A 54,099-nucleotide genomic window follows, 5' to 3' on the forward strand; every position below is an offset into this window, starting at 1 on the left:
CGGGCCCCTCGGGCTCGCCGTCGCGTGGGCGGGCCGACGTGCTCCCGACCGGGCGCAACCTCGCGACCCTCGACCCGCGGGCCATCCCGAGCCGCGCCGCCGCGCTCCTCGGCGAGAAGGCGGCCGCCGCCGTGGTGACCCGCTACCTCCAGGACGAGGGCGCCTATCCGGCCCGGATCGTCATGGATCTCTGGGCCTCGCCGACCCTGCGCACCGGCGGCGAGGACGTGGCCCACGCCCTCGCCCTGATGGGCGTGCGGCCGGTCTGGGACCATGCCAGCACCCGCGTCACCGGCTTCGAGATCCTGCCCCTCGCCATGCTGGACCGGCCGCGGATCGACGTCACCGTCCGCGTCTCCGGCGCGTTCCGCGACACCTTCCCCGACACGCTGGCGCTGCTCGACCGCGCCGCCCGCGCCGTGGCGGACCGGGACGAGACCGACGACGAGAATCCCCTCGCGGCGGCGCGCCGGCGGGGCGACGCGTCGGTGCGCGTCTACGGGGCCGCGCCCGGCCGCTACGGCGCCGGCACCGCCGCCACGGCCCTCGACGGCGCCTGGGACGGCCGCGCCGACCTCGGCCGCGCCTACCTGGCCGCGAGCGGCCACGCCTACGGCGACCGCGACGGGCCCGACGCCGATTTCGCCGCCCGCGTCGCGGCGGCCGACGCCTATCTCCACGCCTTCGACGTGGCCGAGCGCGACCTGTTCGACGGCGACGCCGCCGTCGACGCGATGGGCGGTTTCGCGGCGGCCGCCGCCCTGGAGGGGGCGAGCCCCGCCCTCTACAGCCTCGACGTGTCGGTCCCGGAACGGCCGAAGGCGCGGACGGCCCGCGAGGACGCGGCCCGCCTGATCCGCGGGCGCCTCGCCGATCCCCGCTGGATCGCGGCCCAGCTGCGCCACGGTTACCGGGGGGCGCAGGAACTCGCCCAGGGGCTCGACGCGGTCTTCGTCCTGGCCGCCGCGAGCGACGCGGTGACGGATGCAGGCTTCGAGGCGCTCTACGCGGCCTGGATCGCCGACGCCGAGGTGTTCGAGCGCCTGCGCGCCGCCAACCCTGCCGCGGCCCGCGCGATCCTGGAGCGGTTCGACGAGGCCCGGGACCGCGGCCTCTGGCACAGCCGACGCAACGCCCTCCCGGCCGACGCCCTGATGCGCGAGGCCGCCGAGTGAGCACCACCCCGCATCGGCGCGTCCTGTCCGAAGCGCCTGCCCGCCGGGGCTGGTGCCCCGGTCTGACGCGTCCCATGCCGACGGGTGACGGCCTGCTCGCGCGCGTCCACCCGCCGCTCGGGATCCTGACCCTCGATCAGGCCCGCGCCGTGGCGAAGGGCGCGCGGCTCTTCGGGAACGGGCACCTAGATCTGACCGCACGGGCGAATCTCCAGATTCGCGGCGTCTCCGAGGCGACGCGCGCGCCGCTGGCCACCTGGCTCGCGGCCCGGGGCCTCGGCGACGTGCGCGCCGACGGCGGCCCCCAGCGCCTGACGCTCACGAGCCCCCTGGCCGGCCACGACCCGGACGAGACGATCGACGTGCCGGCCCTCGCCCGGGCGATCGAGACCGCGGGGCTCGCGATCCCGGGGTTGCCGGCCAAGACCCTGGTCGCCGTCGAGGGCCGCCCCGGCCGGGCGCTGCCGGAGGCGGATCTCTGCGTCGCCGCCGAGGAGCCGGGCCGCGTCGCGATCACGATCGCGCACGGTGAGACCCAGCGGACGCTCCTGACCTGCGCGGAGGACGCGGCGCCGGGCCACGTGGCGGCCCTGCTCGGCGCCTTCGCGCGGACCGGCCGGCGCCGGATGCGCGACCTGTCGGACGACGAACTGGCGGCACTGGCCGTGGCGCTTCCGTCAGGAGATACCCGCGCCGGACCGGCGCAGGCGTACCAGGGCTTCGCTCCGGAACAGGAGCCGGCGCGTCCGGCGGGCGGACACGACCTTCGGAGCGTCGCCGTCGACGCGCCCTTCGGTCGCTGCACTGCCGACGCCCTCGACCGGATCGCGGCAACGGCAGCGGCGATCGGCTCCGACGAGATCCGCCTCTCCCCCACGCGCGGCTTCGTGATGCTGGCGCCGGCCGCTGCCGAAGCGGCGGCTGCGACGGCGGCGCTCACGGCGGAGTTCATCGTCGTGCCCGACGATCCGCGGCGCGCGATCGCGGCCTGCACGGGGGCGCCGGGCTGCGCCTCCGGATCGACTCCCACGCTCGCGGACGCGGCCCGCCTCGCGGGGGCGTTCGGCCCCCTGGCGGCCACGGGCCGCGCCGCGCACGTCTCGGGCTGCGCCAAGGGCTGCGCACGGCCGGGCCCGGCCGACCTGACCCTCGTCGGCCGGGACGGGCTCTACGGCGTGGTGATCGGGGGTGCGCCCGGCGATGAGCCGGCGATGGATCTCCCTATCGAGGCCGTGCTGGAGCGGCTAGGAAGGGCCGAGATCGACGGGCTCTCCGCCGCCTTCGCGCCGGAGACAGCCCCTTCAGAATGCGGGAGGACCAGGAGACCGGCATGAGCGCGAGCCAGAACGCCCTGCGCCAGACAGGATCGGAGCCGGCCGCGGCCCACGAGTCCCCGTCCCGCTACGACTACATCCGCGACGGCGGCGCTATCTACGCGCGCTCCTTCGCGATGATCCGCGCCGAGTCCGATCTCGGGCGCTGGTCGGGCGCCGCCGAGCGCGTCGTCGTCCGCATGATCCATGCCTGCGGCATGACCGACCTGCCGGCCGACGTGGAGATGGCGCCCGGTTTCGCCGAGGCCGGCGTCGCGGCCTTGAAGGCCGGCGCGCCGATCCTGTGCGACGTCCGCATGGTCGCCGACGGCGTCACCAGGGCCCGCCTGCCCGCCGACAACAGGGTGATCTGCACCCTGGGCGACCCGCGCGTGCCGGATCTCGCCCAGAGCCTCGGCACGACCCGGTCCGCGGCCGCCATGGAGCTGTGGCGGGAGCATCTCCCGGGCAGCGTCGTGGCGGTGGGCAACGCCCCGACCGCCTTGTTCCGCCTCCTGGAGCTGCTCGATGCCGGCGTGGCACCGCCCGCCGCGGTGGTCGGCATCCCGGTGGGCTTCGTCGGCGCGGCGGAGTCCAAGGAGGCCCTGGCGCGGGACGGCCGCGTGCCGTTCGTGGTCGTGCACGGGCGGCGCGGCGGCAGCGCCATGACGGCCGCGGCGGTCAACGCGCTCGCCAGCGAGGTCGAGTGATGGACGGTTTCGAGCGCCTCGACGGCCCGACCGAGGAGATCCCCGCGGCCGCGGTGACGGGCACGCTCTACGGCGTCGGGATGGGCCCGGGCGATCCGGAGCTGCTGACCGTGAAGGCGCAGCGCATCCTGATGCGCGCGCCCGTGCTGGTGCATTTCTGCAAGCGCGGCCGGCGGGGCAATGCCCGCACCATCGCGGACGCGATCCTGCGCGACCCGGCCCGCGAGATGGCCCTCGCCTATCCCTACACGACCGAGATCCACCCCGAGCACCCGGACTACGTGGCGGCGCTGGCCGGCTTCTACGACGACGCGGCCGGGCAGCTTGCCGATCACCTGGGCGCCGGGCGGGACGTCGCGATCCTGTCGGAGGGCGACCCGTTCTTCTACGGCTCGTTCATGCACCTGTGGCGGCGCCTGAAGGACCGCTTCCCCGTGGAGGTGGTTCCAGGCGTCACCGGCATGTCAGGCTGCTGGACCCGGGCCGGCACGCCGATCACCTGGGGCGACGACGTCCTCACCGTCCTGCCGGCGACCCTGTCGCTCGACGCGCTGACCGAGCGCCTGCGCGGCACCGACGCGGCCGTGGTGATGAAGCTCGGGCGCCACCTGCCGAAGGTGCGGGCCGCCCTGTCGGCCGCCGGGCTGCTGGCGCGCGCCGTCTACGTGGAGCGCGGCACGATGGCGGGCGAGCGGGTCGTGATGCTGGCCGACAAGGCCGACGACGACGCGCCCTACTTCTCGATGGTGCTCCTGCCCGGAGAGGGCCGCCGACCGTGAGCGGAAGCCTCACCGTCGTCGGCCTCGGGCCGGGCGACGCGGCCCTGCTGACCGAGTCGGCCCGCCGGGCGCTGGACGCGGCGGAGGACGTCGTCGGCTATTTCCCCTACGTGGCCCGCGTTCCCGAGCGGCCCGGCCTCGTCCGGCACGCCAGCGACAACCGGGTGGAGGTCGACCGGGCGCGCCACGCGCTGCAGCTCGCCGCCTCCGGGCGCAGGGTCGCGGTCGTCTCCGGCGGCGATCCCGGCGTCTTCGCCATGGCGGCGGCGGTGTTCGAGGCGGTCGAGTACGGCGAGCCCGGCTGGCGCGACCTCGCCATCACGGTGGAGCCGGGCATCACCGCGATGCTCGCCGCCGCGGCCCGGCTCGGGGCACCGCTCGGCGGCGACTTCTGCGCGCTCTCGCTCTCGGACAACCTGAAACCCTGGCCGGTCGTGACCGCGCGGCTGGAGGCGGTGCTGCGCGCGGATTTCGTGGTGGCGCTCTACAACCCGATCTCCACCGCCCGGCCCTGGCAGCTCGGGGCGGCGCTGGAGATCGCGGCCGGGATCCGCGCGCCCGAGACGCCGGTGATGTTCGCCCGCGCCGTCAGCCGGCCGGACGAGGCGATCCGCGTCGCGACCCTCGCCGAGGCGCCCGCGGTGCCGGCCGACATGGCCACGATGGTGATCCTGGGCGCCTCGACGACGCGGCTGATCCCGCGCGCGGGCCGGGCGCCCTTCGTCTACACCGCCCGCAAGGTCGAGGGATCGGCGTGATCGCCCGCGTCCAACCAGCGGCGCGCGCCCGCGGCGTCCGCGACGCTCGTCACGTCGGGCTTGCCCGGCCGCCGCACCATCACGACCGGGATGCCGAGGCCGCGCGCCGCCGCGATCTTGCCGTAGGTCGCCGCGCCGCCCGCGTTCTTGCTGACCACGATCTCGATCCGGCTGGCCCGCATCAGGGCCGTCTCGGACGCGGCGTCGAACGGTCCGCGCGCCTCCAGGGCGGTCAGATGCGGCACCGGAAGGATCCCGCCCAGCGGCTCGACCGTCCGCGCGAGATAGCTGTGCTGCGGCGCCGCCGCGAAGACCCCGGCCTCCTGCCGGCCGATCGTCAGGAACACGCGCCGGGGCTCAGGGCCGAGGGCGGCGACCGCCTCCTCCATCCGGTCGACCTCGACCCAGTCGTCGCCGGGCTCCCGGCTCCAGGCCGGCCTGCGGATCGCGAGGAGCGGCACGCCCGTCAGGGCCGCCGCGCGCGCGGCGTTGGCCGAGATCCGCGCGGCGAATGGGTGGGTCGCGTCGATCAGGCGGGTGATCGCCTCGGCCTCCAGGTAGTGGGCGAGGCCCTCCGCGCCGCCGAACCCGCCGATCCGGGTCGGGACCGGCTCGGGCTTCGGCGCCGCCGTCCGGCCCGCCAGCGAGAGGGTCACGGCGCGCTCCGCCTGCCCCGCGAGCGATCGCACCAGGGCGCTCGCCTCGCCGGTCCCGCCGAGGATCAGGATCCGCATCGTGCCGGTGATCGGGGGCGGCGTGTTCATGGGCGCCTTGTCCATGAGCGATGACTCGCTGTCGAGCGCCCCGTGGCTGTCGATCGTCGGGATCGGCGAGGACGGTCGGGCCGGGCTGACGCCGTCCGCCGCCGCCGCGCTCGACGCCGCTAAAGTGGTCTATGGCGGCCGGCGCCACCTCGCCCTCGCCGGGCCGCTCGACGCGGAGACGCGGCCCTGGCCGAGCCCGATCCACGAGGCCTATCCAGAGATCCTGGCGCGGCGCGGCCGGCCGACCTGCATCCTCGCCACGGGCGACCCGTTCCACTACGGCATCGGCGCCGAGATCGCCCGGCTGGTGCCGGCGGACGAGATCCGCGCCTTCCCGCAGCCCTCGGCCTTCAGCCTCGCCTGTGCCCGGCTCGGCTGGCCGCTCGCCGAGTGCGCACTGGTCACGCTCCACGGTCGCGCGCTGACCCGGATCGTCCCGCATCTCCAGCCGGGGGCGCGGCTGCTCGTCCTGTCGTGGGACGGAACGACGCCCGGCGCTCTCGCCGCCCTGCTGCGCGACCGGGGCTTCGGCGCGTCGACGCTGACGGTGCTGGAGGCGATGGGCGGGCCGCGCGAGCGCGTCCGCACGCTCCGCGCCGACGCGTCCGACGGCGCCGACTTCGATCCGCTGAACACGGTGGCGCTCGCGGTGGCGGGTGCCGGCCGCGCCCTGCCCCTCGCGCCAGGCCTCGACGACGACCTGTTCGAGAATGACGGGCAGCTGACCAAATCCGAGATCCGGGCCCTGACCCTGTCGGCGCTGCGCCCGCATCCGGGACAGCATCTCTGGGATGTCGGTGCGGGCGCCGGCTCGATCGCGATCGAGTGGATGCTGCGCCACGCGAGCCTGCGCGCCACCGCGATCGAGGGAAGGCCGGACCGCGTCGAGCGGATCCGCCGCAACGCCGTCGCGCTCGGCGCCCCGGACCTCGCCGTCGTCGCCGGCGCGGCACCGGGCGCGCTCGCCGGCCTGCCCGCGCCGGACGCGGTGTTCATCGGCGGCGGCGTCTCGGAGCCGGGGGTCCTCGCGACCGTGCTGGCGGCGCTGCGGGGCGGCGGTCGCTGCGTCGCCAACGCCGTGACCCTCGAGGGCGAGGCCGCGCTGCTCGCGGCCTTCGCGGCGCACGGCGGGAGCCTGCGCCGCTACGGCGTGGAGCGGGCGAGCCCGGTCGGGGGAATGCACGGCTGGCGCCCGGCCATGACGGTGATCCAGTGGGCCTGGACCAAGCCGTGACCGGAGCGCTGGTCGCCGGCATCGGGTTCCGCCGGGGCACCGAGGCCGAGGAGATCGCGGAGCTGATCGAGCGCGCCCTCGCCCTGGTCGGCGTCGCGCGGTCGAGCCTCGCGGCCGTGGCCACGGCGGACGACCGGGCGTCGGACCCGGCGATCCGCGCGGCGACGGCCCGGTTCGGCCTGGCACCGCATCCCATCGCCGCCGCCGCGCTGGAGGCGCGCGACGCCGAGATCGTCACCCGCTCGGCGCGGATCGAGCGCCTGCGCGGCGTCGGCTCGCTGGCCGAGGCGGCGGCCCTCGCCGGCGCCGGGCCCCGGAGCCGCCTCGCCCTGTCCCGGATCGCGAGCGACCGCGCCACTTGCGCCCTGGCCGTCCGATACGACACGACACAGGAACCATGACCGTCCATTTCATCGGCGCCGGCCCCGGCGCGGCCGACCTGATCACGGTGCGCGGGCGCGACCGCATCGCCGCCTGTCCCGTCTGCCTCTACGCCGGGTCGCTCGTCGCCCCCGAGATCCTGGGATGGTGCCCGCCCGGCGCGCGGATCGTCGACACCGCGCCCCTCGACCTCGACGCCATCCTGGCGGAGATCCGTTCGGCGCACGCGGCCGGCCAGGACGTGGCGCGCCTGCATTCCGGCGACCTGTCGATCTGGAGCGCCCTGGCCGAGCAGATGCGCCGGCTCGACGCGCTGGCCATTCCCTACACGGTGACGCCGGGTGTCCCCGCCTTCGCGGCCGCGGCCGCGCTGCTGCGTCGGGAGTTGACGGTCCCGGGCGTGGCCCAGACCGTGGTCCTGACCCGCACCTCCGGGCGGGCGAGCGCCATGCCCGAGCGGGAGACGCTGGCGGCCTACGCGGCCACCGGCGCGACCCTGGCGATTCACCTGTCGATCCACGTCGTCGAGGCCGTCGCCGCCGAGCTGATCCCCTTCTACGGCCCGTCCTGCCCGGCGGCGGCGGTGTTCCGAGCCTCCTGGCCGGACGAGCGGGCGCTCGTAGGCGATCTCGCCGCGCTGCCCGGGCTCGTCGCGGAGGCCGGTCTGGAGCGCACCGCCCTGATCCTGGTCGGACCGGCGCTGGGCGCCGCGGAGTTCCGCGAGAGCGCCCTCTACGCGCCCGACTACGACCGGCGCTACCGGCCCGGCGGCACGGTGGGGTCGCGGTCGTGAGCGCCCCCGGCCTCCTCGTCGCAGCGCCGCGCTCCAGCTCCGGCAAGACGACCGTCGCCCTCGCGCTCATGCGCGCCCTCACCCGGCGCGGCCTGCGGGTGCGCGGCGCGAAGTGCGGCCCGGACTACATCGATCCGGCCTTCCACCACGCCGCGACCGGCCATCCGAGCTTCAACCTCGACAGCTTCGCCATGGCGCCGCCGCTCCTCGACGCGCTGGCGGGCGCGACGGCGGCGGCGGCCGATCTGCTGATCGCCGAGGGGTCCATGGGCCTGTTCGACGGCGTCCGGGCGGCCGAGAACCGCACCGGGGCGAATGCCGACATCGCCGCGCGCTACGGCTGGCCGGTGGTGCTCGTGGTGGACGTGTCGGGCGCGGCGCAATCGGCGGCCGCCGTGGCGCTCGGCTGCAAGCTCTACGATCCCCGCATCCGGATCGCCGGCGTGATCCTCAACAAGGTGGCGAGCGCCCGTCACCGGCGCCTCGTCGAAGCCGGCATGGAGCGCGCGGGGCTGCCGGTGCTCGGCGCGCTGATGCGCGACGCGCAGCTCGTCCTGCCCGAGCGCCACCTGGGGCTCGTCCAGGCCGGCGAGACCGCGGATCTCGCAGCGCGCCTCGACAGGCTCGCCGACCTCGCGGAGGCGGGCATCGACCTCGACGCCGTGGCGACCTGCGCGAGCGGCACCGTACCGCCCTCCGGTGGCCGCCTGCCCCGGCCGCCCGGACAGCGCGTAGCGGTCGCCCGGGACGCGGCGTTCAGTTTCCTCTACCCGCATCTCGAGACCGGGTGGCGGATGGCCGGCGCCGAGCTCGTGCCATTCTCGCCCTTGGCCGACGAGGGACCGCCCGAGGATTGCGACGTCTGCTGGCTGCCGGGCGGCTATCCGGAACTGCACGCGGGCCCGATCGCCGGCGCGACCCGCTTCCTGGACAGGCTGCGCCGCTTCGCGCGGACCCGGCCGGTCCACGGGGAGTGCGGCGGCTACATGGTCCTGGGCGAGACGTTGCAGGATGCCGACGGAGCGACCCATGCCATGGCCGGACTGCTACCGGTCGCGACCTCGTATCACCGGCGCAAGCTGCATCTCGGCTATCGCGTCGCGCGGCTCTGCGAATCCGGCCTGCTCGGCGCCGCGGGCACGCGCCTCGTCGGCCACGAATTCCACTACGCCAGCGAGCTCTCGCCGATCGCGCCGGAGGAAACGGCGCTCGCCCGCGTGACGGATGCCGAAGGTGTCGATCTGGGACTGGCCGGCCACCGGGTCGGACCCGTCACCGGCAGCTTCTTCCACCTGATCGCGACCGATCCGCCGTGACGCCGGGCTCGGCGCAGCCGCTTCGAAGGTCCCCGAGGTGAAGCCTGTTTCGCGCGCCGGTCAGGCCGGATCCGTCGTCGGCGCGGTTGCGCCGCGGTTCTGCGCGAGTCGCGCGGCGCTGCGGACCAGCGCGAGCACGTCGCGGCGCATCTGCTCGTCCTCGATCTGGGCGTAGGCGCGCAGCAGCTCGATGGCGCCGTGGGCGCTGAGGAAGCCGAACACGTCCTCCTGCGCGTTCTCGCGCGGCTCGCTCTCCTCGAAGAACGCGGAGACCGGAACCTCGAGGAGGCGCGCGATCTCGCGCAGCCGGCCGGCCCCGACCCGGTTTTGGCCCTTCTCGTATTTCTGAACCTGCTGGAAGGTCACGCCGACCGCGTTGCCCAGCGCGGTCTGGCTCATGCCGCGAGCCTTGCGCAGCGCTGTGATCCGGATGCCGACGAGGCGATCGACGTCCGTCGTCTGCTTCGGCATTGTCTGGCCGGAGGAATCCTTGTCCATGGCGTGGGCTGCATCCTCCTGCGGACGGGGTGTCTTCGCCTCGCTGTCGCGCCGCTTCACCGTCCGCCCCTTAGTCGCATGTCCTGCACGCCAGGTTGCCGGTACTCTGTGCCGATATCCGGCTATAGCCCTGATCCCGACACAGGTGAACCGCGGCGCAGTAGGACACCAAGTTGTCAAGCTTCGCAAGTCAAAGGTTACATCTTCTAGTTTAAGCCCACACATCTTTGCAACATTGTTGCTCAAATGTCGACGTGGAGGTCAGGGCTGCTTTCGAGGTGCGCCTTGTCGCCGCGCGGCGGTACCCCTTAGGAGCACAGGGGCATGTAGGTTCGGTACCGCGCAGGAGGCACGCATGTTCATCGCGATGAATCGCTTCAAGGTCGTTAAGGACGCGACGGCGGATTTCGAGGCCGTCTGGCTCGGGCGCGACAGCCATCTCGGCGAGATGCCGGGCTTCGTCGAGTTTCACCTGCTGCGCGGCCCGGAGCACGAGGACCACGTGCTCTACGCCTCGCACACGATCTGGCGATCGCGGGCCGATTTCGAGGCCTGGACCCGGTCCGAGCAGTTCCGCAAGGCGCACGGACGCGTGCCCTCGACCAAGCCCCTGTATCTCGGCCACCCCCAATTCGAGGGTTTCGAGACGATCCAGACGGTCGGCGGGACGGCCGATGCGCGCCAGGACGCGGACGCCGTCTGAACGCGGCGGACCCCGGCCGCCCTTCGGTCGGGGTCATTCGAGGCGCCCATCCGGTTGAAACCGCGATGAAAGAAACCCGCGTGAATTGAAATAGCTCCGGCGAAAACGGTCCCCCGTCAAACCTCGCGACGGCCGGCTGCGCCGAACAGTCACTCAGCATTAACTATGTATTGCCTCCTCCGGAAGCAGGCCCTAAGTCGCAGCGCTCATCCGTGACTGCGATCGTGAACCCGCCGGGCCCGCGGCTTGCTCCGTGACCGTCACCAGGCGGCGCTGAAACCTTTCGTGTCTCAGACTGGTACAGAGTCCGACTAAGACGGGACGTTGCGGGTCAGATGTTTCACGATCGGCTTCCGGAGACGTTTCAGGCGCTGCCGACCTCGGCGGAGCGCCGCCGCAATGTGTGGTCGGCCCTGCTGCCGCGCCGCGGCCGTGCGCTGGCACGCATCGCCCTCTCCATGACTCTCGCCGCCACCGACATCGCGACGATCGTGGCGGTCACGCTGGGCCTCGAATGCGCCTACCAAGTCCTCGCGCAGGACGGCACGGTGTGGGCGGGTCTCGTCCGCGGCTCGCGGCTGTCGGCGCTGCTGGCGCTGGTGATCGTCGCCACGAACGTCCTGCGCGAGGAGTACAGCCTCGAGAACGTGATGGCGCAGAAGCCGGGCGTCCAGCGGGTGGCCTCGCTCTGGCTGATCGCCTGGGCCGCCGTGCTCGTCGTCAGCTTCATGACGAAGACGACCAACGATTACTCGCGGCTCGTCTCGCTCGGGATCTTCGCCGCCGGCCTGCCGCTGCTCATCGCGGCGCGGGCCGCGGTGCGCCGGCTCGTGCGCGAGCGGCTGAGCGCCGGATCGGCCACCGCCAGCCGGATCCACCTCGTGGGCTACGAGGAGGACATCGCGCGCTTCTACGCCGGCAAGGAGGTCGACCAGCTCGGCTCGCGGATCATCGGGACGAGCTACCTGCGGCGGGTCGATCCCGGCGCCGACGCGGCCACGCGCCACGACCAGTTGCAGGAGGATCTCGACCTCGCCGTCTCCGTCGTCCGCTTCCTGCGGCCGGACGACGTCTTCGTGCTGGTGCCCTGGGCCGACACCGCGGAGGTCGAGCGCTGCATCGACGCCTTCCTGCGGGTGCCCTCGGCCCTCCACCTGCGTCCCGGCGCGGTCCTCGACCGGTTCCCGGACCTGCAGGTCGCCCGGGTCGGCGGCGTCTCGGGGATCAACATCGGCCGCCGTCCGCTCAACGTCGGCGAGGTCATGCTGAAGCGCGCCCTCGACCTGACGGTGGCGACCATCGCCCTCGTGTCGCTGTCGCCGCTGCTCGCCGCGATCGCGGTGGCGATCAAGCTCGACAGCCCCGGCCCGGTCTTCTTCCGGCAGAAGCGCTACGGCTTCAACCAGCAGCCGTTCGGCGTCTTCAAGTTCCGGTCGATGCGGGCGGATCCGAACGCCGCCTTCCGGCAGGCGACCCGCAACGACAGCCGCATTACCCGGATCGGCGCGATCCTGCGCCGGACGAACCTCGACGAGCTGCCCCAGCTGATCAACGTCCTGCGCGGAGAGATGTCGCTGGTCGGCCCCCGTCCGCACGCGCTGGCGCACGATCGGAGCTTCGAGCGCCGGATCGCCCTCTACGCCCGCCGGCACAATGTGAAGCCCGGGATCACCGGCTGGGCCCAAGTCAACGGCTACCGCGGCGAGACGCAGACCGACCTCGCCATGGAGCGGCGCGTCGCCTGCGACCTGCACTACATCGACAACTGGTCGATCTGGTTCGACATCCAGATCATGATCCAGACGGTCGTCTCGCGCCGCGCCTACCAGAACGCCTTCTGACCGGCACCCGGCGCCCGTCCGCCCTGGAAGTGGCGCCTCAGGGGGCCTGCTTCCGCTCCCGGCAGGCGCCGCAATCGCCCTCGACCTCCAGAATGCTGTGGGTCGGGGTGAAGCCGGCCCGTTCCAGCGTGCGCCCCAGGCTGCCCTCGACTTCCTCCGACGAGGCCTCGTCGACCCCGCCGCAGGTGCGGCAGATCAGGAAGATGACCCCCTCCCCGGGGGCGTGGCCGTGCGCGCAGGGGATGAAGGCGTTGCGGCTCGCGATCCGGTGGACCAGCCCCTGCTCCATGAGGAAGTCGAGGGCGCGGTAGACCGAGACCGGGGCCACGCGCTTGCCCGGCGCGCTCAGCCGCTCGGCGATGTCGTAGGCGCCCTGAGCCTTGGCGGACTCGGCCACCGCCTCGAGGACCTCCCGGCGCAGGGGCGTGAACTGAAGACCGCGCTCGCGACACAGGGCCTCGGCCCGCGCGAGCATGTCACCGGTGCCGGCGTGGCACGCGTCGTGACCCTCGTGACGGTGCATGATCGCTCCAGACGTGATCCGCAGGTTGTCCCACGGGTTTGTTACAGTGTATCACCGCCGCCCAGCAGCGCACCAGTAGCCCCGCGCGGTGCCCGCGCCGGCGTGAGCGCGCGACGAGGACCCCGTGCCGACCATTCCCAGCCCGAGACACGCGGCGCGGCGATCGCTGTTCCAGAGCGGGATCGGCCTGCGGCTGGCGCTCGCCGCGCTGCTCTCGGCGCTGGTCTGGCTGACCATCGCCTGGGCGCTGGCGACATGAGCGGCGCGCGCCCGGATCCGATCCGCCTCGTCGGTCTCACCCTCGGTTACGACCGGCATCCGGCGGTCCACCACCTCGACGGGTCCGTGCGGGCCGGCGACCTGCTCGCCCTCGTCGGCCCGAACGGGGCCGGCAAGTCGACGCTCCTCAAGGGCATGGCCGGGGAAATCCGCTGCCTGGACGGGCGCATCGAGCGCGCCGGCGCCCTCGCCTACATGCCGCAGGTCGACGAGATCGACCGGAGCTTCCCGCTCACCGTCATGGATCTCGCCGGCATGGGCCTCTGGCGGCGCGCGGGGGCGTGGCGCAGCCTCACCCGGCGGCGCCCGGCGATCGAGGCGGCGCTGGCCGCGGTCGGCCTCGACGGCTTCGCGGCGCGGCCGATCGGCACCCTGTCGGGCGGACAGTTCCGGCGCGCCCTGTTCGCCCGTCTGATCCTGCAGGACTGCCCGGTCGTGCTCCTCGACGAGCCGTTCACCGGCATCGACGCGCGGACGGTCGACGATCTCCTGGCACTCATCCGCACGTGGCACGCCGAGGGGCGGACCGTGGTCGCGGCCCTCCACGACCTCCAGCAGGTCCGCGCGGATTTCCCGACGACGCTGCTGCTCGCCCGAGAGCCCGTGGCCTGGGGTCCGACCGCGCGGGTCCTGACGGCCGAGAACCTCGCGCGCGCCCGCAACCTGTCCGAGGCCTGGGACGAGGGCGCGGCGATCTGCGCCGGGCCGCGAGCCGTCGCGGCGGCGCACGACCACGGCGGCGCGGACCATCACCACCACGAGGACGCCGCGTGACCGATCCGCTCGGATCCCTGTTCGCGCCGTTCGTGGAGTTCGGCTTCATGCGCCGGGCCCTGGCGGGCTGCCTCGCCCTGTCGGTCTCGGCGCCGCCCATCGGCGTGTTCCTGACGCTGCGCCGCATGAGCCTGATGAGCGACGCGATGAGCCACGCGATCCTGCCCGGCGCCGCGGTCGGCTTCTTGGTCGCCGGCCTGTCGCTGCCGGCGATGACGCTGGGCGGCCTCGTGGCCGGCCTCGCGGTCGCTCTCCTCGCGGGCGCCGTCACCCGCGCGACGGTCGTCCGTGAGGACGCGAATCTCGCGGCCTTCTACCTCATCTCGCTCGCGGCCGGCGTGCTGCTGGTCTCCCTGCGCGGCTCGCAGATCGACCTCATGCATTTCCTGTTCGGCTCGGTCCTGGCGCTCGACGACGACGCGCTGTGGCTGCTCGGCGGCATCAGCACGCTGACCCTGCTGGCCCTGGCCCTGATCTACCGGCCGCTCGTGATGGAATGCGTCGATCCCCTGTTCCTGCGGAGCGTCAGCCGCAGCGGCGGCCCGGTTCACCTCGCCTTCCTGGCGCTGGTGGTGGTGAACCTCGTCGGCGGGTTCCAGGCCCTCGGCACGCTGCTGGCAGTGGGGCTGATGCTGCTGCCGGCGGTGGCGGCCCGATTCTGGGCCCGCGACCTGGCCGGGCTGATCCCGGTCTCGATGCTGATCGCGGCCCTGGCGAGCGTGTCGGGGCTCAGCCTGTCGTACCGGTACGACGTGCCGAGCGGGCCGGCCATCGTGCTGGCGGCCGGCGCGCTCTACGTCGCCTCGATGATGGTCGGCCCGCGCGACGGCCTGCTCCGCCGCCTCGTCCGGCCGCGCCACCTCGAGGCCTGATCAGGGCTGGTCCTTGAGCGCGGCGAGTCCCTCGCGATAGGTCGGGTAGGCGAGCGCGACGCCCAGCTCGTCGCGGATCAGCCGGTTCCGGACGCGCTTGTTCTCGCCGTAGAAGCTGCGCGCCATCGGCGACAGGTCGGCGGTCTCGAAATCGATCTCGGGCGGCAGCGGCAGGCCTGTGAGGGCCGCGGCGTGCTCGGTCACGGTCTGGGGCGCGGTCGGCTCGTCGTCGGTGACGTTGTAGATCGCCCCCGGCCGCGGCCGGTCGATGGAGGCGAGCAGCGTCGTGGCGATGTCGTCGACGTGGATGCGGTTGAAGACCTGCCCGGCCTTCACGATGCGCTGCGAGCGGCCCTCCCGCAGCTTCACGATCGGGTTGCGCCCGGGTCCGTAGATGCCCGAGAGCCGGAAGACCTGAACGGCCTTGCCGGTCGCGGCGCCGAGCGCCAGCCACGCCGCCTCGGCGTCGACGCGCACCTTGGACCGGGCGCTGCGCGGGGTCGCCGGCGTGGTCTCGTCGATCCAGGCGCCGCCCTGGTCGCCGTAGACACCGATAGTCGACAGGTAGCCGATCCACCGGATCCGGCTCGCCGCGACGGCGTCGGCGTAGCGGGCCAGCACCGGGTCGCCGGCCTCGCCGGGGGGCGCCGAGACCAGGAGCACGTCCGTGTCGGCGAGGTCCGCCGCGATCCGGGGATCGTCGGCCTCCGGCCCGAAGGCGCGCAACGCGAAACCGGTCTCCGCCGCGATGCGGTCGGCGGCCGCAGGGTCGGTGACGGTGGCGCGGACGCTCCCGAAGCGCGACCGTGCCCGCTCGGCGAAGTGGCGGCCGGTGAAGCCGAGCCCGAAGACGAAGAGGTTCATGCCGCGGATGTCTCGTCCGTCCGCGGTTCCGTCAAGCTGGTGGCGGCCCGCCACTCGTCCCGCACGTGGGCGTCGGTCTCGGAATCGCTGTGCTGGCGCCCGAGCGCGCGCACGGCCTCGGGCGCCAGCAGCCGGCCGCAGGCCCAGACCGCCATGCCGCGCACCAGGGGCGACGGGTCGCGCAGGCGCGCGACGGCCGCCTCCGCGAGCGACGGGTCATCGGAATTTCCGATCGCGATCATGACGTTGCGGAGGAAGCGGTCGCGCCCGGTGCGCTTCACCGGCGTGCCGGCGAAGAAGGTGCGGAACGCCGCGTCGTCGAGGCCCGCGAGATCCGCGAGCGCCGGGGCCGCCAGGTCCGCCCGCGCGGCGAGCCGGCTCTCCGCCGCGGTGCGGGCGAACTTGTTCCAGGGGCAGACGGCCAGGCAATCGTCGCAGCCGAACACCCGGTTGCCGATCGCCGTCCGGAAAGCCTCCGGGATCGGCCCGGCATGCTCGATCGTCAGGTACGAGATGCAGCGGCGGGCGTCGAGCCGGTAGGGCGCCGGGAAGGCGTCGGTGGGGCAGACGTCCAGGCAGGCGCGGCACGAGCCGCAACGGTCGGGCTCCGGCGGGTCGGGCTCGAATTCCGCGCTCGTGTAGATCGCGCCGAGGAGCAGCCAGTTGCCGTGCCCGCGGGAGATCAGCACCGTGTGCTTGCCCTGCCAGCCGAGGCCGGCCGCCTCCGCCAGGGTCTTCTCCATGACGGGGGCGGTGTCGCAGAAGACCTTCACCCGCACGTCGCCCTTGGCCGACAGATACCCACCCAATTCTTTCAGGCGGCCCTTCAAAACCTCGTGATAGTCCCGCCGCTGCGCGTAGGCGGCGATGGCACCGCGGTCGCGACGCGCCACGAGGTCGAGGGGATCGTGCTCCGGCCGGTAGCTCATCGCCAGGACCAGGATGCTGCGCAGACCGGGCCACAGCGCGATCGGGCTGGCGCGCTGGTCGGCCCGCTCCGCCATCCAGTCCATGGTGCCCTGCGCGCCCTCGGCGAGCCAGGCGGACAGGCGGCCGGGCAGGTCGGGCAGCCGGTCGGGTCGGGTCACGCGCAGGCCGCAGAACCCGAGCGTCCGCGCCCGGGTTTCGACGAGGCGGCGCAGGTCGGCGCCGTGGTAGGTCCGTCTGGCGTTCAGAAATCCAGATCCGCGTAGTGGGCGGCCGGTGCCATCCCGGCCACTCGATCGGCGAGCAGGGCGCGGAACGAGGGCCGCGACTTGACCCGCGCGTACCAGTTCCGCGCCATCTCGTCCTCGTCCCAGGGCACGTCGCCCAGGTAGTCGACGCAGGAGAGATGGGCGGCCGCCGCGAGATCGGCATAGGTCAGGTTGTCGCCGGCGATCCAGCGCCGCCGCGCGATGAGGTAGCCGATGTATTTGAGGTGGTAGCGCACGTTGGACCGCGCCGCGCGGATCGCGTTCATGTCGGGCGGGCCGCCGCCCTCGTTGGCCGACATGAAGCGCTTCGAGATCTTCTCGTTGACGAGGTAGGCGGTCACCTCGGACTCGAACTTGACCAGGAACCAGTCCAGCAGGCGACGCACCTCCACGCGCTCGACGGTGTCCTCCGGCAGCATCCGCCGCCCCGAGAGCCCGAGGCCGCGGGTCTCGTCGAGGTACTCGGCGATGGCGCCGGCGCCGGGAACCACGAGGCCGTTCTGCTCCAGCAGCACGGGCGTGACGCCCGCCGGGTTGATCAGCAGGAAGTCGTCGCGCCGCTCCCAGGGCCGTTCTTCGAACAGCGTCGGCTCCATGCCCATCTCGGCGAGCACGAGACGGATGAAACGGGAATTCGCGCAGAAGGGGAAATGGTAGAGGGTTGCCATCGAGGCCGTGCGGGACGTTCGGTCTGCCAGCGCGGCCGGTCCCGCGCTCGTCGTGGGTCCTGAAGCGCGGGTCTTCGGCGCAGAGGACTTCGGACCGAGCGTTATTGCCCGACCGTTGCCGAGCCCTTAACACGCGCGGCCCGGCCCGGTAACTGCCCGTCAACCCTGATCGGCGAAGCCTCGGGTACAACCATTTCGCGTGGCAGGCGGTGGCCCGACGGGGGCCTCCGCGCGCGCGGCACAGGGCGTCACGATGGATCCGGCAAGCATCGGCAAGGCAGTGCTGCTCGCCCTGGTGGAGGGGGCGACCGAATTCATCCCGGTCTCCTCCACCGGCCACCAGCTGCTGGTGGGGCACTTCATCGGCTTCCACTCGCCCAACAACACCTTCGAGGTGCTGATCCAGCTCGGCGCGATCCTGGCGATCCTGCTGGTGTATTTCCGCCGCCTCCTGGGGATCGCCACCGCGTTGCCGTCAGATCCGAAGGCGCGCCGCTTCGTCCTCGGCATCCTGGTGGCGTTCCTGCCGGCGGCGATCATCGGCGGCCTCTTCTCGAAGCTGATCAAGGCCTACCTGTTCAACCCGTGGATCGTCTGCGCGACCCTAGTGGCCGGCGGCCTCGTGCTCCTCGTCATCGACGACACCGACCTCGAGGTGAAGAAGACGGACGTCTACGACTTCTCGATGCCGATGGACCTGAAGATCGGCATCTTCCAGTGCCTGGCGATGATCCCCGGCGTCTCGCGCTCGGGCGCCACGATCGTGGGCGCGATGCTGATGGGCGCCGACAAGCGCTCGGCCACCGAGTTCTCGTTCTACCTCGCGATGCCGACCATGGCGGGCGCTTTCGCCAAGGACCTGCTCGACAACTACAAATACCTCTCGAGCAACGATGTCGGGCTGATCGCGATCGGCTTCATCGTGTCGTTCGTCTCGGCGCTGTTCGTGGTGCGGTTTCTCCTCGACTACGTCTCCCGCCACGGTTTCTGGCTGTTCGCGTGGTGGCGGATCATCGTCGGCGCCCTCGGCTTCGCCGGCCTGATCATCCTCGGCTGACGCGGGCGGGATCGCGCCCCGTTCGGTCGGCCCGGGCTCGCCGGCAGCGGCTCGGGATCGCGATCCGGATCGGCAGGTGCCCCTCACCGCACCTGCGCCGCATCACTCAAAAATCGGTGATCCGCGGCTTGAGCTTTCCTCAACCATCGGGCGATTGCCAGCGGCGGAGCGGCGTGCGAGGCAAACGCATGAAAGCGGTGCAGAAGACGCCGCGCCCTGGAACGTACCGATGGAAGACAGACCGCTCGCCGACCTCTTCGAGCCCGCAGACCGGGCGCGCTGGCTCGGCCTCGTCGAAGGCGTCCTGAAGGGCGCCGATTTCGAGAAGCGGCTGGTGACGCGGACGGCCGACGGACTGCGGATCGAACCCCTCTACGGACCGGCCGAGCCGGCGGCGCAGCCGGTGCGCGAGCCGGGACCCTGGCGGATCGCCCAGCGGGTCGACCATCCCGACCTCGGAACCGCGAACACGCAGGCGCTCACCGACCTCGAGGGCGGGGCCGATGCCCTCGTGCTCGCCGTCGCGGGTGCGCCGGGCGCCCGCGGCTACGGTCTCACCGCGGCGAGCGTCGAGGAGCTCGACGCCGCCCTGAAGGGCGTGATGTTGCCGCTGATCGCCCTGCGGATCGATGCCGGCGGCCGCGGCCTGGAGGTGGCCCAGCTAATTAAGGCGCTGGCGGAGCGCCGCGGCGAGGATCTCTCGACCTACGACGTCGATCTGGGGCTCGATCCCATCGGTGTCCTGGCGGCCACCGGCAGCCTCGGAGCCGTCTGGACCGACATCGCGCCCCGCCTCGCCGAGGTCGTGGCCGGCCTGGAGGCGGCGGGTTTCCGCGGCCGGGCCTTCCTGGCCGACGGCCGGCCCTACCACGAGGGCGGCGCCGGCGAGGCGGCGGAACTCGGCGCGGTGCTCGCCACCGCCGTCGCCTACCTGCGCGCCCTGGAAGCGGCCGGTCACGATCTCGCGAGCGCGCGCGACCGCGTCGCCGTGCTGCTCGCGGCCGATGCCGACGAGTTCGTCACCGTCGCGAAGTTCCGCGCGATGCGGCGCCTCTGGGCGCGCGTCGAGCAGGCCTGCGGCCTTGAGCCGAAGCCGCTGCGCCTCCATGCCGAGACCGCGTGGCGGATGATGACCAAGCGCGACCCGTTCGTGAACATCCTCCGGACCGGCATGGCGGCGGCCTCGGCTGGCATGGGCGGCGCCGACAGCGTCGCGGTCCTGCCGTACACGCAGGCCCTCGGCCTGCCCGACGCCTTCGCCCGGCGCGTGGGGCGCAACAGCCAGATCGTGCTCATCGAGGAATCGCACCTCGCGCGGGTCAGCGACCCCGCGGCCGGGGCCGGCGGATTCGAGGCCCTGACGGCCGAGCTCGCCGAGGCGGGCTGGGCGGCGTTCCAGGCGATCGAGGCCGAGGGCGGGATCGTCGCCTCGCTCAGCGTCGGCAAGCTCCAGCGGCGGATCGAGCTGACCCGCGAGGCCCGCGCCAAGGCGGTGGCCACCCGCCGCGAGCCGCTCACCGGGGCGAGCGAGTTCCCGAACCTCCCCGAGAAGCCGGTCACGGTCCTCGACGTGCCGCCGGTGGCAGCGATGCGCGGATCCAACTTCGGCGCGGGCTCGGCGGTCGCCTGCGACGCGCTGCCGTCCCAGCGCCTCGCGGAGCCCTACGAGGCCCTGCGGGACGCCTCGGACGCCTTCCTCGCCAAGACCGGTCGCAGGCCGGTCGTGTTCCTGGCCAATCTCGGCCCGGTGGCGGCCTTCAACGCCCGGGCGACCTTCGCCGCCAACGCCTTCGCGGCCGGCGGGCTCGAGGCTCTGTCGAACGAGGGCTTCCCCGATGCCGAGGCGGCGGCGGCGGCGTTCCGGGAATCCGGCGCGAGCCTCGCCTGCATCTGCTCCACCGACGGGATCTACGCCGAGCGCGCGGTCGCGACCGCGGAGGCGCTGACCGGGGCCGGCGCCGGACCGGTCTACCTCGCCGGGAAGCCGACGGACCTGGCCGAGCCGCTGAAGCAGGCGGGCGTGGCCGCCTTCCTGCACGTCGGCTGCGACCTCCTCGCCCTCCTCAACGCGGCACTCCGTGCGGCCATGCGGACGCCCGCGCCGCAGGCCCCGCGCTGACGGGGCGCCGATCTCCTCAAAGCTCCCGGCACTCCGGATCCGCATGACGCCCCGCATCGCCGTCGCCCTGCTCCTCGCCGGCACGCTGCCCGCCGCGTCCGCCCCCCGCGCCGCCCTGCCCGATCGGTTCGACGGCACCTGGAGCGTCGAGATCATCACCGAGACGGGGAACTGCGACCGTACCTACCGCTACCCGGTGCGGATCGAGCGCGGGCGGGCGCGCTTCATCGGGACTGCCTTCATGGTCGAGGGTGGCGTCGCGCGGAACGGGGCGATCCGCGGCTCGATCTCCAACGGCGCCGCCACCGCCGACGTGCGGGGACGCCTGGGCTCGGACGGCTTCGGTGCCGGAACCTGGGTCTCGACCGGGGCCCTCGCCTGCCGGGGACACTGGAACGCGGAGCGGCGCGGCTGAGCGCGGCTGTGGCCGTCGCGAAACAGCCCGGATCTTGCCCGGAATCGGGCACCCGGACCGAACCGCCAGCCCCGATCCCGACGCAATCATGAGCGAGAGCTGAACGCGGTTAGGACACCCGACGAGGCCGCCCGTATGAAGACTTCGATCCTCGCCACCTTCGCCGTCCTCGCGCTCGTCTCGGCCGCCGAGGCGCGGCCTCACCGGCACCCGGCCGCCCCGAAGGTGAACGCGGCGGAGGCCGAGAAGGTGTTGGCGCCGCTGCGGCAGGCCGCCACCGCGTGCTTCGCCGAGACGGTGCTGTCGAACCCGAAGGCGACGGCAGAGGCGCGCGCCGGCCGCTGGTACGAGGCCGTCGGCATCACGGGCTTCCTGTGCCGCCCGGAGGTCGCCGCGATGATCCGGACCCACGACAACCTCTACGGCGCGAAAACCGGTGAGCGCTACTTCAAGGGCGCGTACGTCAAGCATCTGGACCAGCAGCTCGCCGAGCGCCTTCAGCCGATGTTCGCCCGCAAGGCCGTCGCCAGCGCCGAGCCGCCGCTCGAGAAGGCCTCGGTGGAGGAGCCGGCCGAGAACAACTGAGCGGGAACCGTCCGGGGTCGCTGCGCCTTCCCCGACCCGGAGGCGGCGATGCCCTACGAGCTCCATTACTGGCCGATGATCCAGGGGCGCGGCGAGTTCGTCCGCCTCGCCCTCGAGGAGGCCGGCGCCGACTACGTCGACGTGGCCCGCCAGGACGACGATTCCGGCGGCATCGGACCGATGCTCGACCGCCTGTCCGACCCCGCGGATCCCCGGCCGCCGCTGGCCCCCCCCTTCCTGCGCGACGGCGACGTCGTCGTCGGGCAGAGCGCCGCGATCCTGCTCTATCTCGGACCGCGCCTCGGGCTCGTGGGCCCGTCGGAGCGCGACCGGATCTGGACCCATCAGCTCCAGCTCACCGTCGCCGACGCGGTCGACGAGGCGCACGACACCCACCATCCCGTCGGCGTCGGCCTGTACTACGCGGATCAGAAGGCCGAGGCGTTGCGCCGGGCGGCCGAGTTCCGGGACGAGCGCGTCCCGAAATATCTCGGCTATTTCGAGCGCGTGCTGGCGGCCAACGGCGGCCGTCGCCTCGTCGGCGCGGATCTCTGCTACGCCGACCTGTCGCTGTTCCAGCTCGTCGACGGCCTGCTCTACGCCTTCCCCAAGGCGACCGCTGCGGCCCTCCGGAGAACCCCGCAGGTGGCGCGGCTCCACGAGACCGTGGCGCGGCGCCCGCGGCTCGCCGCCTACCTCGCCAGCGCGCGCCGGATCCCGTTCAACGAGGACGGCATCTTCCGCCGCTATCCGGAGCTGGATCCCTGAGGCGCGAGCCGGGGCTCACCGACGCGGGCCGGCGATCAGGATCGCCGCGAGCACCAGCGCGACGAGCCCGAGCACCAGCGACAGCAGGCGCCAAAACAGCAGCGGGTCGCGCTCCAGGAGCGACGCCCGCCGGCCATCCGTGAAAGCCGGGTTGGGGTGGCGCAGGTCGTGGACGAAGGCCGACACGGTCGCGTAGCGCCGCTGCGGATCGGGATGGACGGCCCTGCGCAGCGCGCCGTCGACCCAGACCGGCAGCAGCGGGCGCACGGTCAGCGCCGACGCGTAGCGCAGCCGCCGCTGCGCCGCGCGCGTCCGGGCCCGGGGCACCGCGTCGCCGTAGGGCAGCCGCCCCGTGAGCATCTGGTAAGTCATCACGCCGACCGCGAAGACGTCCGACTGGGCGGTCCCTGGGGCGCCGAGGAAGCACTCCGGCGCCGTGTACTGCACCGTGCCCAGGATCTCCGCCGGGTCGATCCGCGGGTCGCCCTCGACGACGCCGGCGACCTGGGTCGCGCCGAAATCGATGATCTGGACGGTGCCGGCCGCGTCGATCAGGACGTTGTCGGGCCGCAGGTCCTGGTGGACCATCTCCCGCCGATGGAAGGCCTGCACGCCCCGGGCGAGCTGCTCGACGAGCCCCCGCACCGCCTCCAGCTCGGGCGCCGCGTGGTCGCGCATCCACTGGGTCAGGGTCTGGCCCTCGACGTAGCGCATCACCGTGTAGAGGTGGCTGCGGCGGCCGGCCTGGGGATGGGCCTTCAGCACGTGCGGATTGTCGATCCGCCGCGCGATCCACTCCTCCATGACGAAGCGCTTCCGCTGGGCGGGATCGTCCCGCAGGTCCAGGGACAGCACCTTCAGGGCGACCTGGGCGCCGGTCTCCGCCTCGACCGCCAGGTAGACGCGGCTCCGGGGACCGGAGTGGAGGATCCGCAGCAGGCGGAAGCCGTCGAGCTCCGCAGGCGGGTCGAGGAGCGGCGCCGGGTCCAGCCCCTCGGCCTCGCCGAGGAGGTCGGCCGGCTCGCCCTCCGGCACGGTCTCGACCCGCACGATCTGGATCGTCAGGTTGTCCGGGCTGCCGGCCGCCAGGGCCATCTCGACGATCGCCCGCGCGGCCGCGTCCAGGGTCTCGGCCGCAGCGATCTCCGCGACCATGTCGCGGGGCCGGACATGCTCGTGGATGCCGTCCGTCGTCAGCACGAAGGTGTCGCCGGCCTCGACGCCCACGGCGTGGTAGTCGATCTCGACGCGGCCCTGCGCTCCGAGGGCGCGGCCGAGATACGATTCCGCCGCGGAGACGACGACCCGGTGGTCCTCGGTGAGTTGCTCGAGCGACCGGCCGGACACCCGCCAGATCCGGGCATCGCCCACGTGGAAGAGGTGGGCCACGCGGGATTTCAGCACGAGGGCGTCGAAGGTCGTGACGTGGCCCCGGTCGGCATCGTTCGGATCGGCGCCGCGCCGCGTCTCGGCGTAGAGCCAGGAATTCGTGGCCGCGATCACGCGCTGCGCCGAGGTCTTCACCGACCACGTGTCCGGCGTGGCGTAGTAGTCGCTGAGGAAGCTCTTGACCGCGGTCTCGCTCGCCGCCGCGCCCGCCGCGCTGCTGCTGATCCCGTCGGCGAGGGCGACCGCGATCCCCTTCAGGCCCAGCGCCGGCTGGACCGGAACCAGCGCGCCGTTGAAATCCTGGTTGGCGGCCTTGCGGCCGGCGCTGCTGTGCTGGCCGATCGTGACCGTCAGGTCGACCGGGCCGCGCGGTCCGGCGCTCAAGCGGCGGCCGCCGCGCTGTCGCCCCGGCCGCGGTACGACAGCGCCTCGGCGAGGTGGAGCCGGCGGACCTGCGCCTCGCCGTCGAGGTCGGCCAGGGTCCTGGCGACGCGCAGCGTCCGGTGGAAGCCGCGGGCGGAGAGGCGCATGCTCTCGGCCGCCTGGCGGATCAGCGCCGTCCCGTCGGCGTCGGGGCTCGCGACGTCCGAGATCAGCGTCGCGGGACAGGTCGCGTTGGTGGTGGATTCCGGCAGGCCGCGCGCGGCGTAGCGCGCGCCCTGGAGCGCGCGGGCCGCCGACACCCGGTCGGCCGCCTCGCGGGAGCCCTCGGCCGGCGCGGGCAGGATCAGGTCGGCGGCCGTCACCGCCGCCACCTCGACGCGCAGGTCGATGCGGTCGAGGATCGGGCCTGAGATCCGCGCCTGATACTGCGCCATGCAGCGCGCGTTCGGCCCGCGCCGGCAGGCGTAGCCCGGTTCGAGACCGTGGCCGCAGCGGCACGGGTTCATCGCCGCGACCAGCTGGAACCGCGCCGGGTAGGTGATTCGGTGGTTGGCCCGGGCAATCATCACCGCCCCGGATTCCATCGGCTGGCGCAGGCTGTCGAGCACCTGCGGGGAAAATTCGGGGAGCTCGTCCAGGAACAGCACGCCGCCATGGGCCAGGGAGACCTCACCGGGCCGCGCCCCGAGGCCGCCCCCCACCAGGGCCGCCATCGAGGCGGAATGGTGCGGCTGCCGGAACGGCCGGCGGTTCGAGAGCGCCCCGTCCTTCAGCGCGCCCGCCACCGACTGGATCATGGAGATGTCGAGCAGCTCGCGCGGCGTGAGCGGCGGCAGGATCGAGGGAAGACGCGCCGCCAGCATCGACTTGCCCGAGCCGGGCGGCCCGTTCATCAACAGGTTGTGGCCCCCGGCGGCCGCGATCTCCAGGGCGCGCTTGGCGCCCTCCTGCCCCTTGATGTCGGCGAGGTCCGGCAGCGGCCCGGCCGGCGCGGCGACGGCGGGCTCCGGCCGCGCCATCACCTGGCTGCCCTTGAAGTGGTTGGCGAGCTGGATCAGCGAGCGCGGCGCGAGCACGTCGAGGTCGCCCCCCGCCCAGGCCGCCTCCGGCCCAGTGGACGCCGGGCAGATGAGCCCGAGCCCCCGATCGGCCGCCGCCATCGCGGCTGGCAGCACGCCGCTCACCGCCGTGATGCTGCCGTCGAGGGCGAGCTCGCCCAGGACGCAGTAGCCGGCGAGCGCGTCCGCCGGGATCGCGCCGATGGCCGCCATGACGCCCAGCGCGATCGGCAGGTCGAAATGCGAGCCTTCCTTGGGAAGATCCGCCGGGGCGAGGTTCACCGTGATGCGCTTGGCCGGCAGCGCCAGCCCCGAGGCGATCAGCGCTCCGCGGACCCGCTCGCGCGATTCCGCCACCGCCTTGTCGGGCAGACCGACGACGGTGAACACCACCGAGCCCGGCACGATCTGGACCTGCACGTCCACCGCCCGCGCCTCGATGCCCTCGAAGGCCACGGTGGCGACGCGGGTGACCATTCGTGCAGTGTCCTCGCCGCCGCGTTCCGGTACGGCCAAGATGTGCGGCAGATTCGGGGGCGGCTCAAGGGGATCGCCGCCATGGAACTCCGCCGCGGCACGCCTGTTCACAGCCGGAAACAATTGCCGGATCGGAGACAGCCATGCGCCTGACCACGTCCCTTCTCACCCTGACCTTGATCGCGGGCACCGGCCTCGCCGCCCGCGCCGACGAGAAGCTTCCGCCCGATCAGCAGGCCAAGGTCGAGGCCATGCTCAAGCAGGAGGGCTTCACCAAGTGGAAGGAGATCGAGCTCGACGACGGCATGATCGAGGTCGACGACGCGATCGACGCGAGCGGCAAGCAGTTCGACCTGAAGCTCGATCCGAAGACCCTGGCCATCGTGAAGCGCAAGGCCGAGTGAGGCAGCGCTTCGGCTGCGCTTCGACTCGGCTTCAGCAGCGCTTGCGTTCGGGCCGAGGCCCGGCCATATAGCCGGCGGGGGGTTGGCGAGGGACGTTTCACTCGCCAACCGGGTCAGGTCCGGAAGGAAGCAGCCCTAACGAGACCGAGCGGGTCTTCGTCCAGCCTCCCACCTCGTTCCACGGCGCGCGGCAGTCTGACCCAGATACGGCATGGACGCTACGACCGGCACGCCTGACGACGAGCCGGGCCTGCCCGGGTTTCCAGCGCCCCCCGCTGCGGCGACGCCCTACCGGGTGCTCGCGCGCAAGTACCGCCCCACCAATTTCGGCGACCTGATCGGCCAGGACGCGATGGTGCGGACCCTCGCCAACGGGTTCGCCGCCAACCGCATCCCGCAGGCCTGGATGCTCACCGGCGTCCGCGGAGTCGGCAAGACCACGACGGCCCGCATCCTGGCGCGCGGCCTCAACTACGCCCGCGCCGGACACCCCGACACCGGCCCGACCGTGTCGATGCCGGAACTCGGCCTCCACTGCGCGGCGATCATGGAATCCCGGCACATGGACGTGCTGGAGATGGACGCCGCCTCGCATACCGGCATCGACGATGTCCGGGCGATCATCGACGGCATCCGCTACGGGCCGGTCTCGGCGCGCTACAAGGTCTACATCGTGGACGAGGTCCACATGCTCTCCGAGAAGGCGTTCAACGCCTTCCTGAAGACGCTGGAGGAGCCGCCGCCGCACGCGAAATTCGTGTTCGCCACCACGGAGATCCGCAAGGTCCCGGTGACGATCCTGTCTCGCTGCCAGCGATTCGACCTGCGCCGGGTCGAGGCGCCGACCCTGCACGCGCATCTCGCGAAGGTCTGCGCGGCCGAGGGCGTATCGGTCGAGGACGAGGCTCTGGGCGCCATCGTGCGAGCCGCGGAAGGGTCGGTGCGCGACGCGCTCTCGCTGCTCGACCAGGCGATCGCCCACGGCGCCGGCACGATCACGGCGCAGAGCGTGCGCGACATGCTGGGCCTCGCTGACCGCGCCCGGATCCTCGACCTGTTCGAGGCGGTGATGCGCGGCGCGGTGCCGGCCGCCTTCGCGGAGCTGCGGGCGCAGTACGATTCCGGCGCGGACCCGTCGGTCGTGCTCTCTGATCTCGCGGCCTTCACGCACCTCGTCACCCGGCTCAAGGTGGTGCCGGAAGCCGCCGCCGACCCAACGCTCAGCGAGACCGAGCGCGTCCGCGGCGCCGCGTTCGCCGAGAAGCTCTCGATCCGCGCCCTGTCGCGGGCGTGGCAGATCCTGCTGAAGGCGATTCCCGAGGTCCAGGCGGCGCCCCGGCCCCTCGCGGCCGCCGAGATGGCGATCGTGCGCCTCGCCTACGCGGCCGACCTGCCCACACCCGACGAGGCCCTGCGCCAGCTCCGGGCCGAGGCCGCCGCCGCGCCCGCGGACGAGGCTCCGGCCGCGTCGGCCCGGCCGCCCCTCCCGCCGATTCCCGACCTGCGCGGCGGCGGTTCCGCGGCGCTCGCCGCGGCACCCCGCACGGTCGCGCCGGAGCCCGCCCCGGTCGCGGCGCCCCTGGCCGCGCCCGTCGCGGTGAACGCGCCGGCGAGCGTCCCGATCAGCGCGCCCGCAAGTGCGCCCGTCGGTGCGCCGGCGCCGAGGCCGGCGCCCGCGGCACCGCCGACGCCGCGTCTCGGGCGGTTCGAGGACCTGATCGCGCTGGCCGACGCCAACCGGGACATCCTGCTGCGAACCGCGCTGGAGCGCGACGTCCACCTGGTGCGCTTCGAGGAGGGCCGGATCGAGTTCCGCCTCGCCTCCGGCGGCCGGTCGAGCCTCGCCAACGACATCGCCGCCGCCATCGAGCGCTGGACCGGGCGGCGCTGGGTGGTGGCCCTGTCGAAGGACGAGGGCGCCCCGACCCTCGACGCGGCCGCCCGTGCCGCGACCGAGACACGCCGGGAGAACGCCGCCGCCGACCCGTTCGTGCGCGAGGTCCTGACGCGCTTCCCCGGGGCCGAGATCGTCGACGTGCGCGAGACAATCTCCGAGGCCCTCCCCTCCGCCGAGCAGGAGATCCTCGGGGAAGGCGATGCCGCGCGGGTCGGCGAGGTCGAGGACGACGACGCCTGACGCATGGTGGCGCCCGGGCCGCGCCATACCCAGATCAGACGAAGAATCGGAAAGAGAGCCGCATGCGCGACCTGATGGGCATCATGAAGCAGGCTCAGGCCATGCAGGAGAAAATGGCCAACCTGCAGTCCGAGATGGACGAGATCGAAGTGACCGGCGCCTCCGGCGGCGGCTCCGTCCGGGTCACCATGAGCGCCAAGGGCCAGATGAAGGGGGTCAGCATCGACCCCTCGCTCATGGTCGCGGACGAGCGCGAGATCCTTGAGGACCTGATCGTCGCGGCCTGCAACGACGCTCGCGGGAAGGCCGAGGCGACCATGCAGGAGCGCATGGCCGAGCTGACCAAGGGCCTGCCCCTGCCGCCGGGCATGAAGCTGCCGTTCTAGGACGCATCCCGGACAGGACGTCCGAACCGTCTTCACGAGCGCAGCGAAGCGATCCAGTCGCGCTACGCTCGCAGATGTCGCGCTGCCCTGGATAGCTTCGCTGCGCTCGCTAAGACGAACGGGACGGGCGGCCCCAGGGGCCGCCCGCTCTCGGTTTACGCCGCGATCGCCTGCGCGGTCGGCCCGGCGGCGCGCACGTCGGCGTCGACATGGGCCTCGAACCGCTTGAAGTTATCGTCGAACATCTTTACGAGCCGCGCCGCCGTCTCCACGAAGGCGCCCTTGTTGGCCCAGGTCTTCACCGGCGTCAGGATGTGCGGCTCGACGCCCGGAACCGAGACAGGCACCGCGAAGCCGAAATACGGGTCGCGGCGGAACTCGGCCTGCGCCAGCGAGCCGTCGAGGGCGGCGCTCAGCAGGCGGCGCGTCACGCGGATCGGCATCCGCCGGCCGGTGCCGACGCCGCCGCCGGTCCAGCCCGTGTTGACCAGCCAGCAATCGACGCTGTGCTTGGCGATGAGGTCGCGCAGCAGGTTGCCGTAGGTGCTCGGATGCCGCGGCATGAACGGCGCGCCGAAGCAGGTCGAGAAGGTCGCCTCGGGCCCGGTCAGGCCGCGCTCGGTGCCGGCCACCTTGGCGGTGTAGCCCGAGAGGAAGTGGTACATCGCCTCGGCGCCGGTGAGCTTGGCGATCGGCGGCATCACCCCGAAGGCGTCGCAGGTCAGCATGACGATGTTCTTCGGATGCCCGGCCCGGCCGGAGGCGCTGGCGTTGGCGATGAAGTCCAGCGGGTAGGCACAGCGGGTGTTCTCGGTGAGCGACGCGTCATCGAAATCCGGTGCGCGGGTGACCGGATCGATGATCACGTTCTCCATCACCGTGCCGAAGCGCTCGGTGGTGGCGTAGATCTCCGGCTCGGCGTTGCGCGAGAGGCGGATGGTCTTGGCGTAGCAGCCGCCCTCGAAGTTGAAGATGCCCTCGTTCGACCAGCCATGCTCGTCGTCGCCCAGCAGCTGGCGGGAGCTGTCGTTCGACAGCGTCGTCTTTCCGGTGCCCGAGAGGCCGAAGAAGATCGCCGAGCCGCCCTCGGCATCGAGCGCCGCGTTGGCCGAGCAGTGCATCGGCATCACGCCCTGGCCGGGCAGGATGTAGTTCAGGTAGGTGAAGACCGACTTCTTCATCTCGCCCGCGTAGGCCGAGCCGCCGATCAGCACGAGCTTCTTCGAGAAGTCGATGGCGATCACGGTCTTCGACCGGCAGCCGTGTCGGGCGGGATCGGCCTGGAAGCTCGGCAGGTCGATGATCGTCATGTCCGGCACGTAGGACGCGATCTCGGAGCGGTCCGGACGGATCAGCAGGTTGCGGATGAACAGCGAGTGCCACGCGAACTCGGTGAAGACCCGGGCCTTGACCCGGTAGGCCGGATCGGCGCCGCCGTAGAGGTCCTGGGCGAACAGCTCCTTGCCCTCGGCGTGCTTCAGGAAGTCCTGGCGCAGGGTCTCGAACTGCTCGGGCGTGATGGCGCCGTTGTTGTCCCACCAGACCTCGTTCTCGGTGCCGGCGTCGCGCACCACGAACTTGTCCTTGGGCGAACGGCCGGTATGGCTGCCGGTGGTGGCGACGAGGGCGCCGCCGCGGGCGAGCTGCGCCTCCTTGCGGGACAGGGCCTCCTCGTAGAGGCGCGGGGCCTCGAAATTCCAGTGGACGGCCTTGAGGTCGCGGAAGCCCGCCGCCTCGACGCCGTGGGCCGCGTTGTGATCACCGATGTTGGTCATGATCGTATCTCCCGGGCCCCTGTTCGACCGTCGACGCGACTGAGCCGGACGGCACCGCCGTCCGGGTTTGCCCGGGAGACGTCCGTGCGGTCGTACAGGACCGCCGCACGCAGGTTCTCCGTTCCCGGCCGCTCGCCATCCCACGCTCGCGTAGGCGGCGAAGCTTCGCTGTCATAATGGGCTCCGTAGGGAGCCCGCAACGTGTACAAACAGGTTAGACCACAGTCGTGGACTCAGGAACCGAGGTCTGTAAGCAGTTCCGTCCGTCGTGCAGCATAATGCCACCGGCGCAGCGACGTCGGAATACCCATATACCACATACGATGGACCGCATCGGCGCGCGGACCCTTGCGCGGCGCCCGGCGCCGTCTATGCCCGTCCCGATCCGCAGCCCCTTCCTCGCCCCAGAGGCACGATGCCCCAAGCCGTCGCCGGCCCCGAGATCGAGCGCCTGATCCAGCTCCTCGCCCGCATGCCGGGCCTCGGACCGCGCTCGGCGCGGCGGGCCGCCCTGCAGCTCATCAAGAAGCGCGACACGCTGCTCGGGCCCCTCGCCGACGCGATGCGGGTGGCGGCCGACCGCATCATCGTGTGCACGAGCTGCGGGAACGTCGACACCTCCGACCCGTGCACGATCTGCCGCGACGCCGAGCGCGATCCGACGACGCTCGTGGTGGTGGAGGACGTGTCCGACCTCTGGGCGCTGGAGCGGTCCGGGGCCGTGAAGGCGCGCTACCACGTGCTCGGCGGCGTCCTCTCGGCGCTCGATGGCGTCCGTCCGGAGCACCTGAACCTCGCGAGCCTCGTGGAGCGCGTGGCCCGGCCCGAGGTGACCGAGGTCATCCTGGCGCTCAACGCCACCGTCGACGGCCAGACCACCGCCCACTACGTCACGGAATCGATCCGACACTGCGACGTGAAGGTCACGCGCCTCGCCCACGGCGTGCCGGTCGGCGGCGAGCTCGACTACCTCGACGAGGGCACGCTCTCGGCGGCGATCCGCAGCCGGACGGTGTTCTGAGGGTCGGCGACAGGTCGCGAACCGGTATTTGACCGGTCCTCGGCCGCATCCTATTCGACGGTGAGCCCGGACCCGTCCCGGCGCCTTCCCTGCCGGTTCCCGCCATGACCATCCGCCCGCTCGTCATCCTTCCCGATCCCGTCCTGCGCCTGGGCTCCGAACCGGTCGGGCCGATCACCGCCGAGATCCGGACCCTCGTCGCCGACATGTTCGAGACGATGTACGACGCTCCCGGCGTCGGGCTGGCGGCGATCCAGATCGGCGTGGCGAAGCGCGTCGTGACGATCGACACGTCGAAGGAGGAAGGCGTCCGCGACGCGCGGGTCTTCATCGATCCCGAGATCGTCTGGTCGTCCGAGGAGAAGCGGGTCTACGACGAGGGCTGCCTGTCGATCCCGGACTACTACGCCGAGGTCGAGCGCCCGGACCGGGTACGCGTGAAGTTCCGAGACCTCGACGGCAAGGAGCAGGAGATCGAGGCCGACGGCCTGCTCTCGACCTGCATCCAGCACGAGATCGACCACCTGAACGGCGTGCTGTTCATCGATCACCTGTCGAAGCTGAAGCGCGACCGGGTGATCAAGAAGTTCACCAAGGCGGCCAAGCGCGACGCGGCCTGAGCCGGCCATGCGCGTCGTCTTCATGGGAACGCCGGACTTCGCGGTGCCGACGCTCGCGCGGCTCGCGCAGGACGGGCACGACATCGCGGCGGTCTACACCCGCGCGCCCGCCAGGGCCGGCCGCGGCATGAGCCTGCGCCCCTCACCGGTCCACGCGCTGGCCGACACGCTCGGCGCGCCGGTGCTGACGCCCGCGACGCTCCGCACGCCCGAAGCCGCCGAGACCTTCGCGGCGCACCGGGCGGACGTCGCGGTGGTCGTGGCCTACGGGATGCTGCTGCCGCAGGCGATCCTCGACGCGCCGCGGCACGGCTGCCTCAACCTGCACGGATCCCTGCTGCCGCGCTGGCGCGGCGCGGCGCCGATCCAGCGCGCCGTCATGGCGGGCGACGCCGAGAGCGGCGTCGGCGTCATGCGGATGGAGGCAGGACTCGACACCGGCCCGGTCGCCCTCGAGGCGCGTCTGCCGATCACCCCGGGCATGACGGCGGGGGCCCTGCACGACGCGCTCATGCCCCTCGGCGCCGACCTGATGGCGCGGGCCCTCGCGGCGCTCGACGCGGGCACGCTGACCTTCGCGCCGCAGCCGGAGGACGGAATCGTCTACGCCCACAAGATCACCAACGACGAGGCGCGGATCGACTGGTCCCGCCCGGCGGCCGAGGTCGCCAACCGGATCAACGGGCTGTCGCCGTTCCCCGGCGCCTTCTTCGAGGTCGATCTCGGCAAGGGCTCCGAGCGCGTGAAGGTGCTCCGCGCCGCCCCGGCGGAGGGTTCGGGCGCGCCGGGCACGCTGCGCGATTCCGAAGGCACCGTCGCCTGCGGGGACGGCGCCGTCCGGCTGCTGGAGCTGCGCCGCGCCGGGAAGGGCGGCAGCGCCAGCGGGGCCGAGTTCGTCCGCGGCGCCCGCCTGACGCCCGGCGCCCGCCTCGGCTGATGCGCGTCGCCCGTTCACGGCATTCGGCGCGCGGCCCGACCCGTCATCGCGAGCGCAGCGAAGCGACCCAGGGCAGCGCACCCTGGCGAGGCTCGGCGCGACACCGGATCGCTTCGCCACGCTCGCAGAGACGATCGCGCGCGCAGCTTTCCGAAGCTCTGTGCCGTATCGCGAGATCGGACTTCAGAGCGCTATCGAGAGACCTGGAGGGGGCCGGCTGATGCCCCGCTACAAGCTCGTCATCGAGTACGACGGCGGTCCGTTCTGCGGCTGGCAGCGGCAGGCGGACGATCCCACGGTCCAGGGCGCGATCGAGGCGGCGGTCACGCGCTTCTCCGGCGAGGAGGCCCGGCTCACCTGCGCGGGCCGAACCGATGCCGGCGTGCACGCGATCCATCAGGTCGCCCATCTCGACCTCGCCAAGGACTGGCGGACCGACACGGTGCGGGACGCCCTGAACGCCCATCTGCGGCCGCAGCCGGTGGCGATCCTGTCCGCCGAGACCGTGCCGGAAAACTTCGACGCCCGCCACTCGGCGATCCGCCGGCACTACCGCTACCGCATCCTCAACCGGCGCAGCCCCGCAGCGCTGACGCGCGCCCATGTCTGGCACGTGCCGTGGACCCTCGACGCGGACCTCATGCACGAAGCCGCCCAGCGCCTCGTCGGCCGCCACGACTTCTCGGCCTTCCGGGCCGCCGAGTGCCAGGCGAACAGCCCGATCCGAACGCTGGAGCAGCTCGACGTCGCCCGCGCGCCGATGGCGCTCCACGACGAGATCGTGGTGGCGACGTCGGCGCGCTCGTTCCTGCACCATCAGGTGCGGGCGATGGTCGGCACGCTGATGCTCGCCGGCTGCCGCCGCCTCTCGGCGGACGAGGTCGCCGCCATCCTGGCCTCGGGCGACAAGCGCCGGTGCGGGCCGCTGGCCCCGGCCGCGGGGCTGACCTTCGTGGGCGTCGACTACGAACCGGGGAAGTAGGCGTCGAGCACGCGCCCGTAGATCGCCGTCAGCCGCTCCAGGTCGGCGACCGCCACGCACTCGTCGACCTGGTGCATGGTCTCGCCGACGAGGCCGAACTCGATCACCGGGCAGGCATCCTTGATGAAGCGGGCATCCGACGTGCCGCCCGTCGTGGAGAGCGTCGGGGTCAGGCCGGTCTCGGCCCGGATCGCCTCCGCGACCAGCGTCACGAAGGCGTCCGGCCGCGTCAGGAAGGCCGGCGCGTTCGAGGGCTGCAGATCCAGGCTGAAGCGCACCGCGTTCCCGGCCGCCTGTTCCAGGCGCCGGCGGATCTCTTCGCCCAGGCTCTCGGCCGTCCAGTCGTCGTTGAAGCGGACATTGAAGGTCGCCCGGGCGGTCGCCGGGATCACGTTGGTGGCCGGATTGCCGACGTCGATCGTGGTGAATTCGAGGTTTGAGGCGTCGAAATGCGCCGTCCCGCGATCCAGCGGCTCGGCGACCAGCGCCGAGGCGAGGCGCAGCAGGCCCGGGATCGGGTTCTCGGCCTTGTGCGGGTAGGCGACGTGGCCCTGCCGGCCGAGAACGGTGAGCTTGCCGGTCAGCGACCCGCGCCGGCCGATCTTGATCATCTCGCCGAGCCGGCCCGGATTGGTCGGCTCCCCGAGGACACAGTGGTCGAACCGCTCGCCCCGGCGCCGCGCCCAGTCGAGGAGCTTCACGGTGCCGTTGACCGCCGGTCCCTCCTCGTCGCCGGTGATCAGGAACGCGATGGAGCCGCCGAAATCGGCGCCGCGCCGGTCGAGGAAGGCGAGGGTCGCCGCGAGCATGCAGGCGACGCCGCCCTTCATGTCGGCCGCTCCCCGGCCGTACAGCATCCCGTCGGCCACGGCGCCCGCGAAGGGATCGTGGCGCCACGCGCCCTCGCCCTCCGGCACGACGTCGGTGTGGCCGGCGAAGACGAGGCACGGACCGTCCCGCCCGACGCGGGCGTAGAGGTTCGGCGTGTCGGGGTAGCCCGGCTCCGAGAAGACCGGCCGCTCGACCGCGAAGCCGGCCGGCCGGAGCGCGTCGGCGACGACGTCGAGGGCGCCCCGATCCTCCGGCGTCACGGACGGGCACCGGATCAGGTCCTGCGCGAGGCGCAGGGCCGCGTCGGGGGCGTGATGATCTGCCGGCATGAACCCGTCCTCGGCGGCGCGACATGCCGCGCGGCCCGCTTAACCCGAAGCGGGCCGCCCCGGAACTCCCGTCCCGGGCCCTACTTGGTGACCACGACCTGCACGTCACCGTGGCGGCGCTGCACCGACACGGTGACGTCGTCGTCGTAGCGCTGGAACCGGATGTCCAGGCGCGAGCCGCCGAGCTTGACGTTGTAGAGCGTCACCCCGTCGAGGAAGCCGGGCAGGATCGGGTTCTTGAGCCGGACGCGGTTGCGCTCGTGGTCCAGTTCGAGGCCGAGGCAGGCCGCCAGGAACGCGAACGGCGCCGCCGCCGCCCAGGCCTGCGGGCTGCAGGCGACCGGGTACGAGACGGGGCCGCGCTGCTTGCGGCGCATGAAGCCGCAGAACAGCTCCGGCAGCCGCTTCTGGTCCTGGTACAGCGAGGTGTCGAACATCCCCTGGAAGATGCGCGCGGCCTCGTGCTTGCGGTCGTAGCGCGCCAGACCCATCGCGATCAGCGCGTTGTCGTGCGGCCAGATCGAGCCGTTGTGGTAGGACATCGGGTTGTAGCGCGCCTCGCCCTTGGCGATCGTGCGCACGCCCCAGCCGTTGAAGCCATCCTTGCACAGCAGCGTCTCGGCGACCCGCGCCGCCCGCTCCGGCTTGGCAATGCCGGTGAACAGGGCGTGGCCGGCATTGGAGGAGCGCACCGCGCACTGCTTCTTGGCGCCGTCGAGCGCCAGCGCGTAGGTGCCGATCTCCTCGTTCCAGAACGCCGCGTCGAACCGCTCGCGCAGGCTCGCCGCCTCCTGGGTGAGTCGCTCCGCCATCGGGTCGTGGCCGAGGAGCGCCGCGAGCTTCGCCATGCCGTTCTTGGCGGCGTAGACGTAGCCCTGCACCTCGCAGAGGGCGATCGGGCCCTTGGCCAGGTGACCGTCGGTGTGGAAGATCGAGTCGTGGCTGTCCTTCCAGCCCTGGTTCTCCAGACCCTTGTCGGTGTCGCGGGCGTACTCGACGAAGCCGTCGCCGTCGCGGTCGCCGTAGCGGTCCATCCATTCGAGCGCGAGTTCGAGGGCCGGCCAGATCGCCCGCACGGTCTCGAGGTCGCCCGTGACCGCGTAGTACTCCCAGGCCAGCATCACGAAGAGCGGCGTGCCGTCGATGGTGCCGTAATAGTGCCGGAACGGCACCTCGCCGAGCATCGCCATCTCGCCGCGCCGGGTCTCGTGGAGGACCTTGCCGGGCTGCGCGTCGGCGGCCGGATCGACCGCCTTGGCCTGGGTCAAGGCGAGGTAGCGCAGCACGCCCCGGGCGAATTTCGGGTCGATCCAGAGCGCCATCATCGCGGTGATGATGCCGTCGCGCCCGAACACCGTGGAGTACCAGGGGATGCCGGCGAAGGGGTAGATGCCCTCCGGGGTTCGGCTCGCGAGCATGTAGAGGTCGGCGGTCGCCCGGCACAGCCCCTCGTTGAACTGGTCGTTCGACGAGATGATCGTGGTGATGCCCGCCGTCAGCGCCCGCAGGTCGCGCCGCGAATCGCGGTAGGCGCGGGCGAAGATCGTCCCCTCGCCGAGATCCTTCGGCTCGCGCCGGGCACCGCCGGCATTGGCGGCGAGCGTCAGCTTGGCGGCCGCGTCCTCGCCGACCATCGTGTCGGTCGGGGGCTTGGTGAAGGCCCGGTGCGCCTCGAAGGTGACGCGGATGAACAGGGAGGTCCGGCCCTCCGGCGGGAGCGACACGTCGAACACCACCTTGCCGGGCTCAATCGAATCGGGCTTCGGGCCGAAATGCAGGGAGGTCGTCCGGACGATCTCGTCCAGGCCGACGTAGCGGAACTGCACCTCGCGGTCGCTCGCCACGAGCACGCCGCGCTTGCCGCGCTCCTGTCGATCTGTCCCGCGGACCTCGAAGAGGTCGCGGAAATCCGCGTCGAAGGTGACGGCGATGCGCAGGCGCCGGTGCTTCGAATCGTAGGAGCGGAGGCCGATCCGGTCGTAGCAGGCGCCGCGGAACAGGAACTTGGTGCGCTCGATCGCGATCGTCTCGCGGGGGATCGAGGTCTCGTCGTGGGCGTCGATGCGGATGTCGGGCGTCGTCATGTCGACGCTGAGGGCGCCGTTATCGTCCTGCATCACCGAGGAGAGCATCAGCGGGCGCTGGCCCTCGACCGTCACCTCCAGGCGCGAGAGGTAGCGCGTGTCCTGGAAATAGAGGCCTTCCGGCCCGGGCTGGACGCCGATGTCGCCGTAGGAATCGAGGACACCGAAGGCCTCGCCGAACTTCAGCGAGCGCAGCGGCCGTTCGACCAGGGAGGTCTGCGCCTCGATGTGATAGGTCGGGAGGACGTCGTCCGCGTCCTGGAATCCGTGCGCCACGCTTCCGGCGCTCGCCGCGGTCCGGGCCTTCGCATCGTGGGCCGCTGCCGTGTTGTCCGCCGCCATGCAGGGCATCTCCGGGTGCAAGTGAGGGGTGCGAATCGAGAGGGCTGCTGCATCCCTTCGATGCAGCAGCCCTTGTTCACCCTACGGATGAGTCGCCTTTAAGACGCTAGGCCGAGCCGGCCCCGCCTCGCAAGCCCGGTGCCGGCTTTCAGGCCGGCATGGCGGCGACCGGGATTGCCGGACGCGCGGAGCCGTTGACCTCGCCGTACTGCGGCATGAAGCCGGACTTCGGCAGCTTGATCACGTCGGCGCCGCGGGCGAGCAGGTCCTCGTAGGCGGCGACGTACTTCTTCACCATGCACTCGGCGGTGAAGGCGCTCTCGAAGTGGCGGCGCACGCCGGCGCGGCTCATGGTCTTCACCTTGGCGACCGCGGCCACGGCGTCGTCCATGTTCTCGCAGAGAACGCCGCCCACTCCGTCCTTGATGACCTCCGGCACGGAACCGTTGCGGAACGCGATCACCGGGGTGCCGGCCGACATCGCCTCGATCATCACGAGGCCGAAGGGCTCCGGCCAGTCGATCGGGAAGGCGAGCGCCAGGGCGTTGCCGAGGAAGTCCTTCTTCTGCTCCTCGTTGATCTCGCCGATGTACTCGATCAGCGGGTGGTGGATCATCGGCTCGATGACCTCGTCCCAGTAATCCTGATCGGCCTTGTCGACCTTGGCGGCGATCTTCAGGGGCGTGCCGGAGCGGATCGCCATCTCGATCGCGCGGTCGGGCCGCTTCTCGGGCGAGATCCGGCCGAGGAAGGCGAGATAGCCGCCCTTGGCCTCCGGGTAGTACGGGCAGTTCTCGGCCGGTAGGCCGTGATGGATCGTCGCCAGCCAGTTGGAGGTCGGCGGCATGGGCAGGCGCTGGTTGTCGGAGATCGAGACCAGCGGCATGCCCGTGAAGGTGCGGTAGACCGGCATGAAGTCCGGCACGTCCAGGCGACCGTGCATCGTGGTGATGCACTTGTGGTTCAGATCCTCGAACATCGGGTACTGAAGCAGGTCGATGTGGAAGTGCAGGATGTCGAACTCGTGCGCGCGGCGGTGCACCTGATGCAGCATCGCCAGGTGGCTGGCCGTGTGATCCCGGTAGCCGAACAGGCGCAGGCCCTCGGGCGTGCAGGCCGCGAGCTTGGCAGTCGTCTCGGAGTCACCGCTCGCGAACAGCGTGACTTCGTGGCCCTGGCGAACCAGTTCCTCTGTAATCCAGCTGACGACGCGCTCGGTGCCGCCGTAGAACTTCGGAGGGACGGCCTCCGACAACGGAGCGATCTGGGCAATGCGCACGAAGTGTCTCCTGGTTGGCCAATTTGACGGGGGGTCTAACCCTGCCGGCCTGAGCGGGACATGAATGAAACCGACGGCTAAGGTTATGGTTCCTGGCGCACCCGCTGTCCCTCGCCGTTTTGTGCGGCGCGCAAGCCGTCCCCGAATTCCTCCGAATCAGCACGGGCGAAACGGCCGCTGCCCCGCCGTTGCCGGCTCGCCGGCGCCGGCGTCGTGCAGAGAAGCCCGGTCAGGGCTCGATACGCCGGAGCCCGGCGACGCGTTCCACCGGATCTCGATCTCGTGCTCCGATCCGCGGGCGTTGCCGCCGCGTCAGCTTTCTGTCATAAGCCGCCCCGCGTCGAACCGCCCGGCCGATAGGGCTGCCGTGGCGGCTCGTGCTGCTCCACCAGAAGCATCAGCGCGCGAACCCCATCCGATCCTCCCGGGTCGGTCCGGGATCATTTCGCGCAACGGAGAGCCAAATGCCCAAGTTGAAGACGAAATCGGGCGCGAAGAAGCGCTTCAAGATCACCGGCACCGGCAAGGTGATGTACGCCCAGGCCGGCAAGCGCCACGGGATGATCAAGCGGACGACCAAGCAGATCCGCAACCTGCGCGGCACCACGACCCTGTTCGAGGGCGATGCCGCCAACGTGAAGAAGTACTTCCTGCCGAACGCGCGGTAAGTCCTTCAACACCCGTTGCCACTGTCTTTCGTCGAATCCAGGAGATAACCGATGGCCCGCGTCAAGCGCGGCGTGACCAGTCACGCGAAGCACAAGAAGGTTCTGAAGGCCGCCAAGGGCTATTACGGCCGGCGCAAGAATACGATCCGCATCGCCAAGCAGGCGGTCGAGAAGGGCATGCAGTATGCCTACCGCGACCGCAAGAACAAGAAGCGCACGTTCCGCGCCCTCTGGATCCAGCGCCTCAACGCGGCGGTCCGCGAGCACGGCCTGACCTACTCGCGCTTCATCGACGGCCTGGCGAAGTCCGGCATCGTCGTCGACCGCAAGGCCCTGTCGGAGCTGGCGATCCACGAGCCGGCGAGCTTCGCCGCCGTCGTCGAGAAGGCGAAGGCCGCGCTGCCGCAGAACACCGCCAAGGCCGCCTGATCCAGGCCTGAGGCGAGACGGACGGAAGGCGCGGTTCCCCAGGGAGCCGCGCCTTCGTCGTTTACGAGGTCCCGCGCCCCGCGCTTGCGCCGGCGCCCGCAACGCGCGAGAGCACGGCCCGACGGCCGACTCCGCCAACCCTGCTCGAAGACAGCGATGACCGATCTCGACACCCTGGAACGCGACCTCCTGGCCCAGGTGAGCGCGGCCTCCGACGAGGCCACCCTCGACGCGGTCCGCGTCGCCGCGCTCGGCAAGAAGGGCAGCGTCTCGGATCTGCTGAAGACGCTCGGGTCGATGACGCCGGACGAGCGCAAGGAGCGCGGGCCCCTGATCAACGGGCTGCGCGACCGGGTCCAGGGCGCCGTCACCGCCCGCAAGACCGAACTCGCCGAGGCCGCCCTGGAGGCCCGCCTCGCCTCCGAGCGGGTCGACGTGACCCTGCCGGTCCGCGAGGCCCCCGAGGTGCGCGGCCGGATCCACCCGATCTCCCAGGTGATCGACGAGATCACCGCGATCTTCGCCGACATGGGCTTCGCGGTCGCCGAGGGTCCGGACATCGAGACGGACGAGCTGAACTTCACGGCGCTCAACTTCCCGCCCGGCCACCCGGCCCGCGAGATGCACGACACCTTCTTCCTGGCGCCCGACCGCGACGGGCAGCGCAAGGTGCTGCGCACCCACACCTCGCCCGTTCAGGTCCGGACCATGCGGGCGCAGACGCCACCGATCCGCGTGATCATCCCGGGGCGGACCTACCGGCACGATTCCGACCAGACCCACACGCCTATGTTCCACCAGGTCGAGGGGCTGGTGATCGACACGAGCGCCAACATCGCCAACCTGAAATGGGTGCTGGAGGAGTTCTGCAAGGCGTTCTTCGAGGTCGACGGCGTGAAGATGCGCTTCCGCCCGTCCTTCTTCCCCTTCACCGAGCCCTCCGCCGAGGTCGACATCCAGTGCTCGCGCAAGGGCGGCGAGATCCGCTTCGGCGAGGGAGACGACTGGCTGGAGATCCTGGGCTGCGGGATGGTCCACCCGAACGTGCTGCGCAATTGCGGGCTCGACCCGGACGCGGTGCAGGGCTTCGCCTTCGGTGTCGGCATCGACCGCATCGCCATGCTGAAATACGGCATGCCGGACTTGCGCCCGTTCTTCGAGGCCGACGTCCGCTGGCTCGACCATTACGGCTTCCGCCCGCTCGACGTGCCGAGCCTCGTGGGCGGCCTCACCGGCTGAGCCGCCCCGGCCCCGCCGCGGCCCCCGGCCCCGGCGACTGCCCTGCGATCCTGTTCCTCCGACGGTCGAGCCGATACCGGGCTCTCGAAGGTCCATCATGAAATTCACCCTCTCCTGGCTCAAGGACCACCTCGACACCGAGGCCTCCCTCGACACCGTCGCCGAGACGCTCACGCGGATCGGCCTCGAGGTGGAGGGCGTCGAGGACAAGGCCGCCGCGCTCAGGCCCTACGTGATCGCCCGGATCCTGACGGCCGAGCAGCACCCGAACGCCGACCGGCTCCGGGTCTGCACGGTCGACACCGGCACGGGCACCCCCGTGCAGGTGGTGTGCGGCGCCCCGAACGCCCGGGCCGACCTCGTCTCGGTCTTCGCGCCGCCCGGCACCTACGTCCCGGGCAAGAACATCACCCTGTCGGTGGGCACGATCCGCGGCGTCGAGAGCCACGGCATGCTGTGCTCGGGCGCCGAGCTCGGCCTCGGCGACGACCACGACGGCATCCTGGAACTCCCGACCGACGCGCCGGTCGGCCAGGCCTACGCGCTCTACGCCGGGCTCGACGATCCCGTCATCGAGATCAACCTGACGCCGAACCGTCCGGACTGCACCTCCGTCCACGGCATCGCCCGCGACCTCGCGGCGGCCGGCCTCGGCACGCTCAAGGGCGAGACGCTGCCGGGCCTGCGCGGCGAGGGTCCCTGCCCGGTCGCGGTCGAGCTCGCCCTCGATCCGGCCGACCGGCACCTCGCCCCGATGTTCGCCCTGCGGCTCGTGCGCGGCGTCCGGAACGGCCCGTCGCCGGCCTGGATGCAGGCCCGGCTGCGCGCCATCGGCCTGCGGCCGATCAACAGCCTCGTCGACATCACCAACTACGTCACCTTCGACCGCGGGCGGCCACTGCACGTCTTCGACGCCGCCAAGGTCGCCGGCACGCTGACCGTGCGGCGGGCGCGGGCGGGCGAGAGCCTGCGCGCCCTCGACGGCCGGACCCACACGCTGACCGACGACACCGTGGTGATCGCCGACGCGAACGGCGTCGAATCCATCGCCGGCATCATGGGCGGCGAGGCGTCGGGCTGCGACGCCGGCACCACGGACGTGCTGATCGAGTCGGCCCTGTGGGACCCGACCAACATCGCCCAGTCGGGCCGACGGCTCGGCATCATCACCGACGCGCGCTACCGCTTCGAGCGGGGCGTCGACCCGGCCTTCACGGTTCCCGGCCTCGACCTCGCGACGCGGCTGGTGGTCGATCTCTGCGGCGGAACGCCGACCGAGGCGCACGTCGCCGGCGCGCCGCCCGAATCCCGGCGCAGCATCGACTTCCCCTGGACCGAGGTCCGCCGCCTCGCCGGCCTGGGCGTGCCGCGCACCGAGATGCAGCGGATCCTCGAGACGCTGGGCTTCCACGTCTCCGGCACCGGGGACCGGGTGACGGTGCTGCCCCCGTCCTGGCGGCCCGACGTCGAGGGCAAGGCCGACCTCGTCGAGGAGGTCGTCCGCATCGCCGGGCTCGACCGGATCGTGGCCGAGCCCCTGCCGCCGCTCGCCGGGATCGGCCGCCCGCTGCTCACCGTGATGCAGAAGCGGACCCGCCTCGCCAAGCGCGCCCTGGCGAGCCGCGGCCTCATGGAGGCGGTCACGTGGTCGTTCGTGCCGCACGACGACGCCGTCCTGTTCGGCGGCGGCGGGGCCGACCTGGTGCTGGCCAACCCGATCGCCTCGGAGCTGTCCGACATGCGGCCGAGCCTGGTGCCGGGCCTCCTGCGCGCGGCGCAACGCAATGCCGACCGCGGCTACCCGGACGCCGCCCTGTTCGAGGTCGGCCAGTGCTTCGCCTCCGACGTGCCGGAGGGCCAGACCGTCCGCGCGGCGGCGGTCCGCCGCGGCGGCGCGACCCTGGCCGGCGCCGGGCGGCACTGGGACGGCACGGCGGCGACCGTCGACGCGTTCGACGCCAAGGCGGACGCCATCGCGTTGCTCGGCAGCCTGGGCGTGCCGACCGGCGGCCTCCAGATCACGCCCGGCGGCCCGTCCTGGCTGCATCCCGGCCGCTCCGGCACGCTGCGCTTCGGTCCGAAGACGGAGATCGGCTGGTTCGGGGAGGTGCATCCGCGAACGCTGCAGGCCCTCGACCTGAAGGGAACGCTCGTGGCCTTCGAGATCGTCCTCGACGCCCTGCCCCTGCCCAAGCTCAAGCCGACCAAGGCCAAGGCCGCCCTGGCGCTTTCGGAATTCCAGCCGCTGTCGCGGGACTTCGCCTTCGTGGTCGGCCGCGACGTGCCGGCGGGCGACATCGTCAAGGCCGCCCAGAACGCCGAGCGCAAGCTGGTGACGGGTGTCGACGTGTTCGACCTCTACGAGGGGCCGGGCGTTCCGGACGGCGCGAAGTCGGTGGCGATCGCGGTGCGTCTCCAGCCCGTCGAGCGGACCCTGACCGACGCGGAGATCGAGGCGGTGAGCGCCAGGATCGTCGCCGAGGTCACCCGCAAGACGGGCGCGACGCTCCGGGCCTGAGGCGCCGCCATGGACCGGATCGCCCTGCTCATCGACGACCTCGCGGCGGCCGAGTACCGGCCGAAGGCGGCGTTGCGGGAGGCCCTGAACCACCCCGCCGCCGTCGCGGAGGCGACGCTGCCGCTGCTGGAGGCGGCCGCCGACGGGCGCGAGCTGGCGGCGGAGGAGACGAACCTCCTGTTCTGGGGCCTGCACGTCATGGCCCATGCCCGGGACACGCGCGCCCTCGCGCCGCTCCTCAGGCTGCTCCGGCACGACGAGGAGACCCTCGACGCGGTGCTGGGTGACGCCGTCACGGCGACGCTGGCCAAGGTCGTGGCGAGCCTGTTCGACGGCGATCCGCAGCCGCTGTTCCGGCTGATCCTGGACAGCACGGTCGACGATCACGCGCGCATGGCGCTGATGTGCGCCTGCACCTTCCTGACCCTGGAGGGACGGATCGACCGGGCCGCGATGCACGACCTGCTGGTCCGTTTCGACGACGCGCAGGCCGCGGTGGAGGACGGAACGGCCTGGGTCGGCTGGGAGGAGACGATCGCGCATCTCGGCTTCCGGGACCTCGCGCCCCGCGCGGCCGCGGCCCGCGCCGACGGACGGCTGACCGACGAGATCAGCGACGCCGACTGGTTCAAGGAGGCCCTGCGCAAGGCCGAGACCAAGCCGGACGACCGGGACCGGCTCGGGCCCTACCAGTACGGCTACCTCGACGATCCGGTCGAGGCTCTCGACTGGGCCGAGGAGGGCGCGGGCGAGCCGCAGCGCAACCCGTTCAAGGATGTCGGCCGCAACGATCCCTGCCCCTGCGGCTCGGGCAAGAAGTTCAAGAAGTGCTGCCTCGGCAAGGCCGAGGCGGAGGGGCCGTGGATGCCGCCGGTGCCCCTAGGCGGCTGAGGCGCCGCTGCCGCTGAGCGGGTTCTCAGGATCCCAGCCGTAGCTCAGGGTCTCGAACCGCATGGCGCGGGCGTCGACCATGAGCAGGCGCCCGACGAGGGGCTCGCCGAAGCCCGCCACGGCCCGGATCACCTCCATGGCCATCAGCGAGCCCATGACGCCGGCGAGCGCGCCGAGGACGCCGGCCTCCGCGCAGGCGGGCACGCTGCCCGGCGGCGGCGGATTCGGGAAGAGGCAGCGATAGGTCGGATTCGGGGTCCCGTCGGGCCCCGTCTCGTGGCCCCGGATCGTGGTCAGCGTGCCGTCGAACCGGCCCAGAGCCGCGGTCACCAGCGGCCGACGCGCCCGGAAGCAGGCGTCCGACACCGCGTAGCGCGTGGCGAAATTGTCGGACCCGTCCGCCACGAGGTCGTAGCCGGCGATCAGGTCGACGGCGTTGTCCGCGTCGATCCGGAACGGGTGCGGGACCACCGACACGTGCGGGTTGAGGCGCGCCACCGCGTCGGCCGCGCTCTCGACCTTTGGCCGACCGAGATCCGGCGTCCCGTGGATCACCTGCCGCTGGAGGTTGGACAGCGAGACCGTGTCGTCGTCGACGAGGCCGATCGTGCCGATCCCCGCGGCGGCGAGGTACTGGATCAGCGGCGCGCCGAGACCGCCCGCCCCGACGACGAGGATCCGGGCGGCCTTGATCCGGGCCTGACCGGGACCGCCGACCTCGGCGAGGACGAGGTGGCGGGCGTAACGTTCGATCTCATCGGGAGCGAGGGCCATCGCCTGCCCATAGACTGCGGTGGCCGCGCATGGAAGGATCGGGCGCGTCTCGAAGGCTCGTCGGAATTTCGGCCGACGTTTCGACCTCGTCATCGCGAGCGCAGCGGCCCAGGTCAGCGGGACGTCTCTCAGCGCAGCGCGACACTGGGTTGCTTCGCTCCGCTCGCAGAGACGGCGGTGCGGTGATCAGAAGGAAGCGATTTAGCCCCGCACGATCCGCTGTTCGAGGGCTCGGAACGCGAAACGCCGCCCCGGTGAGGAGGCGGCGCGGGTCTCGCGTCTCTGGATCCGGGCCGCTCAGCGCGGCGCGAGGATCATGATCATCTGCCGGCCTTCGAGCATCGGCTCGCTCTCGACCTTGGCGATCTCGGCGGTCTCGCTCTTCACGCGCTCCAGGAGGCGCAGACCGATGTCCTGGTGAGCCATCTCACGACCGCGGAAGCGCAGGGTCACCTTGACCTTGTCGCCCTCCTCGAAGAAGCGGTGCACCGACTTCATCTTGGTGTCGTAGTCGTGCTTGTCGATGCCGGGGCGGAGCTTGATCTCCTTCACCTCGACGGTCTTCTGCCGCTTGCGGGCCTCGTTCTGCTTCTTCTGCTCGTTGAAGCGGAAGCGCCCGTAATCGAGCAGCTTGCAGACGGGCGGCACGGAGTTCGGCGCGATCTCCACGAGATCGAGACCGGCCTCCTCGGCCAGATTGAGGGCGTCGAAGAAGGGAACGACGCCGCGGTTCTGCCCGGTGTCGTCGATCAGCTGCACTTCCCGCACACCGCGAATGTCGCGGTTGGCGCGCGGCCCGTCCTTCTGCGGGGCCGGCATGGCTCTCATCGGTCTACGAATGGCTTAGGTCTCCTGCTGCAACGGCGAAACGGCGGATCTTCAGGAAGATCTCCTGACCGCCAGCCGCTCCGGTCTCATCCGGACATACAACGTTGGTGGAACCGCGGCCAGAGTCAACCGGCTACCATCGCGACGCCGGAAATAATCGGCCGCCGCGTCGCGATTCGAGTCCGATGCCCTCAGGTCGAACGGCCGAGCAGCTCGGCGTAGACCGCCAGCGTGTCGCCGACCATCCGCTCCAGGGAGAAGTGCGCCTCGACATGCGCGCGGCTGCGCCGACCGAGGGCGTCGCGGGCGCTCGCGCCGAGGGAGAGGGCCTCGGTCAGAGCGGCGGCGAGCGCGGCCGGGTCGCCGGGCGGCACGCGCCATCCGGTGCGCTGGCCGGCGGGGGTCTCGGGCGGTGCCAGCACCGTCTCCGGCACCGCGCCGAGATCCGAGACGACCACGGGTGCGCCGAGCGCCTGCGCCTCGACGGCCGAGCGGCCGAAGGCCTCGGGCTCCACGGACGGCACCGCCACCACCGATGCGGCGCGGAAGGCCGCCGGCATGTCGGTGCAGTGCCCGACCCTGCGGACGATGCCCTCGAGCCCGCGCGCGGCGATCAGTGCGTCGAGCTCGCGCTCGTAGGCGGCGCGGCCCTGCGGGTCCCCCGCGAGGACCACGGCCAGGTCCGGGACGCCGCGATCACGCATCCGCGCGGCGGCCTCGATCAGCACGCGGTGGCCCTTCCATGCCGTGAGGCGGGCGGCCAGCAGGATCACCCGCTCGTGCGGCGCCACGTTCCAGCTCCGGCGCAGCGCCTCGACCCGGGCGGCCCCGACCGCCACCGGGTTGAACACCGCGAGGTCGGTGCCGCGGTGGATGACCCGCACGCGGTCGCCGGCCTGCTCGGCGTGCAGCCGGTGGATCAGGTCCGCGGTGTAATGCGAGTTGGCGATCACCACGTCGCCGCGGGCCATGATCGAGTTGTAGAGGACCTTCACGCCGGTCCGGCCGGAATAGCTGCCGTGATAGGTGGTCACGAACGGGAGCCCGAGCCGGCGCGCCGCCCCGAGGGCGACCCAGGCGGGCGCGCGGGAGCGGGCGTGGATGATCTGCACCTTCTCGCGGCGGCAGAGCGCCATCAGCCGCAGGACGTTCACCGCCATCGACGCCGGGTTCTTCGACGCAGCCGGGAATCGGAGCCAGTGCCCGCCCTTGGCCTGCAACTCGCCGACGAGCCGTCCGCCCTCGGTCGCCACCAGGGCGCGGGCGCCCACGGCCGCGAGGCCGCCCGCGACGTCGACGGTGGTGCGCTCGGCGCCGCCCGCATCGAGTTCGGGGATGATCTGCAGGATGCGGGCGCCGGCCAGCGCCCCGACCTCCGCCGGGAACCCCGACAGGGCGTGGGGGCCGTCGCCCGTTCGCGGGCCCTCGGCGAGGACGCGCAGGCCCCCGGCCGGTATCTGCCAAATGCTCGCTGCCATTGATCCAGCATCGCCGCCGGGCTTTACGGTCCGGTAAACGAGAGTTGAAGCCGAACCGTTCAGGACCGGACTTCTTCCATGTCGAGACAGGGATACCGGAGAGAACGATGACGGATACGGCCCCCGAGTTCCTGACCGTCGGCATCGGCGACGCGGCCCGCCGCATCGCCGTGCGGGTGCGCGCGGGCGGCGGGCCGCCGGTGGTCTGGCTCGGCGGCTTTCGCTCCGACATGACCGCGACCAAGGCGACGGCGCTCGATGCCTGGGCCGAACGGACGGGCCGGGCGCTCGTGCGGTTCGACTACGCCGCGCACGGTGCCTCGGGCGGCACGTTCACGGACTGCACCATCTCGTCGTGGCTCGAGGACGCGCAGGCGGTCCTGGCGGCCTACGTGACGGAGGCGCCGGTGCTCGTCGGCTCGTCGATGGGCGGCTGGATCGCTTGCCTCGCTGCCCGCGACCGGGCCGCGCGCGGGGAGGCCACGGCGGGGCTGGTGCTCATCGCGCCGGCCCTCGACTTCACCGAGGAGCTGATCTGGAACCGCCTCAGCGAGGCGGCGCGCGCCATGCTGATCCGAGACGGCGTCCTCAGGAAGCCCAGCGACTACGCGCCGGAGCCGGACCCGATCACGCGGGCCCTGATCGACGACGGCCGCCGACACTGCATGCTGGGCGGCCAAGTCGATCCGGGCTGCCCGGTGCACATCCTCCAGGGCATGCGGGACACCGACGTCCCCTACACGCACGCCCTGCGAATCCTCGACCGCCTGCCGGCCGAAGGAACGGTGCTGACGCTGATCGCCGACGGCGACCACCGGCTGTCGCGGCCGCAGGACATCGCGCGGCTCGTGGCGGCGGTGGCCGAGATCGCCTGACCGGTCTCCCGGCCAGGCCTCTCAGCGGGTCGGGTGCAGGGTCAATGCAGGCTGACGGGCTGCAGGTCGTGCGCGGCGGCGTTGGCCAGCACGACGTCCCGCGAATCGGCGAGCATGATCGGCGCGCCGCTCGCCGAGAGCAGGGCGAACAGGTCGAGGCCGGGCGTCAGCTCGGGGGCCTGCGGGAAGAAGCGGCGGACCTCGTCGGACCGGATCGGCCGGACGTAGGCGATGTGCCCCTCGCCCAGCGCCGCGAGATCGGCCGGCTGGAAATCGGCCGGATCGAGATCGGCGGGGGTCAGAGGAGACGGATTCAGATCGGTCATAAAGCCCTCCTGGGGTGGCAGAGCGTCCACCGCCGATCCTGAAGGCATCGGCGGCTCCACCCTGATGTGGGGATCCGCGACGGCCAATCAATCGGTCGGCGTCAGCCGCGGGCGCCGATATCGATCTTGCGCACGATGCGGTCCGGCTCCGGCCGGACCAGATCGATCGACAGGAGGCCGTTGGCGAGGTCGGCGCCGAGCACCTCCATGCCGTCCGCGAGCAGGAAGGCCCGCTGGAACTGCCGCGCCGCGATGCCGCGGTGCAGGAAGTGGCGCTCGCGCTCGTCGACCTGCCGGCCGCGCACGACGAGCTGGCTCTCCTCCAGCATCACGTCCAGCTGATCGCGGGTGAAGCCGGCCACCGCCAGGGTGATCCGCAGGCGCTCGGGCTCGCTCTCGGTCCGGGGCAGGCGCTCGATGTTGTAGGGTGGGTAACCGTCGTTGGCGGCCTTGGAGACCCGGTCGAGGGCCTGCTCGATCTCGTCGAAGCCGAGCAGGAACGGGTGCCCGAAGGGCGAGGATCGAGTCATCGCGGCCATCATCCAGAAAGCGAAGTCTCCGACCCCGGGATCTGCCGCAATCCCGGGATGCTCGAGCACCTCGTCGACAGGAGCCCGCCCGGGGCAGCGCTCCGCCGGACGCGACGACGCCGGCAACTCGGAGATATGGCCAAGGCCTTCCGGGCCATCAAGGGACGGGACCGGAATCGACGGCGACCCGAGGTCGCGCGTTTCCGGGAAGTTTCGGCAAATTTATGCGGGATCGATAGGCAAAGCCTGCAACGGCCACGCTTTCTTCTAACAGTTTGGAACTGCTCTGATTTTCTCGCCGGGCCTTGATCCGGGCGGCGGGCCTGGATACTGCCGCGGCAGGCGACGATCCGGCTCCCGAGCTCGATCGCCGCGATCCATTTCCGCGAGGCGCCGGAGCCGTGAGCACGCCCATGACCCCGTCGGACCACGCGGCGATGCGGCGCGTCGCAGACGTGTGCGGCGACGAGGTTGACATCCTGGCCCTGTCGGTGGCCCGCTTCGTGGCGGCCGGCTACATGACCAGCGACGTCGCCTGCTGGAACGCGGCCTTCGACGGGGCCGAGCAGTTGCTCGGGCCGACGGAAGGGTGCCGCTTCGTCGCCTGCGTGGTCGCGATCATCCGGGCGCTCCGCGCGGAACGCGACGGCGACTGGTCGTTCATGCCGGCGAGCTGCTGCCGCGTGACCGGCCACGAATGCGCGCTGGTGAAGCTGATCAACCGGGGCCGGCAGCGCCTCTGGGCGGATCTCGAGGCCGCCGCGGCCGAGATCACCGGCCAGGACGCGGCGCCGCGCCTCGTGGCGGCGGTCCGCGCCGCGGTCGGGCCGCTCGATGCGGCGGCCGAGCGCCTCGCCCCGGCCTCCTGCCCCGCCGGAACGGTGCTGCACTGATCCGGCTCCCCGTCACCCCGGACCGCGCGGCCCGAGCCGCCGGCCGGCGCGAACTCGAAGAGGACTTTGTCACGGTGCTTGCCCTGCGCGCTCCCCTGTACCGCCGTCGGATCGGGCGTGTCGCCCTCGACACGGCGGCCTGCTTCGCGCTCTCGGCGCTGCTCGTCGTGTCGGCCCTGGCGCAGGACGCGTCCGAGAAGGCGCCGATCAAGCTGCAGCTCAACAAGGTCGAGACCGCGGGCGAGGCCTGCCGGATCACCATGGTGATCGACAACAAGGGTTCGGGCCTGAAGTCCTACAAGGTGGATCTCTTCGCCTTCGACCCCGAGGGCGTCGCGCAGAAGCGCGTGGCGGTCGAACTCGGGCCGCTGCCGCCGAAGAAGACCACCGTGAAGATCTTCGATTTCCCCGGCATCGCCTGCAACAAGGTCGGTCGCGTCCTCCTGAACGACGTCCTGACCTGCGACGGCGGCGATCCGGGCCGCGAGGCCTGCCTCGAGCGGACCGAGACCGACAGCAAGGCCGGCCTGCCGTTCGACCGCTGATGCGGATGGTGTGACGGCTGACGAGACCAAACCGCCCGGCGGCGAGAGCCGCCGGGCGGCCTGCGGCTTTCGCCGCACCCCGAGACGATGGCGGCGCGACGCCGCGTGAGACCAGGACGCCAGGAGCCCGCGATGGACCCGACACAAGCCCCGATCGAGGCGGCCCACGACTTCTCGTTCCTCGGCCTGTTCCTGCAGGCCGACCCGATCGTGAAGGGCGTGATGATCCTGCTGGTGATCGCCTCGATCGCCTGCTGGACGGTGGTGTTCGAGAAGGTCATCCGGCTCGCCGCCGCGCGGCGCCAGGCCAAGGCCTTCGCGAATCTGGTCCGCTCCGGGGGCAGCCTCGACGGCGAGCATCGCGGCATCGCCGGCCACGTGGTGAAGGCGGCGATCGACGCGTGGCGCGATCAGGATTCCTCCGAGACCCGGGCCGAGCGCCGCGACCGCATCGAGCGGGCGATGAAGGGCGCCCTCGCCATCGAGGTGAAGCGCCTGCGCACCGGCCTGTCGCTGCTGGCGACCTCCGGCTCCACGGCCCCGTTCGTCGGCCTGTTCGGCACCGTCTGGGGCATCATGAACTCGTTCTCGTCCATCGCCCGGAGCCAGGACACCTCCCTCGCCGTCGTGGCGCCGGGCATCGCGGAGGCGCTGTTCGCCACGGCGATCGGTCTCGTCGTCGCGATCCCGGCGGTGATGGCCTACAACAAGCTCTCGAGCGACGTGAGCGGCATCCAGAGCACCTTCTCGTCCTATATTTCGGTCCTGGGCAACCGCCTCGCGCGCGACCGCGCCGGCGCCCACCGCGCGGCCGCCGAGTAGCGCGGCCGGCGCCAGCCCCCCAGAGAGCCGAACGTAAAGGTACCGGAGACGCCCCATGGCGATGGGATCCATTCGCGCGAACGACGACGACGACCTCGACGACGTGCCGATGTCCGACATCAACGTCACCCCGATGGTCGACGTGATGCTCGTGCTGCTGATCATCTTCATGGTCGCCGCGCCGCTGATGACCACCGGCGTGCCGGTCCAGCTGCCGAAGACCGCGGCGCCGAAGGTCGCGCAGTCGAAGAAGCCCGCCGAGGTGACGGTCGACAAGGACGGCAACCCGTCCATCGCCAAGGAGGTGTTCACGATGGAGAGCATCGTGCCGCGCCTGCGCGAGATGGCGGCGGCCGACAAGGATCAGGTGATCCTCGTGCGCGGCGACCGCGACGTGCCCTACGGCAAGGTCATGGAGGTCATGGGCCTCGTCGGGCAGGCCGGCTTCACCAAGGTGTCGCTGATTGCGCAGTCGCCCGGCGGCGCCGCTCCGGCCTCGCCTGGCGCCGCCACGGCCGCTCCCGCCGCCCCCGCCGCCCCCGCAGGGACCGCGCGCTGAGCCGATGAGCACCTACACGTCGACGGATATGCCGGCCGGTCTCGGCGAGCGCCGCCCGTCCGGGCTGCTCGCCGCTTTCCTGGTCGCCCTCGGGCTGCACGCCTGCGTGCTCGCCGCCGTGATGTTCCTGCGGCTCACCCCGCCCGCACCGCCCGGCGAGCAGCAGATCACCGTCGACCTCGCGCCGCTCATGACCGACGCGGCCACCGAGGCCCCGGCGGAGCAGCAGATGAGCCAGGAAGCCCCGCCGGAGGCGAAGCCGGTGGACACGCCGCCCGACGAGGCCGTCCAGCCGCCGCCGCCGACCGAGATGACCGAGGTGAAGCCGGAGGACACCCAGGCGGTCGAGATGCCGCAAGAGGCTCAGCCCGTGGAGGCGCAGAGCCAGGTGATCACCTCCGCGTCCGAGGCCGCCGAGCCGCTGGCGCCGCCGCCCACCGAGGTCGCCAAGTCCGAGGAGCCGCCCAAGCCGACGCCCGATCCGGCGAAGCTGAAGGCGGAGCGCGAGGCCAAGCTGCGCAAGATCCGGGAGGAGAAGCTCCGCGAGCAGAAGCGCGAGGAGGCGCGGCAGGAGCGCCTGGAGGAGATCCGCGAGGCCAAGGCCAAGGCTGCGCGCGAGGCGAAGGCGCGCGAGGCCAAGGCGCGGGCTGGCGCCGAGCGGAGTTCGGCGTCGGCCTCGCGGGCGAACGCGGCCGGCCGGGCCGCCGCGGGCAACGATCCGAGCGCCATGCGCCAGTGGCAGGGCGCCATCAGCGCGGCGATCCACAGCCGGATGAACGTGAACGCGGCCGTCGGCACCGGTGGCGGGACCGCGGTGGTGCGCTTCACCGTGATGCGCTCGGGTCAGGTGACGGGCGCCGGCGTGGCCCGCTCCAGCGGCGTCGGCCAGATCGACAGCGCCGCCCTCGCGGCGGTGCGCGGCTCGATGCCGGCGGCGCCCCCCGGCGTGACGCAGTCCAGCCTGTCGGTCTCCATTCCGCTCAACTTCCGCGTGCGCTGATCGGAGGACGATCCGGGCCGGATCCCGCCCGGCCGACCGCGAGCCCGATCCGGATCGTCCGGCGAATGCGTACGAATGGTGTGCGCCGTCAGTCCCACCCGGCGATCCGGATTCGCCATCGGCCGCGCGGGCATGCTAAAGCCTTCGTGAACCTGCCTTCCCCGCGCGCCTGACGGCGATGCGGGAGGGCGCCGATCCGGCCTTGCCCCCCGCCCCTCGAACAGGCCGGACCCGCTCAGACCCCGTCCCGCGCAGGCTGCGCCGGGTCGGACCCGTCGAGCCGGGGTGAAAGGGACAGGATGAACGACGACACTGAGTACGACCTCGACGAGGTGAATGCCACCCGCGACGCGGAGGCGGAAGCCAAGACCCGGGCGGAGAACCGCGCCGAGCGCGCGGAACGGGCGGAGCGCATGGCTCGCGAGGGCGCCCAGGCGATGGCGGAGCACCACGCGGCCATCAAGGCGATGGACGAGCGGACGGTGCGGCTGCGCTCGCTCCGGCTCGCCAAGGAGGCCGCCGACGCGCAGGCCAAGGCGGCCGAGAAGGAAGCCAAGGCGGCCGCCAAGGGCAGCGCGAAGAAGGCCGCGCCGAAGAAGACGACCGCGAAGGGCTAGGGGTCGATGGCCGAAGACCGCAACCGCCGCCGCTTCACCGACCCGCGCGCGGCAGCCGAGGCGGCCTTCCGGGCCGCCACGAGCCCGAAGACGGCCGCTCCGCCGCCGCAAGCCGCGCCGCGGCCGGCAACGGTCCCGGGCTCCCGGGAAGTGGTGAGCCTGCGCCTCGACAGCGCCGTGCTCGCGCATTTCCAGAAGGACGGCCCTGGCTGGCAGGATCGCATCAACGAGGCGCTCAAGGCCCTCGTCCCGGCTGCCGAGGCCTGAGACCTCCCGCGCGGGGAACG

General features: G+C 72.2%; 56 protein-coding genes and 1 other RNA gene (1 of these 57 running past the window's edge). 40 read left to right on the plus strand and 17 right to left on the minus strand.

The genetic code is table 11. From position 1 onward, the window contains the following. The 5 genes from cobN to cobJ form a co-directional block, all read left to right on the plus strand. A protein-coding gene (cobN, locus tag ACLBYB_RS11805) for a cobaltochelatase subunit CobN (RefSeq protein ID WP_447698875.1) crosses the window boundary here: on the plus strand, positions 1-1,175 show its final stretch. The gene continues 2,155 nt to the left of window position 1, outside the view; the window shows 1,175 of its 3,330 coding nt (coding positions 2,156-3,330); its start codon lies off the left edge, out of view; the stop codon is at positions 1,173-1,175. A 74-nt stretch (positions 1,176-1,249) separates the two neighbouring features. Then, entirely contained in the window at positions 1,250-2,509 is a 1,260-nt protein-coding gene (locus ACLBYB_RS11810) for a precorrin-3B synthase (protein ID WP_447698876.1), read from the plus strand. Continuing rightward, a complete protein-coding gene (locus ACLBYB_RS11815) occupies positions 2,506-3,198 on the plus strand; it encodes a precorrin-8X methylmutase (RefSeq protein WP_447698877.1) in 693 nt (230 codons plus the stop codon). The genes ACLBYB_RS11810 and ACLBYB_RS11815 overlap by 4 nt, the downstream gene beginning before the upstream one ends. Then, positions 3,198-3,977, plus strand: coding sequence for a precorrin-2 C(20)-methyltransferase (locus tag ACLBYB_RS11820; RefSeq protein WP_012320065.1), 780 nt, complete (start codon positions 3,198-3,200; stop codon positions 3,975-3,977). Before ACLBYB_RS11815 ends, ACLBYB_RS11820 begins: the two co-directional genes overlap by 1 nt. Then, complete coding sequence (gene cobJ / locus ACLBYB_RS11825; RefSeq protein ID WP_020094636.1) at positions 3,974-4,735, plus strand: precorrin-3B C(17)-methyltransferase; 762 nt, start codon at positions 3,974-3,976, stop codon at positions 4,733-4,735. Before ACLBYB_RS11820 ends, cobJ begins: the two co-directional genes overlap by 4 nt. On the opposite strand, the gene ACLBYB_RS11830 is transcribed toward cobJ, so the two are convergent. Then, on the minus strand, positions 4,702-5,499 hold the full coding sequence (locus ACLBYB_RS11830) for a cobalt-precorrin-6A reductase (protein ID WP_447698878.1): 798 nt from the start codon (positions 5,497-5,499) through the stop codon (positions 4,702-4,704). The two genes, cobJ and ACLBYB_RS11830, sit on opposite strands and share 34 nt — an antisense overlap. A 13-nt stretch (positions 5,500-5,512) precedes the next feature. Here ACLBYB_RS11830 and cbiE point away from each other — a divergent pair, with 13 nt between their 5' ends. The 4 genes from cbiE to ACLBYB_RS11850 are packed head-to-tail and all read left to right on the plus strand — an operon-like array spanning position 5,513 to position 9,223. Next, positions 5,513-6,733: a precorrin-6y C5,15-methyltransferase (decarboxylating) subunit CbiE gene (gene cbiE, locus ACLBYB_RS11835; protein ID WP_447699057.1), complete on the plus strand. Its 1,221-nt coding sequence runs from the start codon at positions 5,513-5,515 to the stop codon at positions 6,731-6,733. Beyond that, complete coding sequence (locus ACLBYB_RS11840; protein ID WP_447698879.1) at positions 6,730-7,134, plus strand: cobalamin biosynthesis protein; 405 nt, start codon at positions 6,730-6,732, stop codon at positions 7,132-7,134. Before cbiE ends, ACLBYB_RS11840 begins: the two co-directional genes overlap by 4 nt. Continuing rightward, the gene (gene cobM / locus ACLBYB_RS11845) at positions 7,131-7,907 is read left to right on the plus strand and encodes a precorrin-4 C(11)-methyltransferase (RefSeq protein WP_020094640.1); all 777 of its coding nucleotides are present in this window, start codon (positions 7,131-7,133) and stop codon (positions 7,905-7,907) included. Before ACLBYB_RS11840 ends, cobM begins: the two co-directional genes overlap by 4 nt. Continuing rightward, positions 7,904-9,223: a cobyrinate a,c-diamide synthase gene (locus ACLBYB_RS11850; RefSeq protein ID WP_447698880.1), complete on the plus strand. Its 1,320-nt coding sequence runs from the start codon at positions 7,904-7,906 to the stop codon at positions 9,221-9,223. Before cobM ends, ACLBYB_RS11850 begins: the two co-directional genes overlap by 4 nt. A 60-nt stretch (positions 9,224-9,283) precedes the next feature. On the opposite strand, the gene ACLBYB_RS11855 is transcribed toward ACLBYB_RS11850, so the two are convergent. Next, positions 9,284-9,721, minus strand: a complete 438-nt coding sequence (locus tag ACLBYB_RS11855; RefSeq protein WP_447698881.1) for a helix-turn-helix domain-containing protein — start codon at positions 9,719-9,721, stop codon at positions 9,284-9,286. 355 nt (positions 9,722-10,076) lie between these two features. Here ACLBYB_RS11855 and ACLBYB_RS11860 point away from each other — a divergent pair, with 355 nt between their 5' ends. Beyond that, on the plus strand, positions 10,077-10,424 hold the full coding sequence (locus tag ACLBYB_RS11860; protein WP_042672224.1) for an antibiotic biosynthesis monooxygenase family protein: 348 nt from the start codon (positions 10,077-10,079) through the stop codon (positions 10,422-10,424). 335 nt (positions 10,425-10,759) lie between these two features. After that, positions 10,760-12,265, plus strand: a complete 1,506-nt coding sequence (locus tag ACLBYB_RS11865) for an undecaprenyl-phosphate glucose phosphotransferase (protein ID WP_447698882.1) — start codon at positions 10,760-10,762, stop codon at positions 12,263-12,265. A gap of 37 nt (positions 12,266-12,302) precedes the next feature. On the opposite strand, the gene ACLBYB_RS11870 is transcribed toward ACLBYB_RS11865, so the two are convergent. Then, positions 12,303-12,788, minus strand: a complete 486-nt coding sequence (locus tag ACLBYB_RS11870) for a transcriptional repressor (RefSeq protein WP_020094645.1) — start codon at positions 12,786-12,788, stop codon at positions 12,303-12,305. A 124-nt stretch (positions 12,789-12,912) separates the two neighbouring features. Here ACLBYB_RS11870 and ACLBYB_RS11875 point away from each other — a divergent pair, with 124 nt between their 5' ends. From ACLBYB_RS11875 to ACLBYB_RS11885, 3 genes are read left to right on the plus strand one after another with little or no spacing between them, the layout of a single operon-like run. Beyond that, positions 12,913-13,047, plus strand: a complete 135-nt coding sequence (locus tag ACLBYB_RS11875) for a hypothetical protein (protein ID WP_020094646.1) — start codon at positions 12,913-12,915, stop codon at positions 13,045-13,047. Next, positions 13,044-13,841 (plus strand): metal ABC transporter ATP-binding protein, encoded by a 798-nt coding sequence (locus ACLBYB_RS11880; protein ID WP_447698883.1) that lies wholly within the window; start codon positions 13,044-13,046, stop codon positions 13,839-13,841. The genes ACLBYB_RS11875 and ACLBYB_RS11880 overlap by 4 nt, the downstream gene beginning before the upstream one ends. A 47-nt stretch (positions 13,842-13,888) precedes the next feature. Then, positions 13,889-14,713: a metal ABC transporter permease gene (locus ACLBYB_RS11885; protein ID WP_427509875.1), complete on the plus strand. Its 825-nt coding sequence runs from the start codon at positions 13,889-13,891 to the stop codon at positions 14,711-14,713. Here the strand turns inward: ACLBYB_RS11885 and ACLBYB_RS11890 are convergent, their stop codons facing one another. The 3 genes from ACLBYB_RS11890 to ACLBYB_RS11900 are packed head-to-tail and all read right to left on the minus strand — an operon-like array spanning position 14,714 to position 17,441. Further along, on the minus strand, positions 14,714-15,577 hold the full coding sequence (locus ACLBYB_RS11890) for an SDR family oxidoreductase (RefSeq protein ID WP_447698884.1): 864 nt from the start codon (positions 15,575-15,577) through the stop codon (positions 14,714-14,716). Beyond that, positions 15,574-16,719, minus strand: a complete 1,146-nt coding sequence (queG, locus tag ACLBYB_RS11895; RefSeq protein WP_447699058.1) for a tRNA epoxyqueuosine(34) reductase QueG — start codon at positions 16,717-16,719, stop codon at positions 15,574-15,576. Before queG ends, ACLBYB_RS11890 begins: the two co-directional genes overlap by 4 nt. 29 nt (positions 16,720-16,748) lie before the next feature. Continuing rightward, positions 16,749-17,441, minus strand: coding sequence for a glutathione S-transferase family protein (locus tag ACLBYB_RS11900; protein WP_447698885.1), 693 nt, complete (start codon positions 17,439-17,441; stop codon positions 16,749-16,751). Positions 17,442-17,694: 253 nt separating this feature from the next. On the opposite strand from ACLBYB_RS11900, the gene ACLBYB_RS11905 reads away from it, so the two are divergent. The 5 genes from ACLBYB_RS11905 (at position 17,695) to ACLBYB_RS11925 (ending at position 22,385) form a co-directional block, all read left to right on the plus strand. Continuing rightward, the gene (locus tag ACLBYB_RS11905) at positions 17,695-18,498 is read left to right on the plus strand and encodes an undecaprenyl-diphosphate phosphatase (protein WP_447698886.1); all 804 of its coding nucleotides are present in this window, start codon (positions 17,695-17,697) and stop codon (positions 18,496-18,498) included. A gap of 229 nt (positions 18,499-18,727) precedes the next feature. Further along, a complete protein-coding gene (locus ACLBYB_RS11910; protein WP_447698887.1) occupies positions 18,728-20,617 on the plus strand; it encodes a methylmalonyl-CoA mutase family protein in 1,890 nt (629 codons plus the stop codon). Between the two features lie 43 nt (positions 20,618-20,660). Then, the gene (locus tag ACLBYB_RS11915; RefSeq protein ID WP_447698888.1) at positions 20,661-21,032 is read left to right on the plus strand and encodes a hypothetical protein; all 372 of its coding nucleotides are present in this window, start codon (positions 20,661-20,663) and stop codon (positions 21,030-21,032) included. A 135-nt stretch (positions 21,033-21,167) separates the two neighbouring features. Beyond that, a complete protein-coding gene (locus ACLBYB_RS11920; RefSeq protein WP_447698889.1) occupies positions 21,168-21,617 on the plus strand; it encodes a hypothetical protein in 450 nt (149 codons plus the stop codon). 48 nt (positions 21,618-21,665) lie between these two features. Then, on the plus strand, positions 21,666-22,385 hold the full coding sequence (locus ACLBYB_RS11925) for a glutathione S-transferase (protein WP_447698890.1): 720 nt from the start codon (positions 21,666-21,668) through the stop codon (positions 22,383-22,385). 15 nt (positions 22,386-22,400) lie between these two features. Here ACLBYB_RS11925 and ACLBYB_RS11930 read toward each other — a convergent pair whose 3' ends face one another. Then, the gene (locus tag ACLBYB_RS11930) at positions 22,401-24,158 is read right to left on the minus strand and encodes a protein kinase domain-containing protein (protein ID WP_447698891.1); all 1,758 of its coding nucleotides are present in this window, start codon (positions 24,156-24,158) and stop codon (positions 22,401-22,403) included. Continuing rightward, positions 24,155-25,693, minus strand: a complete 1,539-nt coding sequence (locus ACLBYB_RS11935; RefSeq protein WP_447698892.1) for a YifB family Mg chelatase-like AAA ATPase — start codon at positions 25,691-25,693, stop codon at positions 24,155-24,157. The genes ACLBYB_RS11930 and ACLBYB_RS11935 overlap by 4 nt, the downstream gene beginning before the upstream one ends. A 143-nt stretch (positions 25,694-25,836) precedes the next feature. Between ACLBYB_RS11935 and ACLBYB_RS11940 the strand changes: the two genes are divergently transcribed. From ACLBYB_RS11940 to ACLBYB_RS11955, 4 genes are all read left to right on the plus strand, one after another. Beyond that, entirely contained in the window at positions 25,837-26,097 is a 261-nt protein-coding gene (locus ACLBYB_RS11940) for a PepSY domain-containing protein (RefSeq protein ID WP_447698893.1), read from the plus strand. A gap of 75 nt (positions 26,098-26,172) precedes the next feature. Further along, positions 26,173-26,271, plus strand: an RNA gene (gene ffs / locus ACLBYB_RS11945) — signal recognition particle sRNA small type. A 37-nt stretch (positions 26,272-26,308) separates the two neighbouring features. After that, complete coding sequence (locus ACLBYB_RS11950; protein ID WP_447698894.1) at positions 26,309-28,234, plus strand: DNA polymerase III subunit gamma/tau; 1,926 nt, start codon at positions 26,309-26,311, stop codon at positions 28,232-28,234. A gap of 62 nt (positions 28,235-28,296) precedes the next feature. Beyond that, complete coding sequence (locus tag ACLBYB_RS11955; RefSeq protein ID WP_020092789.1) at positions 28,297-28,620, plus strand: YbaB/EbfC family nucleoid-associated protein; 324 nt, start codon at positions 28,297-28,299, stop codon at positions 28,618-28,620. 155 nt (positions 28,621-28,775) lie between these two features. Here ACLBYB_RS11955 and ACLBYB_RS11960 read toward each other — a convergent pair whose 3' ends face one another. Further along, complete coding sequence (locus tag ACLBYB_RS11960; RefSeq protein WP_447698895.1) at positions 28,776-30,395, minus strand: phosphoenolpyruvate carboxykinase; 1,620 nt, start codon at positions 30,393-30,395, stop codon at positions 28,776-28,778. Between the two features lie 415 nt (positions 30,396-30,810). On the opposite strand from ACLBYB_RS11960, the gene recR reads away from it, so the two are divergent. From recR to truA, 4 genes are all read left to right on the plus strand, one after another. Next, the gene (gene recR / locus ACLBYB_RS11965; RefSeq protein ID WP_020092791.1) at positions 30,811-31,416 is read left to right on the plus strand and encodes a recombination mediator RecR; all 606 of its coding nucleotides are present in this window, start codon (positions 30,811-30,813) and stop codon (positions 31,414-31,416) included. Positions 31,417-31,520: 104 nt separating this feature from the next. Then, the gene (def, locus tag ACLBYB_RS11970) at positions 31,521-32,036 is read left to right on the plus strand and encodes a peptide deformylase (RefSeq protein WP_091680823.1); all 516 of its coding nucleotides are present in this window, start codon (positions 31,521-31,523) and stop codon (positions 32,034-32,036) included. A gap of 7 nt (positions 32,037-32,043) precedes the next feature. Then, a complete protein-coding gene (fmt, locus tag ACLBYB_RS11975; protein WP_091680824.1) occupies positions 32,044-32,973 on the plus strand; it encodes a methionyl-tRNA formyltransferase in 930 nt (309 codons plus the stop codon). Positions 32,974-33,193: 220 nt separating this feature from the next. Beyond that, positions 33,194-33,955, plus strand: a complete 762-nt coding sequence (gene truA, locus ACLBYB_RS11980) for a tRNA pseudouridine(38-40) synthase TruA (protein WP_447698896.1) — start codon at positions 33,194-33,196, stop codon at positions 33,953-33,955. Here the strand turns inward: truA and dapE are convergent. The 3 genes from dapE to ACLBYB_RS11995 form a co-directional block, all read right to left on the minus strand. Beyond that, positions 33,937-35,115: a succinyl-diaminopimelate desuccinylase gene (gene dapE / locus ACLBYB_RS11985; RefSeq protein ID WP_447698897.1), complete on the minus strand. Its 1,179-nt coding sequence runs from the start codon at positions 35,113-35,115 to the stop codon at positions 33,937-33,939. The two genes, truA and dapE, sit on opposite strands and share 19 nt — an antisense overlap. Positions 35,116-35,195: 80 nt before the next feature. Further along, on the minus strand, positions 35,196-37,541 hold the full coding sequence (locus ACLBYB_RS11990; protein WP_447698898.1) for an amylo-alpha-1,6-glucosidase: 2,346 nt from the start codon (positions 37,539-37,541) through the stop codon (positions 35,196-35,198). A gap of 148 nt (positions 37,542-37,689) precedes the next feature. Further along, positions 37,690-38,820, minus strand: a complete 1,131-nt coding sequence (locus ACLBYB_RS11995; RefSeq protein WP_447698899.1) for a glycosyltransferase family 4 protein — start codon at positions 38,818-38,820, stop codon at positions 37,690-37,692. Positions 38,821-39,284: 464 nt separating this feature from the next. On the opposite strand from ACLBYB_RS11995, the gene rpmI reads away from it, so the two are divergent. From rpmI to ACLBYB_RS12020, 5 genes are all read left to right on the plus strand, one after another. Further along, the gene (gene rpmI, locus ACLBYB_RS12000) at positions 39,285-39,488 is read left to right on the plus strand and encodes a 50S ribosomal protein L35 (RefSeq protein WP_007561407.1); all 204 of its coding nucleotides are present in this window, start codon (positions 39,285-39,287) and stop codon (positions 39,486-39,488) included. A 51-nt stretch (positions 39,489-39,539) separates the two neighbouring features. Beyond that, positions 39,540-39,917, plus strand: coding sequence for a 50S ribosomal protein L20 (gene rplT, locus ACLBYB_RS12005; RefSeq protein WP_012320099.1), 378 nt, complete (start codon positions 39,540-39,542; stop codon positions 39,915-39,917). Between the two features lie 156 nt (positions 39,918-40,073). Next, positions 40,074-41,156, plus strand: coding sequence for a phenylalanine--tRNA ligase subunit alpha (pheS, locus tag ACLBYB_RS12010; RefSeq protein ID WP_447698900.1), 1,083 nt, complete (start codon positions 40,074-40,076; stop codon positions 41,154-41,156). Between the two features lie 97 nt (positions 41,157-41,253). Further along, entirely contained in the window at positions 41,254-43,674 is a 2,421-nt protein-coding gene (pheT, locus tag ACLBYB_RS12015; RefSeq protein ID WP_447698901.1) for a phenylalanine--tRNA ligase subunit beta, read from the plus strand. 9 nt (positions 43,675-43,683) lie between these two features. After that, positions 43,684-44,565: a DUF1186 domain-containing protein gene (locus ACLBYB_RS12020; protein WP_447698902.1), complete on the plus strand. Its 882-nt coding sequence runs from the start codon at positions 43,684-43,686 to the stop codon at positions 44,563-44,565. On the opposite strand, the gene ACLBYB_RS12025 is transcribed toward ACLBYB_RS12020, so the two are convergent. The 3 genes from ACLBYB_RS12025 to ACLBYB_RS12035 all read right to left on the minus strand — a co-directional run bounded on the left by ACLBYB_RS12025 (position 44,554) and on the right by ACLBYB_RS12035 (position 47,645). Beyond that, entirely contained in the window at positions 44,554-45,339 is a 786-nt protein-coding gene (locus ACLBYB_RS12025) for a HesA/MoeB/ThiF family protein (RefSeq protein WP_447698903.1), read from the minus strand. The two genes, ACLBYB_RS12020 and ACLBYB_RS12025, sit on opposite strands and share 12 nt — an antisense overlap. 297 nt (positions 45,340-45,636) lie before the next feature. Continuing rightward, a complete protein-coding gene (gene infC, locus ACLBYB_RS12030) occupies positions 45,637-46,158 on the minus strand; it encodes a translation initiation factor IF-3 (protein WP_020092802.1) in 522 nt (173 codons plus the stop codon). A gap of 200 nt (positions 46,159-46,358) precedes the next feature. Next, positions 46,359-47,645 carry a glycosyltransferase family 4 protein gene (locus tag ACLBYB_RS12035; RefSeq protein ID WP_020092803.1) on the minus strand — a complete coding sequence of 429 codons (1,287 nt, stop codon included), beginning with the start codon at positions 47,643-47,645 and terminating at the stop codon, positions 46,359-46,361. Positions 47,646-47,752: 107 nt separating this feature from the next. Between ACLBYB_RS12035 and ACLBYB_RS12040 the strand changes: the two genes are divergently transcribed. Continuing rightward, positions 47,753-48,520, plus strand: coding sequence for an alpha/beta hydrolase (locus tag ACLBYB_RS12040; protein ID WP_447682390.1), 768 nt, complete (start codon positions 47,753-47,755; stop codon positions 48,518-48,520). A 41-nt stretch (positions 48,521-48,561) separates the two neighbouring features. Here ACLBYB_RS12040 and ACLBYB_RS12045 read toward each other — a convergent pair whose 3' ends face one another. Beyond that, the gene (locus ACLBYB_RS12045; protein WP_020092805.1) at positions 48,562-48,846 is read right to left on the minus strand and encodes a BQ00720 family protein; all 285 of its coding nucleotides are present in this window, start codon (positions 48,844-48,846) and stop codon (positions 48,562-48,564) included. 101 nt (positions 48,847-48,947) lie between these two features. Continuing rightward, positions 48,948-49,376 (minus strand): Hsp20 family protein, encoded by a 429-nt coding sequence (locus ACLBYB_RS12050; protein WP_012320108.1) that lies wholly within the window; start codon positions 49,374-49,376, stop codon positions 48,948-48,950. A 413-nt stretch (positions 49,377-49,789) separates the two neighbouring features. Here ACLBYB_RS12050 and ACLBYB_RS12055 point away from each other — a divergent pair, with 413 nt between their 5' ends. From ACLBYB_RS12055 to ACLBYB_RS12085, 7 genes are all read left to right on the plus strand, one after another. Continuing rightward, entirely contained in the window at positions 49,790-50,269 is a 480-nt protein-coding gene (locus ACLBYB_RS12055) for a hypothetical protein (protein ID WP_447698904.1), read from the plus strand. Positions 50,270-50,343: 74 nt separating this feature from the next. Beyond that, positions 50,344-50,814 carry a hypothetical protein gene (locus ACLBYB_RS12060; protein WP_056527997.1) on the plus strand — a complete coding sequence of 157 codons (471 nt, stop codon included), beginning with the start codon at positions 50,344-50,346 and terminating at the stop codon, positions 50,812-50,814. A gap of 132 nt (positions 50,815-50,946) precedes the next feature. Further along, positions 50,947-51,636, plus strand: coding sequence for a MotA/TolQ/ExbB proton channel family protein (locus ACLBYB_RS12065; protein WP_020092809.1), 690 nt, complete (start codon positions 50,947-50,949; stop codon positions 51,634-51,636). 55 nt (positions 51,637-51,691) lie between these two features. Further along, positions 51,692-52,195, plus strand: coding sequence for an ExbD/TolR family protein (locus ACLBYB_RS12070; RefSeq protein WP_447698905.1), 504 nt, complete (start codon positions 51,692-51,694; stop codon positions 52,193-52,195). A 4-nt stretch (positions 52,196-52,199) separates the two neighbouring features. Continuing rightward, a complete protein-coding gene (gene tolA / locus ACLBYB_RS12075; RefSeq protein ID WP_447698906.1) occupies positions 52,200-53,195 on the plus strand; it encodes a cell envelope integrity protein TolA in 996 nt (331 codons plus the stop codon). Between the two features lie 299 nt (positions 53,196-53,494). Continuing rightward, complete coding sequence (locus ACLBYB_RS12080) at positions 53,495-53,812, plus strand: hypothetical protein (RefSeq protein ID WP_020665400.1); 318 nt, start codon at positions 53,495-53,497, stop codon at positions 53,810-53,812. A 6-nt stretch (positions 53,813-53,818) separates the two neighbouring features. Continuing rightward, positions 53,819-54,079 carry a BrnA antitoxin family protein gene (locus ACLBYB_RS12085; protein WP_056527989.1) on the plus strand — a complete coding sequence of 87 codons (261 nt, stop codon included), beginning with the start codon at positions 53,819-53,821 and terminating at the stop codon, positions 54,077-54,079. Positions 54,080-54,099: the final 20 nt, after the last annotated feature.

The sequence above is a fragment of the Methylobacterium sp. D54C genome (genome assembly GCF_053345595.1).

Coding starts and splice junctions, on each gene's coding strand:
- ACLBYB_RS11810 (WP_447698876.1), top strand. CDS start 1,250: ATGCCGACGGGTGACGGCCTGCTCGCGCGCGTCCACCCGCCGCTCGGG.
- ACLBYB_RS11815 (WP_447698877.1), top strand. CDS start 2,506: ATGAGCGCGAGCCAGAACGCCCTGCGCCAGACAGGATCGGAGCCGGCC.
- ACLBYB_RS11820 (WP_012320065.1), top strand. CDS start 3,198: ATGGACGGTTTCGAGCGCCTCGACGGCCCGACCGAGGAGATCCCCGCG.
- ACLBYB_RS11830 (WP_447698878.1), bottom strand. CDS start 5,499: ATGAACACGCCGCCCCCGATCACCGGCACGATGCGGATCCTGATCCTC.
- cbiE (WP_447699057.1), top strand. CDS start 5,513: ATGAGCGATGACTCGCTGTCGAGCGCCCCGTGGCTGTCGATCGTCGGG.
- cobM (WP_020094640.1), top strand. CDS start 7,131: ATGACCGTCCATTTCATCGGCGCCGGCCCCGGCGCGGCCGACCTGATC.
- ACLBYB_RS11855 (WP_447698881.1), bottom strand. CDS start 9,721: ATGGACAAGGATTCCTCCGGCCAGACAATGCCGAAGCAGACGACGGAC.
- ACLBYB_RS11860 (WP_042672224.1), top strand. CDS start 10,077: ATGTTCATCGCGATGAATCGCTTCAAGGTCGTTAAGGACGCGACGGCG.
- ACLBYB_RS11865 (WP_447698882.1), top strand. CDS start 10,760: ATGTTTCACGATCGGCTTCCGGAGACGTTTCAGGCGCTGCCGACCTCG.
- ACLBYB_RS11870 (WP_020094645.1), bottom strand. CDS start 12,788: ATGCACCGTCACGAGGGTCACGACGCGTGCCACGCCGGCACCGGTGAC.
- ACLBYB_RS11880 (WP_447698883.1), top strand. CDS start 13,044: ATGAGCGGCGCGCGCCCGGATCCGATCCGCCTCGTCGGTCTCACCCTC.
- ACLBYB_RS11885 (WP_427509875.1), top strand. CDS start 13,889: ATGCGCCGGGCCCTGGCGGGCTGCCTCGCCCTGTCGGTCTCGGCGCCG.
- ACLBYB_RS11890 (WP_447698884.1), bottom strand. CDS start 15,577: ATGAACCTCTTCGTCTTCGGGCTCGGCTTCACCGGCCGCCACTTCGCC.
- ACLBYB_RS11900 (WP_447698885.1), bottom strand. CDS start 17,441: ATGGCAACCCTCTACCATTTCCCCTTCTGCGCGAATTCCCGTTTCATC.
- ACLBYB_RS11905 (WP_447698886.1), top strand. CDS start 17,695: ATGGATCCGGCAAGCATCGGCAAGGCAGTGCTGCTCGCCCTGGTGGAG.
- ACLBYB_RS11910 (WP_447698887.1), top strand. CDS start 18,728: ATGGAAGACAGACCGCTCGCCGACCTCTTCGAGCCCGCAGACCGGGCG.
- ACLBYB_RS11915 (WP_447698888.1), top strand. CDS start 20,661: ATGACGCCCCGCATCGCCGTCGCCCTGCTCCTCGCCGGCACGCTGCCC.
- ACLBYB_RS11920 (WP_447698889.1), top strand. CDS start 21,168: ATGAAGACTTCGATCCTCGCCACCTTCGCCGTCCTCGCGCTCGTCTCG.
- ACLBYB_RS11925 (WP_447698890.1), top strand. CDS start 21,666: ATGCCCTACGAGCTCCATTACTGGCCGATGATCCAGGGGCGCGGCGAG.
- ACLBYB_RS11935 (WP_447698892.1), bottom strand. CDS start 25,693: ATGGTCACCCGCGTCGCCACCGTGGCCTTCGAGGGCATCGAGGCGCGG.
- ACLBYB_RS11940 (WP_447698893.1), top strand. CDS start 25,837: ATGCGCCTGACCACGTCCCTTCTCACCCTGACCTTGATCGCGGGCACC.
- ACLBYB_RS11950 (WP_447698894.1), top strand. CDS start 26,309: ATGGACGCTACGACCGGCACGCCTGACGACGAGCCGGGCCTGCCCGGG.
- ACLBYB_RS11955 (WP_020092789.1), top strand. CDS start 28,297: ATGCGCGACCTGATGGGCATCATGAAGCAGGCTCAGGCCATGCAGGAG.
- ACLBYB_RS11960 (WP_447698895.1), bottom strand. CDS start 30,395: ATGACCAACATCGGTGATCACAACGCGGCCCACGGCGTCGAGGCGGCG.
- recR (WP_020092791.1), top strand. CDS start 30,811: ATGCCCCAAGCCGTCGCCGGCCCCGAGATCGAGCGCCTGATCCAGCTC.
- def (WP_091680823.1), top strand. CDS start 31,521: ATGACCATCCGCCCGCTCGTCATCCTTCCCGATCCCGTCCTGCGCCTG.
- fmt (WP_091680824.1), top strand. CDS start 32,044: ATGCGCGTCGTCTTCATGGGAACGCCGGACTTCGCGGTGCCGACGCTC.
- truA (WP_447698896.1), top strand. CDS start 33,194: ATGCCCCGCTACAAGCTCGTCATCGAGTACGACGGCGGTCCGTTCTGC.
- dapE (WP_447698897.1), bottom strand. CDS start 35,115: ATGCCGGCAGATCATCACGCCCCCGACGCGGCCCTGCGCCTCGCGCAG.
- ACLBYB_RS11990 (WP_447698898.1), bottom strand. CDS start 37,541: ATGGCGGCGGACAACACGGCAGCGGCCCACGATGCGAAGGCCCGGACC.
- rpmI (WP_007561407.1), top strand. CDS start 39,285: ATGCCCAAGTTGAAGACGAAATCGGGCGCGAAGAAGCGCTTCAAGATC.
- rplT (WP_012320099.1), top strand. CDS start 39,540: ATGGCCCGCGTCAAGCGCGGCGTGACCAGTCACGCGAAGCACAAGAAG.
- pheS (WP_447698900.1), top strand. CDS start 40,074: ATGACCGATCTCGACACCCTGGAACGCGACCTCCTGGCCCAGGTGAGC.
- pheT (WP_447698901.1), top strand. CDS start 41,254: ATGAAATTCACCCTCTCCTGGCTCAAGGACCACCTCGACACCGAGGCC.
- ACLBYB_RS12020 (WP_447698902.1), top strand. CDS start 43,684: ATGGACCGGATCGCCCTGCTCATCGACGACCTCGCGGCGGCCGAGTAC.
- ACLBYB_RS12025 (WP_447698903.1), bottom strand. CDS start 45,339: ATGGCCCTCGCTCCCGATGAGATCGAACGTTACGCCCGCCACCTCGTC.
- infC (WP_020092802.1), bottom strand. CDS start 46,158: ATGCCGGCCCCGCAGAAGGACGGGCCGCGCGCCAACCGCGACATTCGC.
- ACLBYB_RS12035 (WP_020092803.1), bottom strand. CDS start 47,645: ATGGCAGCGAGCATTTGGCAGATACCGGCCGGGGGCCTGCGCGTCCTC.
- ACLBYB_RS12040 (WP_447682390.1), top strand. CDS start 47,753: ATGACGGATACGGCCCCCGAGTTCCTGACCGTCGGCATCGGCGACGCG.
- ACLBYB_RS12045 (WP_020092805.1), bottom strand. CDS start 48,846: ATGACCGATCTGAATCCGTCTCCTCTGACCCCCGCCGATCTCGATCCG.
- ACLBYB_RS12050 (WP_012320108.1), bottom strand. CDS start 49,376: ATGACTCGATCCTCGCCCTTCGGGCACCCGTTCCTGCTCGGCTTCGAC.
- ACLBYB_RS12055 (WP_447698904.1), top strand. CDS start 49,790: ATGACCCCGTCGGACCACGCGGCGATGCGGCGCGTCGCAGACGTGTGC.
- ACLBYB_RS12065 (WP_020092809.1), top strand. CDS start 50,947: ATGGACCCGACACAAGCCCCGATCGAGGCGGCCCACGACTTCTCGTTC.
- ACLBYB_RS12070 (WP_447698905.1), top strand. CDS start 51,692: ATGGCGATGGGATCCATTCGCGCGAACGACGACGACGACCTCGACGAC.
- tolA (WP_447698906.1), top strand. CDS start 52,200: ATGAGCACCTACACGTCGACGGATATGCCGGCCGGTCTCGGCGAGCGC.
- ACLBYB_RS12080 (WP_020665400.1), top strand. CDS start 53,495: ATGAACGACGACACTGAGTACGACCTCGACGAGGTGAATGCCACCCGC.
- ACLBYB_RS12085 (WP_056527989.1), top strand. CDS start 53,819: ATGGCCGAAGACCGCAACCGCCGCCGCTTCACCGACCCGCGCGCGGCA.